The organism is Exiguobacterium sp. s192 (assembly GCF_018618795.1).
GTDB lineage: Bacteria > Bacillota > Bacilli > Exiguobacteriales > Exiguobacteriaceae > Exiguobacterium_A > Exiguobacterium_A undae.
The window spans coordinates 1-57,671 of sequence record NZ_JACSMS010000005.1 but is presented as its reverse complement, the minus strand read 5'-3'; the positions used below and the strand labels follow the sequence as shown (position 1 = coordinate 57,671).

Here is a 57,671-nt window from a genome sequence, read left to right as displayed (position 1 = left end):
TTGCATCGATGAAGGCACGCTCATGTGACACGTAAAGAATCGCGATGGGTGTCTGGTGCATCCAGTCAATCAACCAATCCAATGTGTCGGCATCCAAGTGATTGGTCGGCTCGTCTAGCAGAATGAAATCGGGTTGTTGGACCAACAGACAGGCGAGTTGGATCCGGGTCTGTTCGCCGCCGCTGAGTGTGTCAAAGGGGTGGGACCAGACATGTTCAGGCAATTGAACTTCTTTTAATGCACGTGCTGCGTCCGCTTCGAGTGAAAAAGCATCAACATCCAGCGCGACTTGGTACGCTTCGATGGATGTCGAGTGGAGTGTTTGTTCCCGTGCCTGATAACGAACTTGATCGGCTTGTTCGACCAGGCGGAGTGCCGGTTCATCAGAAGAGAGGTGTTGGGCGACATGACCGGCGTTTGTATAGGCACGGAAGATCTCGCCGGACGTCGGCTTGATCTGCTGGAGGATGATCTGTAATAACGTGGTCTTCCCGACGCCATTGGCACCGACCAAGGCGACATGCTCACCCGGATGAACGGAAAACGAGATGTGTTGGAACAACGTCTGTTGCGGAAGCTCAACGTGTAGATCGTGAATCGATAAGATTTCAGTAGGCATATTCTCAGCTCCTTAGGAGTTCATTTCGATACAGATGAAATGAAAACACACCATCCGAAAGCGAGCGGATGGTGTGCAGGAGTGCAAATCAAAGAAGGTATCTTCCTGATGAGGGAAATACCGAAAATGAGCAGACTCGTAGCGTCAGTCATCCGCAACTCATTGCGAAAGTGATGAATTCTTTCATCATTAGACAGTAGCGAGTGAATGCTTCATTTCGGTATTGTACCTCCTATTCATAGACTATGTGTTCAGTGTAGCAACTTGTGGTCAGCAAGACAAGTAAGAATCGAGTAATGCTTGGGCAGCCGTTGCTTCTTCCGTGCTCGGGGGAAGGACGTCTTTTAACGGATAGTCAAGACCAAGTGCTTCCCACTTGTAGACGCCGAGCTGATGATAGGGAAGGACTTCGACCCGTTCGACATTGCCGAGCGTTCGGATGAATTCACCGGTCTGACGGAGGAAAGTTTCCGTCATCGTCAAACCCGGGACCAGCACGTGGCGGATCCAAACCGGAATATTTCGTTCGGCTAACCGTTTTGCAAAGGCAAGCGTATTGGCATTACTCCGACCGGTCAGCAGCCGGCAGGTCGCGTCATCGATATGTTTGATATCGAGTAAAACCAGATCCGTGTAGTCGAGGATGCGATCGAGATTTTTAGGAACGACCGAGCCGGCTGTATCAATGACCGTGTGCAATCCTTTTTGTTTCGCTTCACGCAGGGCAGCTTCAAGAAACTCCGGTTGGGCAAGCGGCTCTCCGCCGGAAAACGTGATACCGCCGCCTGTCGCATCAAAGAAGGACCGATAACTTTCCGCTTCTTCGACAATCGCTGTCGCGGAGACGGAACGACCACATCCGAATTCCCACGTATCCGCGTTATGGCAATATTGGCAACGTAAGGGGCAACCTTGCGTAAAGACGATGAAGCGAATACCGGGTCCGTCCACTGTCCCGCAAGATTCAACAGAATGAATCGTTCCGTATGTCATAATCCTTCAGTCCTTTCTTCGTTAAAGTGCTCCGTGGAATGTCCGGTTGATGACATCGATCTGTTGTTCACGGGTCAACTTGATGAAGTTGACGGCGTAACCGGAAACACGGATTGTCAGTTGTGGATAGAGTTCCGGATGTTCCATCGCATCGAGCAAGGTTTCGCGGTCAAAGACATTGACGTTTAAATGGTGTCCTTTCGAGGTGGTTCCACCCATATAGCCGTCGAGCAGTCCGACGGTGTTTTGAATCCGTGTCGATTCATCCTTACCGAGTGCTTTTGGAACAATCGAGAACGTATAGGAGATGCCGTCGAGTGCATGCTCATACGGTAATTTTCCGACGGATGTCAGTGCAGCAACAGCGCCATTCGTATCCCGTCCGTGCATCGGATTGGCTCCGGGTGCGAACGGCTCGCCGGCACGACGACCGTCTGGTGTATTCCCGGTCTTTTTGCCGTAGACGACATTTGAAGTAATCGTCAAGACGGATTGAGTCGGTAATGCATCGCGGTAAGTCGGATGTTTCCGGATTTTTTCCATGAAGAGTTTGACGAGATCAACCGCCATCTGATCGACACGGGCATCATTGTTTCCGAATTTCGGGAAGTCTCCTTCGATCTTGAAGTCAACGGCGAGTCCGTTCTCGTCGCGAACCGGTGAGACTTTGGCATAGCGGATGGCGGACAGACTGTCAGCGACGACGGACAGTCCGGCGATCCCGCATGCCATCGTCCGGAGGATTTCCGGATCATGCAACGCCATCTCGATGCGTTCGTAGCTGTATTTATCGTGCATGAAGTGGATGACATTTAATGTGTTGACGTACAGTTCGGCCAACCAGTCGAGCTGACGGTCGTAAGCCGCCATGACCGTTTCATAATCCAAGACATCATCGAGGATCAAATCGGTTTTCGGCGCAACTTGGATTTTGAGTTTTTCATCGATGCCGCCATTTAACGTATAGAGAAGTGCTTTTGCCAAGTTCGCGCGTGCTCCGAAAAATTGCATCTGTTTTCCGATTTTCATGGCAGAGACACAACACGCGATGCCGTAATCATCGCCATAAACCGGCAGCATCAAATCGTCGTTCTCATACTGGATCGAACTGGACAGAATCGACATCTTCGCACAAAATTCCTTGAAGCCGCGCGGCAATTGCGTCGACCAAAGGACGGTCAAGTTGGGTTCAGGGGCCGGACCGAGATTGACGAGTGTTTGTAAGAAGCGGAACGAACTTTTCGTGACGTTTGAGCGGCCGTCTTCACTCATCCCGCCGATTGATTCCGTGACCCAGGTTGGATCGCCTGAGAACAAATCATTGTAGTCCGGTGTCCGAAGGAATTTGACGATCCGGAGTTTCATGACAAAATGATCGACGAGCTCCTGAGCAGTTTGTTCCGTCAAGCGTCTGGTCTGCAAATCACGTTCGATATAGATATCGAGGAACGTTGAGACACGGCCGAGTGACATCGCGGCACCGTTTTGTTCCTTGATGGCAGCAAGATAGGCGAGGTAGACCCACTGGAACGCCTCTTGTGCCGTTTCCGCAGGACGGGACAGGTCACAATCATAACGATTGCCGAGTTCGGTCAGTTCCTGCAACGCGCGAATTTGCTCATTCATTTCCTCACGGTCGCGAATCATCGATTCGGACAAAAAGCCACCACGGTTCTGTAAGTCTTGTTTCCGTTGCTCAATCAAGTACGCTGTTCCGTATAACGCAACGCGACGGTAATCACCGATGATCCGACCGCGTCCGTAAGCATCTGGAAGTCCGGTGATGATACCGGCTTTTCGGGCGGCGCGCATTTCGGGAGTATAGGCATCGAACACGCCTTGATTATGTGTTTTCCGGTATTCACTGAACGTCCGGGTCACGACAGGGTCTGCCTTAAAACCATAGGCTTCGAGCGCATCGTTGACCATCCGGATGCCGCCGTTCGGATGAATCGAGCGTTTGAATGGTTCATCGGTTTGGAGACCGACGACTTTTTCTAAGTCACGATCGAGGTATCCGGGACCGTGTGACAGGATCGTTGAGGGTGTCGCAGCGTCAACGGCATATACACCACCACGTGTCCGCTCTTCGCTTGTCAAACTCATGATTTGTTGCCACAGTGTTTCTGTCGCGACCGTCGGACCGGCCAAGAATTGATCGTCGCCGCGGTATTCCGTCCGATTCCGTCGAATGAAGTCGGCTACATCGATTTGATTGGACCATTGTCCTGCTTCAAATTGTTGCCATGCTTGCGTTTTTTCGAGTAACATCATGAACACTCCTTCGTTTGTAAGGTAGACAGTTCAACACATATCCCTTATGTGAATAGTGTAACAAACATTCGTATGCGAGAGTTTTACATCCCTGTGAAAGCTCAGCGAATGTGAAAAGTGTTGGTATGAATGGATTCCGCGTGTTCTGTATCATTCATCGCCGAGCAGCGGAAAAACAGAAGATTGGCGGAAAGAAACAGGAATTCTGAATCTGTATCACTCTTTTTTTCCAAAAAGCAAAGGGACAGTTTGTGTTGTGATAAAAGTCACATCAGGTTGTCTTGTAATTTTATGAAGTATCGTTGACAATGAAAAAGGGAATATAGACCGTGGAGGTGCATAAAATGGATTTTTTGCTGTTGGAAGACCGTGCCGATTATAGAGCAGGTGATTGGGTGACGTTAAAAGTATCGACTGAAGGAACACCGCGAACGGGAATGATTACGGAGTTTGAGGAAGACGGCTTTTGGATTCGTTTTGAAGATGACTTTGATTTTGAAGACTTCATCGGATATAAAGAAAAATACTTGGCGAAGCTGATTCGTCGCCCGAGTGATGTCCGATCCGATTACCCGGTGCTCAGTCAGTTTCCGAAACTGGCGAATGAACTGCAAGACCGGGTCATTCAAGGGTTCGATATTTTGACGGAAGAAATAAAGAATGACCAGGAAGTGGTATATCACATCCGGCTCATCGACGCCGGAAACGAATACACACAAACGTTACGTGGTCTGCGTGACGAAACGACCGATCAATTTGAATATGTCACAGAATGATGCAGAAGAGAGTAGGAGAATACACGTTATGGACTTTATGAAACCTTTTATTACAGAAGCATGGGAGCGTGCACGTTTCGAGACGATGATGCCGGTCCAAGAACAGGCGATTCCGTTGTTACGGGACAGAAAAGATGTGTTGGTCGAAGCACCGACCGGAACCGGAAAAACATTGGCTTATGTCATTCCGGCGTTAGAATTGATTGACGCAGCGGAGCCGCATATTCAAGTCGTCATCACAGCACCGACACGTGAACTCGTCATGCAGATTCACCAAGTCATTCAACTGTTTGCACAAGGCAGCGGGATTAAATCAGGTGCCTTCATCGGTGGCGTCGAATTAAAACGTCAACACGAACGGTTGAAGAAAAAACCTCAAATCATTGTCGGGACACCGGGACGTCTGGTGGAATTGATTGATTCTAAAAAACTCAAGATGCACAAAGTAAAGCTGATTGTTTTAGATGAAGCGGATCAAATTTATGAGAGCGGCATGAGTGCATCGGCAACGCGGATTGCCAACAGTGCACTCCGTGACCGGCAGTTGGCTTTTGTTTCGGCAACATTACCGGAGCGGACAGCCGAGTGGGGGAAAACATTGTTTGCAAACGAGCCGGAACGCATTCGCGTCGAACGTGCCGTCAGCACACAAGTGAAATTTGGTTATATCGAAATGTCACGCCGTCTCAAGCCTGAATATTTACGCCGGTTGGCAAACATGCAGGGAGCAAAAGTACTGACCTTCATCAATAACCGTTCTTTCTTGGGACCGCTTAATGGAGAATTAAGCAAGTTTTCATTGAAGTATCGGATTTTAGATGCTGAAAAAGGAAAGCGGGAACGGATGGAGACGCTGCGTTCGTATAAACGCGGAGAGTTCCCGTTACTCGTGACAACGGGATTAGCCGCACGCGGACTCGATATCGAAGCAGTCACACATGTCGTGCATTATGATTTACCTGAATCATTTGATGACTTTGTTCACCGTTCGGGACGTACGGGACGTGGGAATGCTTCCGGAATGGTGTTAGCTCTTGTCACGGATCACGATTTAAGACACCTGAAAACATTGGCGAAACAAATGGGTGTGGAGATGGAAGAGATGGAGATCTATCGGGGAGAAGTGATTCCGAAACGGGAAGTCACTGAACCGGAAACAATCAAACGACCGGCGAACCCACACCGGAAAGGACCGACACGATGAAAAGTGAGCGAAAGATAATCCCTTTTCCGACGACTGTATCGGAAGCAGAGATGAATACAGCGCTTAAAACGATGTATCAAGAAGCGGCGACTGCCCGAAGTTCGGACTGGGTCGCCTTCATCGAAGAAATTGCAACGGAAGGCCGTTGGTATCTAAAGGATGCTGAATTATTCCGTGATCTGTTTGTCGATTGGGCGATTTTTTATGAAACCGATGAACAGGGAAAAACACCACACGGTCGTTTCTTGGAGCAAGTCAAGGAAGACATGTCACCGAGTTTGTATCGGGCGCTGAGAGGATTGGCGGATCCGGTTCCGTCGCTGTTTCTCGTCGAAGAAGAAGGCGTCGTCGATATCATGTCAAAACAGACGTATCAGACTGACTTAGCGGAGATTGAGGTCGAAACAGGAGACTTACTGATTGGGAAGTTGCTGTATATCTCAGGCAAGTGGCGTTTTGCGATTGCCTATATGAAAGTTGCTAAAGCACTTGTTCCGGAAGTCCGGATTCTGTTAGCTGATTTTGTGGATGAGGTCGGAGAAGATGCACTGTTACGGCAATACCCTGAATTTTGCGCCGAGCTGATTGATTTGTTGCTCGACATCGAAGAAGGCAATATCGCACCACGTCCGGAAGCATAAGAAGAAAAGGCTGACGCAAAAGTTGGCCGTTATACAGAATGGGGGGCCGATGTAAAAATCGGCCCCCCATTCTCGTTCAGACGAAGTTACTCGTTTTTTTCGTCGGATCGGTATACGCCAATCCCGTTTTTTTCGTGGTTTTTAACCCGATACATGGCAAGATCAGCTTGTTTGATCCATTGTTCCAAATCAGCCCCGTCCTCTTGACGGGCGATGCCGATACTAGCGGTGACAGATAAAGCTTGATCGTGATAAACGTACGGTTGACACAGCAACGTCAAGAAGTGTTTACAACGCCGGCGTAACGACAGCTCATCTTCAGCGGACGTCAACAAGGCGAATTCATCTCCGCCAAGACGATAAACGGATTCCTCCCCGTGCAGTTCAGCGGAAAGACGTTGCGCGACTTCGATCAGGATGAAGTCACCGGCTTCATGGCCGTGCGTATCGTTGATGAGCTTAAAGCCGTCCAGATCGATGAGTGCCAGATAGTTGAGGGAGGACGATTTTTGATGAAACGTTCGTTCGAGTGAACGGCGATTTCCGATATCCGTTAATCCATCATGGTAAGCATGGTATTCAATCCGTTGTGTTCGTTTCATCCGCTCTGTAATGTCGTGAAGAATCAAAAAATGGCCAACAGGTACTGTGGCGATTTTGATGGGAATCGGAATCAATTCAAATTGTTGATGCGCTTCATTGTGATAGCGGGTAATTCCTTTAGCCAGTGCCGCTTGCAAGTGTTGGAGTTCATTTGTCGGCGTATCAATCGTCATGGCGGATAACTTGAAGAGCTGTTGAGCAGAACGATTTGCATAGATGATTTGTTGTGTTTGATTCAACCGGACGATCGGGTCAGGGTGACCTAAAAAAAGCGGGATGACCTGCTGTTCACTTTCCCTGATCTGTTCTGTCCGGTGTTGAATGCGTGTCGCCAATTGTTCATTTCGTGTATCTAATTGTTTGACGATCGATGTATGTTGTCTCGTAATCAAAATCTGTCGGATGATCAATAAAAATAAAATGATGAAGATGTCACGTTTCTCACCTTCTTGCTCGATCAGGTAGTGAACAAATAAAGGTAAGGACAAAAAGGGAAGCCAGGCTCTTTGAACGATTGATGACGTATCCGAACCCTCATAAATATGGTCGATGTGCCAAAGGATTGCTGCACTTTGAGCTAAACGAATCAATATCGGTGAAAAAATCAAATATTGAGCCGTGAATTCCGGGAAATAGACGGATGATATTTCATAAATGCCCCGAATAAAAATCGACAAAAACAGTAAAAATAGAGTCGTCCGTGAGACCCAATGGGTCTCTTGGATGAAGAAAAAGTAAAAAAATACGAACAGACCAAGTGATGTATTGATGATGACGACTAACGAATAGGGAAACGGATTGATTGCAGGATTGACCCATTCGTTAAGACCATGAAACGCGACGAGAGCCAAAAAAATGACCAGAATCATCGCATCCATAAACGCCAGGACATGTTGACCAAAACTTTTTTTAGAGGCAACGCGGTAAAAAATAGCGTACAGGAATAAGTAATGCGATAACGAAAACAACACTAAGCTATAAAGTCCGGAAAAGTTGTCCGAAAGACTGAACAAATGAATGGTCTGCAAAATGGAACCGATGACCGACAAGGTAAGCGATCCGAGAGCGAGCAACCAAAAATTCCGACGTGGAACAATCAGTTGCTGTTCTTTTCGGTAAGCAACGATGATAAAAAAGGCAATCAAAAAAAGTGAGAGATACTGTAACACCTGTTCGACGATGATGTTTGAAATCGATTCCTGCGTAGACGCAATCAGCATTAACGTCACTGAAATGAGGAGCAGTGGTGGGAACCATTTTATGAAATAGGGAGATTGCTGCATCAAACCGCCTCCTAAAGATGACCTGCGATGACGTGACTGGATTAACCAACTTTTCCCGTCTTTTTTCTATCATACACTGCTTTTTCCCAGTTCATTCAATTCAAAAAAATAAATCGTATCCGAACGTCTCGTGGACGAAGGGATACGATTCAGAAAAGGAGGATGGGCTTAATTTTTATAATTGTCGTACGCCTCAATTTTTTCAGAGAGGTAGGTCCAGTATTCCATCAATTGATCGATGTGCGCTTTTGCTTGTTCAATCTGTTGATAGATGTCATTGACCTGACCGAGGTCACTTCCGGACGAAGCGAGTTGCTGTTCAAGTGACTCAGCATGAAGTTCAGCTTCTTCAATTTGAGCTTCAATCGTTTTCCAGTCGAGCTGCTCTTGATAACTTAATTTTTTCGGTACTTCAACGACTGTTTTTTCGACAGGAACAACTTCTTTCGTGACCGGTGCGTTGGCAGGAGCGGGTTCCCGTTGCTCCAAGTAATCGGTATATTGTCCGTAATAAGACACGACTTCTCCGTTCTCAAAGGCGAGTAACCGATCGACGACGCGATCAAGGAAATAGCGGTCGTGACTGACGGTAATGACCGTTCCCGGGAACGATTCCAAATAGTCTTCGAGAACAGAAAGGGTTTCTGTATCCAAGTCATTGGTCGGTTCATCGAGAAACAGTACGTTCGGCTCATCCATCAAAATCGTCAACAGCTTCAAACGTCTTTTTTCGCCGCCGGATAATTTGCCGATTGGTTTATACTGTGCCTCCGGCTTAAACAGAAACTGTTCGAGCATCTGACTTGCCGTGATTTCCTGTCCGTCCAGCGTCGTGATGACCTGGGCAATCCGTTCGACTTCTTCGATGACACGGCGCTCGGGGTGACTGAATTCGGCAAATTGACCGTAAAAGCCGACCTTCACCGTCTCGCCATGAATGATCTCGCCGCTCGTCGGTTCTAAACGTTTGGCAAGAATCGATAACAACGTCGATTTACCGCTGCCGTTTCGACCGACGATCCCGTATCGTTCTTTGCGACCGAACAACCAGTTAAAGTCGCTGAACAATGTCCGGTCACCAAACTGTTGATGGACAGCGACGGCCTCGATGACTTTTTTGCCGAGCCGTGTCGAACCGACCTGAACTTCGAGCGCTGCTTCATCTTCCTCGTACGATAACTCTTGCAAGGCATCGACCCGTTGAATCCGTGCTTTTTGCTTCGTCGTCCGCGCTTTTGCCCCGCGCCGTAACCATGCCAGTTCACGGCGCAAGATGTTTTGGCGTTTTTCTTCCATCGAAGCAGTCCGTTCACGGCGTTCGGCCCGTTTTTCAAGAAACGATTCGTAGTTCCCGACATAAAAATAAGCTGTTCCGTTGGCAATCTCCATCATATGGTTCGTGACACGGTTTAAAAAATACCGGTCGTGGGTGATGAGTAAGATGGCACCCCGGTACTCTTTGATCTGTGATTCAAGCCAAGTGATGGTTTCAGCATCCAATTCGTTTGTCGGCTCATCGAGCAACAATAAATCGGCCTCGTCTAACAAGGCTTCCGCCAAACCGACACGTTTGCGCTGACCGCCGGACAGCGAACCGATCGTTGCTTCGAGATTCGTGATGCCCAGTTTATTTAAAATCATTTTCAAGCGTGATTCGGTGTCCCATGCATTCGCAGCATCGATTTCCGTTTGCGCACTGATGAATCGCGTCAATAACGTTTCATTTGCGGGATCCTGCTCAAGGGCGAGGCGGGCGATTTCATAATGGCGCAGGGCGTTGATTGTTGGTGTGTTTCCAGACAATAAGACTTGCATGACCGTTTGATCTTCCGGATAATCCGTTGACTGCGACAGCAGGCGGATCCGGTAATCATTTGGATGCTGAAGCTCACCAAAGTCAGCTGTTTCTTGTCCGGCTAATATATGAAGTAATGTCGATTTTCCAGTACCGTTGACACCGATGATCCCGATTCGATCACCGGGACTTACGGAAAACGTGACATCTTCGAAAACAATCTTATCGGCGAATTCTTTTTTTAGTTGATCGACTTTAAGTAACATGTCAGACTCCTTCTACAATTTCCTTGATTTGTTGTTCGACCGTTTGGACTAACTCTTTTTGAGTCATCGTCGCAGGATCGATGGGTTTTAAAATCGTCACGTCGACAGTGGCCGGGCGAATACGTCCCGTTTCCTCCATGACACGATAGCTGCCGGAAATCGCGATCGGGATGACGAGCGCACCGCTTGACGTCGCAAGTGTAAAGCTGCCTGCTTTGAATTCGGCAACCGGTCCTCCTTTTGAACGCGTCCCTTCCGGAAAGATGATCATGGATTGTCCGTCCTTGATCGTTTCGATTCCGGCACGGATAGCCTTGAGGGATTGCCGACGATCTTTGCGGTCAATCATGACACACCCCATCAGATTCATCCAGACATTGACGATGGGAATCTTATTGACTTCGATTTTTGAGATGAAGGCTTTCGGCTTGTCGATCTTACCAAGTAAAATCGGGACGTCAAAATTCCCTTGGTGATTGGCGATGAAAACAACCGGTTGATCAGCGGGAATGTGTTCTTGTCCCGTCATGCGAACTTTGACGCCCGCAAGACGCAACAGTGAATTGGCCCAAGTTTGTGCAACTTTTTGCGTATAAGCATACCGCGCAGCGTGCGTTCGACGTTTTGCCCCCGGAAGAAACGGTAATGTAAGGGGTAGAACCAGTCCAAAAAAAATGAACCAGATGATAGTGCGTAACATAGTGGCATCAGACTCCTTTTCCTCATTCCTTATTATTGTACAAAAAAAGACCGGGTATCGCACCCAGTCTTCCTCATCATTCCCAATAACGCGGTTCTGATTCCTCTTCGGTTTCGCCAAGCTCAAACGTTAAACGCCGAGTGGTCGGGTCAATCGAAAAAGAAGCATTGGTATTATCAATCTGTTTGATCTCCATCGACTCTTCGTCAAGGATCAGTGTCAAGCGGACCTTGTCCTCATGATCGACAAGCAACACACCGTCTTCTTTCAGCCAAAGATCAATGACAGGTGAATAACGAAGGGTCCAACCGTTTGATAAAGGTATTTCATTCATAGGGACTCGGTTCCTCCTAATAAGAAGTTAAATCAGATTCTTTATTTATCATGCTGTTCTGTCGCAGATAATGCAAGTGGTGGAATCGATTCGCGTTGATCGTAAGACAATTGGTACGATTGTTCCCGCTTTTTCATGCGTTCATACTGTTTTTTGACACGACGATGTTGCACATATTCATGATAGGACTGATGAGACGTCCGAAGGAGCTGTCTGAAAGAAGAGAGCGACAAACAAATGGCGAGTGTGAAGACGAAAACACCGATTGAATCCGTGTAATAACCGGACGTGTAGCTCAAATATGTACTGATAAGACCCGTAAGCGTCGTAAAAAGATAAAACCACATGACTTGCCCTCCTTGGTTAAATGGTAGTGATACCATATAAAGAATTCGTGATGAACATCCGATTTCCTGTATCGCCCAGTAAAACTTCGGAAAAAATAAAAAAATCCACACGGAAGGTGTAGATTTTAGGGTGTATCGATATGTTGGAGTGCTGGTGTCTTCGGAGACAGATCAGTGCTGTTCGAACCTTCTGCGAAAACGATTCCGATCGTTGCAAGAAATGCAAAAAATGCAAATACCAATGTTTTTGTAAAGCGTCTTGCGAAAGAACGCGATTGAATGTTATGAAACATGTTTTTCCCCCATATTTACCTAAACTAAACCTTCTTTTTCCTATTGTTTTATCATAGCTCTTTTTGTCAAAAAAATCACTCAAATCAGAACCGTTCACAGAAATGTCATATTTGATCCCGCTTGCTTCATGTCAGAGAGGGGAGGAAAAAGAGTATAGTATGGTAGGTGATACAAAGGAACCGTGAGAAATCAATTGAATTCATAGAAGGGAGATGACCACAAATGGCATTACGCGCCGGGCAGGTTGTCACATTAAAAGTAGAACGAGAAGCAGAATTTGGTGTTTTCTTGAGTGACGGGGAAGAAGACATCTTACTTCATAATAATGAACAAACTAGAAAGTTAGAGCTTGATGAAGAAGTAGAGGTCTTTCTTTATCAAGACAATGAAGGGCGTCTCGCTTCTTCGATGACGATTCCGGAAGCATCGTTTGAGGACTATGTCAAAACAACGATCAACGGGACACGTTACAATACAGGTGTATTCGTAAACATCGGTATTCAGAAAGATGTTTTAGTGTCGCTTGACGATTTACCGCAACGCCGGACATTTTGGCCGGAAGAAGGAGATCAGTTATACATCCGCCTGAAACACGATCAAAAACTTCGCTTGCTCGGAGATCCAGCTCCTTATGCTTATTTCAACTTACGTGCGACACCAGCACCGGAAGAGTGGAATAACATGGATGTTGAAGGGCTTGTGTTTGCTCAACGTGATCCGGGTGTAAACGTCTGGGTCAACGAACAAACGATTGGTTTTCTGCATGAACAAGAGATGGAACGATGGCCGCGTCTTGGAGAAGTTATGAAATTACGGGTGACAAATGTGAAGCCAGATGGTACAGTATTACTTTCAGCAAGACCACGTGCTCACGAGGCAATCGACATCGATGCGGATTTAATCCTGACTCACCTACTTGAACATGGTGGTCAGATGACGTATGGTGATAAGACACCTCCTGAGACGATTGATGAGGTATTTGGCCTAAGTAAGGCTGCCTTCAAACGTGCTTTAGGTCGATTGTTGAAAGATAAAAAAATAGAAAAACATGAAACGGGTATCCGGTTAACGAAATAAGTTAACCCAATTAAACCTACGTTTCGAATAAATAGTTAGGAATTCATCATTTTGGTGGTTGCGGCTGGTATTTACCGGCGACCATTTCCAAATAAAACCCCATCACTAGTGGGGGCAAGCGGCGCGAATTTAAGCGTTGAACGGTCCGGGCATCATGCCTTTCCCTCGCCCTTATGGCAACGATTATGATGGTGACTTCCCTAAACATTATTATATGCAGAAATAGCCTCTATCTTTAAGGATGAGCTTCTGCTATAATAGGTAGTCGATTGTATTCGTTACGGTAGCGTCTGTTTAGTGGCAGACGCTTTTCATATGACAAAGGAGAGTATTTAGCATTGACAACATTTCGTGAATTAAATCTTAGTGAGGCACTTATCAAAGGTGTCCTAAAAATGGGCTTTGAAGAAGCAACTCCAATCCAAGCAGAAACAATTCCAGTCGGTCTTAGCGGCGTTGACTTAATCGGTCAAGCACAAACAGGAACAGGGAAAACAGCAGCATTCGGTATTCCAACGATTGAGCGTCTTGACGCAAAATCACGTCATATCCAAGCTTTGATCCTTGCACCAACTCGTGAACTTGCGATTCAAGTAGCAGAAGAACTTAACCGCATTGGTGAAGTAAAACGTGTTCATGCTTTGCCAGTATACGGTGGTCAGCAAATCGACCGTCAGATTCGTGCGCTTCGTAAGAACCCACAAATCGTCGTCGCGACACCTGGTCGTCTAATGGACCACATGAACCGTAAAACATTAAACCTTGATCACGTTCAAACCGTCATCTTGGATGAAGCAGATGAAATGTTGAACATGGGCTTCGTGGAAGATATTGAAAAAATCTTAGGTACACTTCCACCGACTCGTCAAACACTTTTATTCTCTGCAACAATGCCACCACAGATTCGTAAAATCGCAGATCGTTTCATGACGACTCCGACTCACATTAAAGTAAAAGCAAAAGAAATGACTGTCGAAAACATCGACCAATCATTCATCGAATTAAAAGAAAATCAAAAATTCGACGTTCTTTGCCGCTTGATTGATACGGATTCTCCTGAACTTTCAATCATCTTCGGTCGTACGAAAAAACGTGTTGATGAGATGACAGAAGGACTTGTTCAACGTGGATACACGGCTGACGGTTTACACGGTGACTTGACACAAGCGAAACGTGACCAAGTTATCCGTCGTTTCAAAAAAGGAACAATTGATATCCTTGTAGCTACAGACGTAGCGGCACGTGGACTTGATATTACAGGCGTCACACACGTTTATAACTTCGATGTACCACAAGATCCGGAGAGCTATGTTCACCGTATCGGTCGTACAGGTCGTGCTGGTAAAACAGGATCAGCGATCACGTTTGTTACACCACGTGAATTTGGTCAAATCAAAACAATCGAACGTGTCACAAACAAAAAAATGTCACGTCGTCACGCACCGACACTTGATGAAATTCTAGAAGGCAACTTGAAGCTTGCTGCACAAGAATTAATCAAACGTGTAGAAGCGAAAAACTCACAAGAGTATACAACACTCGCTCAAGAACTTCTTGAAGAGTACGAAGCAGTTGAATTAATCTCAGCAGCGCTCAAAGGATTGACGAAAGAGCCGGATGCAACGCCAGTTCAAATTTCTTCAATCGAACCAATTCGTGTGAAACGTTTTGGAAGCAACGGTGGCGGCGGTAACCGTCGTCCTTACGGTAACAAAGGTGGATCAGGTTCTGGTTCTTCTTCTAACCGTAGCAGTGGCGGCTACCGTGGTAGCAACCCGCGTGGTGGAGAACGTCGTGAAGGCGGTCGTCCTTCTGAAGGAAACCGTAGTTCTTCTTCTTCATCGTCATCAGATCGTCGTGAAGGTGGATACGCTGGTCGTAACCGCAGTGAAAGTGATCGCAACCGTGGTGGACGTAAACCACGTTTTGAAAAATAAGAAGTTTGAACCGATTTGTCACAGACAAGTCGGTTCTTTTTTATGAACTGTCATGATAAAATGAGCAATGAAAGATATAGAGAGGGCGGAATCGTTCGTGTATACAATCTACGCTGTAGCATTCATTTGTCTGATTGTGCTTGTCGTCGCGACGAAACGAATTAGTGAGCGGACGACGAAGGGGCATTTCCGTTATATTCCGTTGGCGAGCTTGCTATTCGGAGGGATCATTTTCCTTGTCCTTGCGATTGGGAAAGGCGGGGCGACCGGCATTCAATACGGTGTCCTCAGCATCATCTATCTCACGGCGACATTTGGTGTTTATCTGTACATCGCAATCAGAAAAGATACGACCTTATTTTAAAGACAGGACCTCTCTGATTACAGAGAGGTTCTTTTTTTGATAAGATGGAACAAGAGAAGAGGGGGGAGCAGAATGGATGCATTAGATGTCATTGTTCATCCCGAACAGATTGAGGCCTGGTTCCAACCAATCGTTGGTGCGGCGCCTTTTAAAGTAGAAGGGTATGAAATTCAGTCACATTTCCGTGGAGAACCATTAAAACCATTTTTTCAAGAAGATGACGTTCCGATTGAGTATCAATTGGAAGTGATGAGTCACGTCATCCGGCATGCGTTTCAAAAAGTGCCAGCCGATGCACATTCTTTTGTCTTGATCCGTTGCCGACCGGCTTGGTTGTTTGAGAACGGTGGAGAAGATTTCTTGAGTATCTTACGTGATGCGCAAATTGATTTTCCGGAAGAACGGTTGTATGTCACATTAACCGACGTGCAAGTGGATGATTTTGACCGTCTTGGTCGAATCGTCGCCTACTATCAGAATTCCGGTCTGAAAGTGGCACTCGACCGGGCGGAAGCGACAAGTCTCGAACGGGTGTTTTCGATGTCACCGGACATGCTGATCGTCGATTTAGCATCGATGATCGAGAAAAAAACGGTTTCCGCCAGTTACCCCCACCTGTTACAGACGATGGAACATCTCTGTGATCAACTCGGGGCACCATTACTTTATAAAAACATCAGCCACCTTGGGCAATTGCGGTATGCCTGGCAGCATGGTGGGCGGTACTACATGGGGAATCTGTTGGGCGAAACGACGCCGAACTGGGTGACGACATGTCCCGGCATGGAGATTCTTCTTCATGAGGTACCGATGTTTTACAAATATGACCGGGAACAGATGAACCGGTTGTTTCAACTCGAGCAAGACTGGACGATTCGCTTTAATGAATATTGCCAGACAGTCAAACCAGATGAAGCACTTGATGATTGGCTGTTGATGTTGGCGAAGAAAATGGAACCTGAATTCATCCGGTTTTATATTACGGATGCCAATGGCTTCCAACAATCGTCGAATATCAGTAAAAAGAGCGGGGACTGGAAACGGTACTCCTTCTATCGAGGATACAACTGGAGTTTTCGACCGTATTTCATCCGGACGACAGTGGCGATGGAACGACGTCATACTGGTTACCTGTCTGATCGATATGTCGATTTTAGTTCGGGCGAACAAACACGGACGTTCAGTATGCCACTGAATAACGGTATGTTTCTATTTGCTGATATTTCAGCCGAATACCTATATCAAGCACGACTAAGTGAATGAGGAGGAAATGAATGATGTTAGATTATGATTATGAAGCGTTACGCGAAATTGGACGGATTGTTGCGATTGCACGCGATGAGATGGCAAAGGCAGTCACACCGGGAATCACGACAAAAGAATTAGATGAGATTGGTGCGCGTATACTTAAAGAACATGGTGCCGAATCGGCGCCAATCGTCATGTACGACTTTCCGGGTGCGACATGTATCAGCGTCAACGAAGTGGCAGCGCACGGGATTCCTGGCGCGTATGTCATTCAAGAAGGGGATATCGTCAATGTCGATGTCTCAGCCGTCAAGAATGGCTATTATTCCGATACGGGAAAAACGGTCATTGCGGGGCAAGCACGTCGTCCGGAAGACGTTCGCTTAGTCGAAGTCTCTCTGTCGGCGCTCGAAAAAGGGTTGGAGAAGGTCAAGGCCGGAACAAAGGTCAATCAGATCGGTAAAGCGATTTATGCAGAAACACGGAAAAGTGGATTTACTGTCATTCGTAACCTGGCAGGTCACGGATTAGGTAAAACCTTGCACGGGGAACCGGAATCGATTTCGAACTATTTCAGCCGCGAAGAAAATGACCTTCTCAAAGAAGGGCAAGTCATCGCTGTCGAAACGTTCATCTCGACAGGAGACGAATTCTGTATGGAAGATGAAAAGGATGGATGGACTTTATATACACCAAACAAAAGCCTTGTGTCTCAGTTTGAGCATAGTGTCATCGTTTTAAAAGACGGCTATGAAATTTTGACGAAAGTCGATTAAGCACGAACTTTTCATCGGGGAAAAGAAAAAGAGCAGCGGAGTCCAGTGAAGACGGATCCGTTGCTCTTTTTCGTTACAAAATAAGACGGGATTGACTCAGACGATGGAGGCGTTCGAGCGAAACGGGATGCTCTTGATAGCGGATGCTTCCGTTTTCGACGACGTAGTCGTGTTCAAGCAGATCTTCGACGAAATACTGATCGGTGCCAGCCATATCGATTGGATAGGCGAGACCGGGCAAAGTGGCGAATGCCAGCGTTTGTCGTCGTCCAATGCCACTTTCGAACATGCCGCCTAACCAGTAAGGGGACATCTGTCGGACTTCTAGCGCTGTCGTCAAACCACCGAGGCGAGCCGGTTTGATGTTGATGATGTGACCTGCTTGTAAGGTCTGCATCAATGCAGCATCTTGTGTCGTGTGAATCGATTCATCCAGACAAAGTGGTGTCTTCAGCAAAGAAGCAGCCTGTTGATGACGTAACCAGTCATTTGCCGGAAACAGTTGCTCCATCATGACCAACGAGAACGTATCCCATGTTTGAAGGACAGGGAGGTCGGATAATTGAAAACTTCCATTCGCATCAAACATCAACGGTGCCTGCGGAAACGCCGTTCGGACGTGTTCCAAAATATGCGTATCTGTTGGGGCAAGCTTCAGCTTGATGCGTCCAAAGCCGTCTGCAAGCGCCTGTCCGACTGCATCAACTGTCGCGACGGCCGAGGAACGGCCGAGTGCCTTTCCACACGGAATCGTTTGTTGCTCATCGCCGCCGAGATAGGAGGCGAGCGATTGTTCTTGAGCTTGCGCAAATAATTCGTAGACGGCTCCGTCAAACATTGCTTTTGCCATTTGATTGCCTTGAATGGACCGGAAGCGTTCTGTGACATCTGCCGGGGCAGAGAGGGGCTGTGCGCTGAGCAGACGGTAAAGCAACGGCGACAAAGCACGCAGTGAGGCTTGTGTTTCGGCTGTATACCAAGGTGTATCGAATGCGACACCTTCCCCGTAGCCGATCCGTCCTTCCTGGTCGGTCAGACGGAGAATCGTCGTCTGCCGTTCCGCCAAGGTCGAAATCGCTGTGTGCATCGGTTGCCGGAACGTCAAACGGACATCAAATAGTTCAGCGTGTCGGAGTTCGATCTTCATAACGAGTCCTTTAACTGACGGCGGATCAGCTTGCCGTTCGCATTGCGCGGTAATGTATCACGGTAAATATAGGCGACCGGACATTTGTATTTGGCGACTAAGCGCTCCATCTGTTGCCGGACGGATGCTTCTTCCAACGTGCTGACGATGAATGCGACCGGCACCTGCCCCCATGTCGGATCAAAGCGGCCGACGACCCCAGCTTCCGTGACGCCTGAAATCGACAGTAACGCAGCTTCGACTTCTGCCGGATAAACATTTTCGCCACCGGAAATGATTAAATCACTCCGTCTGTCGAGTACATACAAGTAACCTTCTGGATCAATCCGTCCAAGGTCTCCTGTTTTTAGATAACCGTCAGGTGTAAAGGCAGCCGCAGTCGCATCTGAATTTGCGAAATAGCCGTTCATGACAGTCGGTCCCTTGACTTCGATTTCCTGATAACGGGTGATGCGGATTTCTGTCGGGGCAATGGCTTTGCCGGCAGAGCCGATTTTTCGAATCGCATCTTCCGGCAAAAGCGTGGCGATTTGTGAAGCCGTTTCGGTCATCCCATATGTCTGCATGACAGGAATACCGCGGTCTAGTGCGCGGGTCAGAATCGGTAATGGAACAGGACCACCCCCGGTCAAGACGACGCGTAAATCATAACGGCGTAATCCTGCTTCGAGTAACCGGTCCAACATAACGGAGACAAGCGAGATGTGCGTGACGGCTTCCGTTTTGATCCAGTGAATGGTCTTGTTCGGTGAAAAATGGGGTTCCAGGATGAGTGGAGCACCATAAATCACGGACCGGTAGACGACGGCTAAGCCGCTCATATGGAAAAGCGGCGTGACGACGAGAAAACGATCGTCAGGCAACGAACCGATATGACGGGCAGCGTTCATCGCACTCGAAAAATGATTGAGCATCGTCTGTTCGACGGCTTTTGGTTGTCCCGTCGTTCCGCTCGTAAACAACATGGATTGAATGTAATGTTTCGGCATGTGACGCACCAGAATATCAGGTGCTTGACGCGTCGCTTGAAACGGCAGACGTTTGACCGTCGAATCGAGGAGACGATCCGAGATGACGTATTTAACGTCCGCGCGTTTCAACTGGGCGTTCACTTCCGTCTGACTGAGCCGAATGTTGATTGGAACGATTGTTAATTCAAGTAACTGCGCCGCATGGATGGCGATGATGTAGGCAGTGCTTGAGGGGCCGTACAAGGCAATCCGGTCACCTCTTGAGAGAAGAAGTGCCCAGGAGCTGGCCAATTGATGGGCTTTCGTGTAAAGCGCGGACCAGGTCAAACGTTCGGTGTCGGTGATCAGTGCCGGATCATCCGGCTGTTCTTTGGCGCGGGTATAAATCCAAGGGTACAAAAAACGTCACGTCCTTTCTGGATGATGATACGAAAAAGGTTCAAGTCTTTCGACATTGAACCTTTTTTGTATTATGGGAATCGTGGAAACTGTCCGAAGTCAGGATCACGTTTTTCTTTAAACGCATCGCGTCCTTCTTTTGCTTCATCTGTCGTGTAGTACAACAATGTCGCATCACCTGCTAATTGTTGGATACCCGCAAGACCATCTGAATCGGCATTGAATGCCGCTTTTAAGAAACGGAGTGCCGTTGGTGAATGCTGAAGGATTTCAGAACACCATTGGATGGTTTCTTGCTCGAGGTCAGCGAGTGGCACGACTGTGTTGACGAGCCCCATGTCGAGTGCTTGTTGTGCATCGTATTGACGGCAGAGGTACCAGATTTCACGCGCTTTTTTATGACCAACGACGCGGGCGAGGTAACCAGAACCGTATCCAGCATCAAACGAACCAACTTTAGGACCAGTTTGTCCAAATTTAGCGTTGTCTGCTGCAATCGTCAAATCACATACAAGGTGAAGGACATGTCCGCCACCGATGGCATATCCTGCAACCATTGCGATGACCGGTTTCGGGATGACACGAATCAGACGTTGTAAATCAAGGACGTTCAGACGCGGGATTTCATCTTCGCCGACGTATCCGCCATGACCGCGGACCTTTTGGTCGCCGCCTGAACAGAACGCCAGATCACCTTCACCAGTCAAGACGATGACACCGACATTTTGATCATCGCGTGCCCGTGAAAATGCATCGATTAATTCATGGACGGTTTGTGGACGGAAAGCATTCCGTACTTCAGGACGGTTGATCGTGATCTTGGCGATCCCATTCCATTTTTCATACTTGATGTCTTCGTAACTACGGGCAGCTGCCCATTCTGGAACGTATCTCATTTCAATTCCCCCATTTAATTAATTAAGAGTAGTTTCTCTACCATTGTAACAAACTTTTCCGGTTGGTCGATATGTGGGGCGTGTGATGCTCCGGGAATTACATGAATTTTTTCGGGTGAAGCAGCTTCGAACGCGATCCTTTTAAATTTTTCGTCTTCCGCACCGACAATCCATTCAATTGACGGATGGTTGACCCACTGCCAGACGGAAGGCATATTTCCGGTACCTTGTGCGACGAGCGAAGCGGCCAGACCTTCAGCGGACTGGGTCAGACGGCTGTTGCGAATGCGTCGTCGTGTTTCGATCGGCAGGTGCTGCTGACTTGCAAAAAGCGGGATCGATTCCCAGTAGTCGATGAATGCGGCAAGCCCATCCGTCATCAAACGTTGAGCAAGCACTCGATCACCTTGGCGCCGGAGTTGCCGTTCAGCGGCAGAACGAAGACCAGGGGTCGTGCTGACGGCAATTGTTTGCTGGACACGATGTGACGTGACGGCAAGCATCAAAGCGATCCGCCCGCCCATCGAATAGCCTAAGACGGTCCATGGTTCGGTCCGTGTAGCGAGCAAAGCGTCTAAGTCCTTCACCTGCGCGGTCAGACGCATGCGTTGATAAGAAGCCATCTTCGTCCGGCCATGTCCAAGTAAATCGATTCGGTAGACCGTATAATGCGACGCCAAACGGATGCTCAAGTCGGACCAGGTCGCGCTGCTTCCCGTGAAACCGTGCAACAGCAAAAGCGGTGGTCCTGCGCCTGTGATCTCTACATGATAATCGTGTTGGCGAAGCTTCATTGGAAGCGCTCCTGCAAGGCTTGGTTCGTCAGCTCCCAAATGCGACGGTGTAAGCGGACGTTTTCCGGACGGTCGGTTCGGATTTCAAGAATGCGTGTCGCGACCGGAGTAGTCTGCAAGGCAGTCTTTAAATCCGGAATTGAGGAAATCAGTTGATAGTCGACACCATAGCCGGAAGCCAGATGACGGAAATCCAGTTCTTGTGCCGTTCCGAAAAGCGGTTCAAAGACGGCCGGATCCAACGTTTGCTGGGGGAGGAAGTTAAAAATCCCACCACCTGTGTTGTTGATCAACAAAATCGTCATCGGTCGCGTCCGCGCCATCATCAAGCCGTTGATGTCATGGATGAACGCCAGATCCCCGACTAATAAGTAGCGATGGTCGGCATCATACGTCGCACCAAGTGCACTCGACACGATACCGTCAATGCCATTCGCTCCTCGATTCGCAAGAATCCGGAGTGGAGTGCCGGTCGGTAAGAAGGTGTCCAAATCACGAATCGGCATGCTGTTCGAGACGAACAGACTGCCTTGCGTCAATACATCAAGGGCACGCACGACGTTGTACTCCGTCAATTGTTCGGTATCCAGTGTCTCAAAGACGACTGCGACAGTCTGTTCTGCTGCTTGCAGCGTACGCAGATACGAGATATCATGCGCCGTCTCCGGCATCGCTTGAAGCTGACTCGGGTGACCGCTTAAAAATTCAGCATGCAACTGGGGATCACGCCAATTTCCCGGATGCCCGACAACGGTCGTCGGGATGTCCTTTGACCACAGCAGGTATGGTTTTGACGTCGGCATCGCTCCAAAACGCAAAATATGTTCCGGGCGGGCTTTCTGTTGAACGGTTTCATCTTTTAACCACGTGTCATAATACCCGAAAACGGTCGCATACGAAGACTGACGGCCTTGACTGAGCGGGTCAGCGAGGACGGGAATATGCGAACGTTCCGCGTAATCCAGAATGAATTGTGTATCCGTTGCTGAAAGTTGAGGTCCGATGACAATCAAAAGACGTGGAATTGATAAAATTTCACTCAATTCCTCTGAGAGCGACGGAGCGATAGCACGTAATGGACGCCCGACGGATTGGCCAGTCTGTAACAGGTCCAATTCCGGAATCAACGGTTCGCGAAGAGGGACGTTGATCTGAACAGGACCAGCCGGTTCTGTCATCGCAAGCAACGCAGCGCGTCGCGCGACGTGTTGGACGTACGTGAGTCCTGCTTCTTCCGGCAAGGGTAGATCAAAAGCGTGACGGACCTGTTTGCCGTATAAACCAACCTGATCGATGGCTTGAGGAGCTCCGACCCCGCGTAATTCGTGGGGGCGATCGGCCGTGAGGACGATTAAGGGCAACTCAAAGATATTGGCTTCCGTCACGGCAGAATAATAGTTGGTTGCAGCGGTACCGCTCGTACAAATCAAGGCGACAGGACGCAACGCGTCGTCAGTTCGCGTCAATCCCAAAGCAAAAAAACTAGCCGACCGTTCGTCAACGAGGACGTGGGTGCGGCTAGACGGGTGAAGAAAAGCAGCGATCGCAAGCGGCGTCGAACGTGATCCCGGACTGATGACGAAATCACGGACTCCGCTGCGGACTAGATTATCGATTAATGTATGCACCCATTTAGTCAACATAAACATCATCCTTTTCTATGGTACAGAGTTGCGAAAGTGCTTGCAGCATTGGTGATAATTTTGTTCCGGTTTCTTCGAGTTCACTCTGCAGGCGTGACCCTTCGACAAGGCCGCAACCGGCATACAAAACAGCAGAGCGGTCCGTAAACAGACCTGACCGAATCGCAACGATGAATTCACCGTTTTCCGCACCGTCCATCCAACCAACCGGTGAACCGTACCATCCGCGCTCAAACGTCTCGATGTCCCGGATTGCCGCAACAGCTGCTTCCTTCGGCTCGCCGCCCAAGGCAGGAGTCGGATGAAGTTTTTCAATCAGCTGAAACAGACTGACTTCAGGTGAAAGGCTGGCAGTAATCGGCGTATACAGATGTTGGATATGGCGGTTTTTCAACAACATCGGTTGCTCGGGTTTTTCGAATCGCGTCGAAAGTCCGCGCAACGTCTGTTCGATGGAATCAACGACAATCGCATGTTCGACTCGGTTTTTATCGTCCTGTAAGAGCGTTTGTCCAAGCGCGTAATCCGTCTGCTCCAACTCGTGGCGCGGAGCTGAACCGGCAACAGCCGCCGTTTGAATTTCCTGACCGGTTTTTAGAATCAAACGTTCCGGCGTGGCTCCAAGGAAGGCTTCTTCCAGTGTCGGCTGAAAGAAAAAGATATAGCTGCCGGGCTGTGATGATTCAAGCTCTTGAACAAGTCCGGCCAGATCGACGGGTTGATCTAATTCATAAACGACTTCCCGGGCTAACACGATCTTTTTTAAGGTCGTTTTTAACAGTTGTGTCGCTTGATGGAAAGACGCTTCGAACGCATCGTTTCCGTCACGGGTCAAACGAATGCGTGTAACGAACTGGCTAGATTTCGGTGTATGCAGCTCCGCATATTCGACGGCCAATTGATTCAGAATCTTTTCCGCGTTAGACTGCGGTTCGACAAACGCGAAAATCGTTACGGTCGTATGCCCGTCTTGCTCCAGATATAAAAATTTCGGAATCGTCATCGACGCTTCCCCGAAAGCAGACCAACGATAGTCCGGTTGCTTCAGTTCAGCGAACGAAAATCCGCAAAAGGCAAACAAATCGTTCCCGACATGATCCCGGTTCAAGGTTGCCCACTTCGATTGCATCCGTAAAAAACGGTCATGTCCGGAAGTCTTCAATTGTTGTGCGATGCCAAAACCAATTGCACGCATGGACCGATCCGGTGTCGTAAAATAAAAACGTTCTTGTGTCCCAAATGTCAGTGTGCTGACGTCTTGTGCCTCGACTTGCCATGAATATGAGGCGATTATAGCTCGTTGGTATGCATTGGCATGACCGACGGCTTGTTCAATACATTGTTTAAGCTCTTGTTGAGCGTAAGCCATACCGCTCATTGCCCCCTAGTCTATAGATACTGTGATACGTTTCACTTATTCTAAGTGTAAACTTTTTACCCGAAAAAAAGAAGGAATAAGCTATCTCCGATTGAGCATTGACAGTAAAAAACGAAACCCGATACACTTAGACAGGAAAGGGGTTTATTATATGAATAAATCAATCGCTGTATATTGGCGAATGACACGACCGCATACACTGACGGCGAGTTTTGTACCTGTCGTTGTCGGAACAGCCATCGTCGCACCACGAATCGAGTCGTTGCGGATGGATCTGTTTTTTGCGATGTTGATCGCGTCGATGCTGATTCAGATTGCTACGAACTTATTTAATGAATATTATGACTATAAACGTGGACTCGACACGGAAGAGTCAGTCGGGATTGGAGGATCCATCGTTCGGGACGGATTTAAACCGGGGACGATTTTAGCATTCGCTTTGTCGCTCTATGCCATCTCGGCCTTACTCGGTATTTATCTTTGTCTGGAGACCACGTGGTGGTTGCTCTTGATCGGCATCATTTCGATGTTCGTCGGTTATATTTATACGGGAGGACCGTTACCGATTGCCTATACGCCGTTTGGGGAGGTCGTCGCCGGTTTCTTCATGGGGTATGTCATCATTGCGATTTCCGCCTATCTGCAAATCGGTTATGTCCCGACAGAAGCAGTCGCCATCTCGATTCCGGTCGCCATCTTGATCGGTTCCATCTTACTCGCAAACAACATCCGCGATTTGGATAACGACAAGGTGAATGGAAGAAAAACGATTGCGTGTCTTGTCGGTCATCAAAAAGCTGTTTATGTCTTGATTGGCTTTTTCGCTGCTGCGGTTCTGTCCTTGATGGCTGCAGTGATGATTTTTAATGTCACCTGGTGGGCATTGCTTGCTCTCTTAAGCATTCCGTTGATGATCAAAGCCGTGAAATTGTTCTGGCGGGATTTACCGCCGCAGGAACTGATGCCGGGAATGGCGCAAACGGGCAAGGTCAATACGATTTTTGGTCTGTTGCTTGCAATCAGCTTAACGATTTCCAACTTATAATGAAAACTCTGAAAACCTTTTTCCTGAAACGGAAAGAGGTTTTTTTCGTGCTCATCGTCTGATTCGATTGGTTGTAACGCATTTGAAATTTTACTATAATTGAAGCAATGTGCCTGAAACGTTCATGCAACATCAGGGTTCATGAAATTTTTTTAGAGGTGGAACAGAAATGAATAAAATTGCGGTAATCGGGAAAGTATTCGTCGACATAAAAGGAACTTCGTTCGCTCCCTTGCATAAGGATGCCAAAAACGTCGGGGACATCAGCTTTTCGAACGGTGGTACGGGTCGGAATGTGGCGCAGAATCTTGCTGTCCTTGGAAATGATGTTCGCTTTATCTCGACGGTTACGAACGACCAGATTGGTGTAGGAGTTCTCGAAGAACTGAAATCATACGGAGCAAACGTTGATCATGTAGAAATGCTGGAAGACCATGGTATGGGCATGTGGCTTGCGGTAATGGATAACGAAGGAGATCTGCAAACATCGATTTCGAAGCAACCAGATGCTAAGTTGTTGGAAGAAGCGATTCTTCGTCAATCGGTCTATGCCTTGGATGGGGTAGACGCGGTGGCAATCGATTTGGACTTATCCGTTACAGTCCTCGAACGTTTGATTCATCTCTGTCGCAAAATGGAATTACCGCTGTACGGCGTATGTGGTCACCTCAGCGTCATCGAACGAAACCGGCACTTGCTGCAAGGATTCACAGGATTCATCTGCAGTCGGGAAGAAGCCGAAATCTTATCTGACTTGTCGATTGTGACGGTCGAGGATGCGATTCATGTTGCAAACGAACTGGCGAAAAAAGGAGCACCGTTTACGGTCGTCACGATGAGCGAACTCGGTGCCGTTTACGTCGACCGTCGCACGGCGACGTCGGGCCATGTCGGAACAAAAAAAGTGAAAGTAGTGGACTCAACAGGTGCGGGGGATTCGTTCTTTTCCGCTGTACTCTCCGAACTGACGGACTCGAAACAAGCAGAGGACGCCTTGAAGCTCGGTATGAAGGTTGCCGCACAAGTCATCGCATCGACGGAAAATGGATTGATTCCTGAAATGCTGGAGACGATTCGTTGAGTCCTCAAATCATCATGTGATGGGAGACAACGCAATGCCAATTCAACGAAGTGCCATTATCTTAATCAATGAAGCGGATGAAGTCGCCTTGATTCGCCGGGATAAACCCGGTCAAACCTACTATGTGTTTCCGGGTGGCGGGGTAGAGACGGGCGCGACGCTCGAAGAAACCGCGATTCGGGAAGCGCATGAAGAGTTGGGAGTAGACGTCCAACTCGAAGGAATCGCGGCGGTTGTAAAGTTCAACGGACTCGATAATCCGTATTACTGGGCGAAGATGACAGGCGGCGTATTCGGGACCGGAACAGGTGAAGAGTTCGAGGATGATTCTTCCGGTTATACGCCACTCTGGATCAGCCGGAAGGAATTGTCGGATTTACCGGTCCGACCGGCAACACTTGTCCGGGAATTGACGGCCATGACAGAACGATTCTACGATATCCAGCTGGAGGATAATTGAGGTTTTAGTTAAAACAAACAGGGAAAAAGTATATTAAGACAATGAGGTGGTCCTGGACTGCCTCTTTTTTATGAAGGAGAGATGACGATGGCGCATACGCGGGACACTAAAGGTTTAGTACTTAATTTGAAGCAACGCATGTCTGATCACAACATTACGGACTATGCGGGTACGTTGGCATATTACTGGTTCTTATCCATTTTTCCAGGCATTATTTTTGTTATTTCGGTATTATCTTTCTTTGATATTGACCAGCAGACGCTTGAATCACAAATTCGTGATCTGGCACCGGGTGGATCGGTCAACACCTTTACGGATGTCATCTTCCAAGCAATCAAAGAACCGCAGGGAGGTCTCTTGTCAATCGGGGCAATCCTTGCGATCTGGTCGGCTTCTAAAGGGGTAGATCGTCTGATTACGACAGCAAACCATGCTTACGGAGATTTTTCACCACGTGGATTTGTCGCAGCGCGAGGAATTGCTTTGGTGTTAACGATCATTCTCGGAATCGGGATGTTGTTACTGATCGTGTTAAACGTTTTGGGCGGACCGATCATCAGTTATCTGGCCAATTTTGTCCTCCCGATTGATATGGGACAGAAAATCCTGTTGACCGTGTTACGGTATACGATTTCAACCATCTTGTTGATTTTTATCCTCTCAATCTTTTACCGGGTCGCACCTAAACGACCGATTACCTTTAAACAAGCGATTCCTGGTGCCGTGTTTGGCGTTATCGTCTGGCAGCTCTTATCAGTCGGTTTTGGTTTTTACGTATCGAACTTCTCCAATTACAATCAGACGTACGGATCACTTGGTAGTGTCGTCATCGTCTTATTGTGGTTATACTTTACCGGATTGATCATCTTACTGGGTTCGGAGCTCAATGCTTCGTGGGAACGTTTTATGAAAAAGGCGGATCCGAAAAAGATGGAAGAAAAACGTCTGAAAGAACAAGCGGATCTGGATTCGATTCCGACCAATACGTTTGGTTAAGAGACGCTTCAACGACTGCTCACAAAAAAGCATCCGACATCGGTTTATCGATGGCGGATGCTTTTTTGTATTAAGCCGCTGCTTGTTTGGAAAACGAAGCAGGGGCGTGTGGAAGCGGTGTATCTTTTTGTAAAAGTCGTAATCCGTTGAGGATGACTAAAATCGTCGATCCTTCATGACCTACGACAGCAAACGGCATGATCAGGAATTGTGAAAAATTCGAGATGATCAACAGGAGGATGACACTGATGGCAAGCGTGATGTTCTGTTTGACGACACGGTTCATCTTGCGTGCTTTATTGACCGCGTATGCTAAACGGCCTAAATCGTTTTTCATCAGCACGACGTCTGCCGTTTCGAGTGCTGCATCTGTTCCTTCACCCATTGCAATTCCGACGTGAGCAAGTGCCAAGGCAGGGGCATCATTGATGCCGTCCCCAACCATCGCGACTGTTTTTCCGTCCGTTTGATATTGCTTGATGTAACGGACTTTATCTTCCGGCAGACATTCTGCGACGTAATCGCTTAATCCGGCTTCTTTGGCGATGGCAGCGGCAGTGACCGGATTGTCTCCCGTCAACATGATCGTCGTGATACCGAGTGAATTGAGGGAAGTGATGGCTGCCTTCGCTTCCGGACGAATCGTATCCCGTAAGGCATACAGGGCGATGATCGATTCCCCGTTGCTGACGTAGACCATCGTGTTGCCTTGCTCTTTTAACGACTGCTCCATGGAAGCAAACGGATCATGTAATCCTTCATGGAAGGCATATTTACCGATCCGGTAGGTGATGCCGGACACGGTCGCTTCAATCCCGAACCCTGTAACGTCCTTGAAGGCGGAAGGCTCAATGACATCGGCTTTTAAATGGGTCACGATCGCTTGCGCCAATGGATGGTTGGATTGGGCTTCAATCGATGCGACGGCTTGTTTTAAAGTGACGGAATCGATTCCGTCAGCGTAATGGCTTTCTGTCACGATCGGTTTGCCTGTCGTGAGTGTCCCCGTTTTATCAAAGACGATTGTATCGACTTGACCAAGCGTCTCGATGTGCGCCCCACCTTTGAACAAGACACCGTTGCGGGCAGAAGCAGCGATGGCGGATAAGGCGGCTGGAGTGATGGAAGCGACAAGGGCACAAGGTGAAGCTACGACAAGTAAAATCATTGCCCGGTAGATGCTTGTCTCAAACGACCAACCGACGACATAGTGGGGAACGACCATCATCAGCGCGACGACGAGTAAGACAATTTTGACGTAACGACTTTCGAACCGTTCAATGAACTGGGCGGAGGGTGACTGTTCGCTTTGTGCATTTTGTACCATATGGATGATTTTTTGGAACAACGATTCATCAGCCGCTTTTGTCATTTCAATCGTCAAGACACCGTTCATATTGACCGTTGAATTGTAGACCGTATCACCGGCTTGTTTTTCAACCGGAATGGATTCACCGGTGATCGAGGCTTCTTCAATCGCGGCTTGACCGCGGATGATCGTGCCGTCGACCGGAATGCGTTCACCCGGACGAACGTAGACGATATTTCCGACCGACAACTGTTCAAGGCCAACCACTTCGAGTTTCCCGTCGGCATTTAACCGGGTTGCTTCTTCCGGTTGCAAGGACATCAAACTTTGAAGAGCACGTTCATTTTTGTTCATTGTGTAAGTCTCGAGGGCGCCGGACAGGGCGAAGATGAAAATTAAGATCGCGCCTTCCATCCAGTAACCGATGGCCGCTGCCCCAATCGCTGCTAAAATCATCAACAATTCGACGTTCAGCGTTTTATCCTGATAGGTTTCGGTTAATCCTTCTTTTGCTTTCGCATATCCGCCGATGACGTAAGCGGAAAGATAAAGCGTGACATACGCTGCAGCGGGTACACTTACTTTTTCGAGGGTGTAAGCAATTAAAATCAATATTCCGCTAAAGAGTGCTAAAATCAATTCGTGATGTTCTTCCCAAGCATGACGAACAGCAGATCGTTGCTGGATATCGGTAGTAGTAGAGGTAGTCATATAAAAACTCCTTTCAAGTTCTAAATGAGAAATGAAATCACTATATCAAAACAATGAGAATGTTTATTACCAACGTTTCCTCATCAATGATAATGAGTTTCATTGTCGCTAGATTATAATAATTATTATCTGTAGACTAACTATACCATGCCCAAGCAAAAAGGAACAGGAAAGGAAACAGCAAAAATGAAAAAAATATTGACCGATCGATTTGGTATGGTTGCCCTCGCATTAGTGACGACCTTCCTCTGGGGAAGTGCCTTTCCCTTCATTAAAAAAAGTTATGACTTGCTCGCAATCGCCTCGACAGAATATGGGGAGCAACTCTTGTTTGCGAGTTACCGCTTCTTTTTAGCCGGTGTCCTATTGCTGATTGTCAGTGTGTTGGTGTTTAAACAACCCATCACGTTAAAAAATCGGACGCTTGCTTACAGCCGTCTGGGTTTCTTCCTGACTTTTCTTCAATATGTCTTTTTCTATATCGGCCTTTCATTGTCGACCGGGGTGCAGGGATCGATCATCGCAGGATCGACTTCCTTCTTTCAAATGTTGCTCGCACATTTCCGTTATGAAGATGACCGGTTGAATCGATTTAAGGGCCTGGCTTTGTTTTTAGGGTTCACAGGGGTCATCCTGGCGAACTGGCCGCAAGGGTCAGCCGGTGTAACGTTTGGCGTCGGAGAGATTTTACTGATTTTAGCGATGATTTCCGGTGCTTTCGGGAATTTGGTCGCAAAGGAATATTCAGCGAGTTATCCGGTCGCGCCGATGACCGGTTGGGCGATGGTCATTGGATCAATTGGCTTATTCATCGTCGGTGCGGTAATGAACGGGGAGTGGTTCCCGTTTACCTTCACGAGTACGTCGGCATGGATGCTGCTGTATTTGGCATTTTTGTCAGCGACCGGTTTCACATTGTGGAACTTGCTGATGAAATATAATCCAGTCAGTCGTGTTTCTTTGTTCATGTTTTTTGTCCCGATTTTCGGCGTGACGTTGTCGGCGCTGATTCTCGGTGAATCGATTCCACCGCAGGCGTTCATCGGTTTATTGTTTGTCGTCGCCGGTATTTTGGTTTCGACTTATCTTCCGGTTTGGTTTCAAAAGCGGAGTTGACGAAGATTCTGAATCGTGCAAAAATAGTCTCAATCAATCTGTTATTTTTAATCGTTTGTTGCTTAAGCCGACTTGTTCGGCTTTTTCTGTACGGTCATAAACCACCGATTCGGCCTTGCCAAAAAGGCTAGTGCAACCAAAAAACGAGAGGAGATGAGAGAAGTGGAACGGAATGAGATCGTTCGAAAGATCATTGCCAATCGTCGTCCACGCGATGAGTTTGCTCGGTTCGTCGTTACCTGTGTCAGTCAACAATTAAAGGAAACACATGGGGACGTCGATGTGGAAATCGTTGAGGCAGAAAGAGGGTACGATTCAGTTTGGTCAATCAACGGTCGAGAGGTCGTCGTCTTGCTGGAAACAGAAGAGTTGAAGCGTGCAAAAGAACAACCCTATGCAATCGACGATAAGCTCTGGCATAGTTTTCGGCAGGTCGGAATCGTAAAATAAACGTACGGTTTCAACGTGATCCGTAGACGGAAAAAGACAAAGACGGTCGTTCCACGATAAGGAACGACCGTCTTTGTCTGTAGTTAAGGTAACACCGGCTTAGAACGAAACAGAAGGTAGGCGAGAGTCGCGAGAACCAGTACAAACAAGCTGAAATAAAAGCTTGGGGGTAACGCGACGAACAGACTCCCTGAAATCGGTCCAAGTATCGATCCGAGACTGAAGGAGATGCCGGCAAGCAAGTTCCCGGTCGGCAGTAAATGATTCGGAAGTTGTTCCGTCATATAAGCGACGCCAAGCGAATAGGTCGATCCGAGGGCCATTCCGCTAATCGCAAAAATCGTGAACAAGGCGCCGTAACTTTGAAACAGAAAACAGGCAATTAAAAAAGCGACGCTTCCAATACTGAGGACGGTGATCAGCGTGTTCCGTTTTCCGAAGTGATCCGCCAATCGACCGAGCGGCAGCTGCATCAATAAAGAGCTGACGACGAAAGTCGTAATTAACGTACTCGTCTGTGATAGTTCGTAGCCGTTTCGTGTCGCAAAAACAGGGAAACTTGCATTTAACGTTGCTTCCAAAAAGCCGTACGTGAATCCCGGCAATAATGTAAACCAGGCACTCGTCAAGACGAGCCGGTAGCGAGATGCGGCAGATTGGAGTTCTTCCGGCATGATATCGGATGGTTTTTCATTCGGCATTTGCCGCAAGAAAATCAAAACGAGCACAGTCAATGTCCCTGTCAAGACGAAAGGAAGCCAGTCGATGACATCAACAAGCGGTGCAGCGAGCGGACCAAGGGCGAAACCGAGTCCGAATGCCATCCCGTACAAGGACATCGTGCGTCCGAGTCTGTCATTTGGTGTGATTGAAGTGATCCAGACCTGTGATCCGTAATGAAGCGTCTGGTCACCAAAACCAACGACGAACCGTAACACCATCCAAGCAAGGACACTTGGAATCAGGGGAAAAGCAAAGACGGCGACAGCGACTAGCACCAGTCCGAAGGAAATGACCGGGACGTAACCGTGACGACGCAACGGCTTTTCCATCAATGGCGCGGCGACGATGACACCGATGTAGAGAACAGCAGCACTTAATCCATTTATGTAAGCGGGTGTTCCTTGACGTTCAAGCAAAATTGAAAGCAACGGGATGAGTAGTCCTTGGGTAAAACCGGAAATGAAGACGATTGAAAGAATCAGAGCAAAACGACGTGACACAACAAACAACTGCCTTTCTTTTTTATTAAGCATAACATGCCCCGGATGTACCTCTGTACACCGGGGCATGTTCATTTTATTGATCTTTTTGTTCGAACCGTGTCGGACGTGGCATATGCAAGAGATGTTCGTCCCAATCCGTTTGATCGAACACTTCGTCGTGTTCAATACTGTGAGACGCACGAATGCCGATCATCATGATTCCGAGTACCATGCTGAACATTCCAATAATCGCAACAATCCCAACGAGCCATTCCATTTTTGAAACCCCCTTCGAACAAGGAAAGTGTGTCAACTTTGTGACAGACTTTTCCCGTTTTCAAAGAGACTCAAACCTGATCAGAGGCGGCTGGATTGTTTGAGGAAGTCTACTTCCGGATAATACGCATTTTTGACAAGTGCGTTTGGACCGAGGCATTGAACGGCCGGACAGTGACAGGACAAGCTTTGATTCAGTTCCGTTTGGCGCCACATCGCGTAGGCATCATTAAAGGATGTCTCATGAATCGTTCCGAGTGAGGCGAGTTCGTCTCCAAAGTCCGTGACGATGATTTCTCCGTCGAAGATGTTGACGTTAAGCCGCGAACGACCGTCGGGATCGTTTCGGACGGAGACGTTCGTTTCGCTTTGAAGACGGCGATGGAGCGTTAAATCGTCTTCTTTCATGGAGCAGGCATAAAACGGCAGCGTTCCAAACAGCATCCAGACGTTTTTGTCACGGGCATCCAGTAGACGGTGGATGCCGTCACGGATTTCATCGAGACTGGCGGCTTCGATCATCGACGCGAAATCTGCCGGGTACATCGGGTGCACTTCATGCCGGACACAACCCATGTCGACGATTTCCTGATGAATGGCTTCGAGGTGCGGTAACGTCCGCTTGTTGATCATCGTTTCGGCGGAGACGAGGACACCACGCGCGTTCAGGATTCGTGCATTTTCTTTCATCTGTTCAAACAGTTTTGTCCGGGCTTCACGAGAGGGTTTACGCTCCATCATGGCGAAACCACCATCGATGAAGTCATCGGCTGTTCCCCAGTTATGTGAGATATGCAAAACATCCAGATAAGGGATGATCAATTCATATCGTGAGAGGGGAAGTGTTAAATTTGAGTTGATTTGGGTTTTAGCCCCGCGTTCGTGGGCATACTTAAGTAGAGGGACAACGTATTCCTTAACCGATTTCATCGACAGCATCGGTTCCCCGCCTGTAATCGAGAAGGCGCGGAGATGTTCGATCTCATCCAGTCTTTTGATGAGGAGTTCGACGGGAATGGTAGGTGTTTCGCTGTTCGATAACATGTATCCGACGGCGCAGTGTTCACAGCGCATATTACAAAGGGTCGTGGTCGTGACTTCGATATTAGTCAGTCTGGAGTGCCCGTACTGTTCGATATCGCGGTATGCTTCCCACGGATCGTTCTCGATGGTGATGGGTGATTTTAATGACATGATCATATTCCTCCTTTTAGTGCTCCATTATGTATCGTATGCTAAATGAACGATGGAAGAAAGAAGAAGAAGGGAAGTCAGAATAATGGGAAAAGCAAGAACTGATAAACTTGGGCAGATGAATGTGCTAAAATCAAGAATGCAGCTTTTATGCCATACGATTGATTCATTGGATGAAACATCAGATATTGAGGACTTGGAACGTTTAGCCGCTTCCTTGGATCAGTTGAAAGCCAAGGTGCTTCGTTATGCAAAAGATATGAAGGAACATGAGGAATCAGAAAGCGGTTCGTAAAGACCGCTTTTTGATTTGGATCATGGAAAGGATGGATCAGATGACAACAAAAATTAAATTACAGGTAGGCGAAACACGTTCCGTGACTTGCTTACGCATGGGGATTAACGGTGAAGGGATTGCAACACTGGAACGACAAATCGTCTTTATACCAGGTCTGCTTGTCGGTGAAACCGCTCAAATCGAAATTACAGAAATTCATAATAACTTTGCCAATGCTAAAATCCTCAAGCGGGATGTCCGTTCACCGGATCGTGTGACGCCGTTATGTCCGATCTACAGCCAATGCGGGGGATGTCAGCTTCAGCACATGAGCTACGAAGGACAACTCCGGTACAAAGAAGAGATGTTACGGAACGCCTTTACCAAATCAACGAAGCTCAATGTTGAAAAGGCGGATATCCGTAAGACGATCGGTACGACAGAATGGGAATACCGTAACAAGTCACAATTCGCCGTCGGAAAAGAAGGCAACCAAATCGTCAGTGGTCTGTACTCCGCAAACTCAAACCGTTTAGTGGCGATTGATGAGTGTGTAGTGCAAAACAAAGAGACGTTACGTGTCAACAATGCGGTCACGCAATTGTTGAACGACTACAATGTACCGGTTTACAGTTCATCCAAACAAGATGGTGTCATCCGTAACATCGTCGTGCGGACGGGAATCAAAACAGGTGAAATTCAAGTGGTCTTAGTGGCGTTCAAGGACGGATTCAAGGATCTTGAAGGATTGTCCCGTGATATCTATGACATTCCCGGTGTCATCTCAGTCGCCTTGAACATCAACGATAAATTAACATCACGCGTGTTTGGGGAACAAACAGAAATCCTCCGCGGCGTGGAACGGATTGAGGAACAGATGGGTGAATTCACATATCAACTGTCACCACGGGCGTTCTTCCAGTTAAACCCGGAACAAGCGGAGCGGATGTATGGAGAAGTCGTGAAAGCAGCTGCCTTGACGGGTGAAGAACGTGTTGTTGATGCATACGCGGGTGTTGGATCGATTGGTCTTTGGGTGGCGAGCGGAGCAAAAGAAGTCCGTGGAATGGAAATCGTCGAAGAAGCCGTCGAAGATGCGACAGCCCATATGAAACAGTATGGTTTTAATCATGCCCATTATGTGGTCGGGAAAGCAGAAGCCTGGATTCCACGTTGGGTAAAAGAGGGATGGGTACCTGATGTCTTCATCGTCGATCCACCACGTGCCGGATGTGACACACAGTTATTAAATGCGATGATTTCTTCTAAAGCGAAAAAAATCATCTATGTCTCGTGTAATCCACAATCACTGGCACGGGATTGTGATCATTTGATGAAAGCCGACTACAAAGTCAGCTACATTCAACCGTATGATATGTTCCCTCAAACGGCGCATGTCGAAGCAATCGTCGTCTTGGAAAAAAAGAAAAAGAAGAAATTTTAATGAAAATGCCTCATTCCTCTTTAAAAGGAATGAGGCATTTTTTTAGGTTTGTTGGAGCCAATTTTGATCTTGTTCCTGAAAACGGCGTTTTAGATCCGCGACACGTGCCGTCGACAAGGGACCTTGTTCGAGCAAACGGACGTTACGAATTAGATGTTCCGGATTCGCCGTGCCAATGATGGCACTCGTGATTCCGGGCTCAAAGACTGTAAAACGAAGAGCTGTCTCAAGCCAGGACGATTCCTCAAGCGGGAAGTCAAGTTGCTCTGCCCGCTCCCAGTAAGGCTCGACATATTGTCCGACCGGTCGTGTGTCAAACCGCCAAGGGGCGTTGGCAATCGGTCGTTTGGCGATGATTCCTTTTTGTTGCCGGTGAATCTCCGGTACGGCATCAGCCAATACCCGTTGATCGTAAAGGTTGACCGACGTTTGAAAACTGTCGAAGCGTCCGGTTTTGACGGCGTAATCCAAGTCATCTCGATCGCCTGAATAAGCAATCAGCCGGACTTTTCCTGCCTGTTTTGCCCGTTCCAGCGCCTCGATGACGTCGTCTTGCGCGAGTATTTCCTTGCTGCAAGAGTGAAGGTGGATAATATCGATGAAGTCCGTCTGCATCGTTAAGAGTGCTTGATCGATTCCGCCGGCGACAGCTTGAAAGGTCCAATCCTTTGCACCGGGTACATCGTATCCGACCTTCGTTGACAGGACGACGTCATGGCGACGTTGTTTTAAGAAGTGACCGAGTCGTTTCTCGGATAAGCCGTAGCCGCGCGCCGTATCAAACAGGCGGATGCCCAGGTCCAAGGCTTGGTGCAAGACCCGGCTTGCTTCCTGATCCGATAAAGCGTCGGAACCGATGTGACCGGCACCAAAGCCGAGCGGGGAGACTTGAATATCGGTCTGACCAAATGAACGTAATTCCATGCTCTTTTCCTCCTTTGTGTACTTCTCTACACTAAACGAAGAAAACGGTTGCATCAATCGTTAACCCCTGATTGTTGTCGTCGCTTCTTCCACCAATAAAACAGGTAGCAGATTAGGAACAGACCGACAATCAGCCAAGGGATGAGCGAGTCACGCTGAATCAATTCGTTGACGGCAAACGCTTCAAGTAGGAGGGCCGGTACTTTCCCGATCGTACTGGCGCTCAAAAACACAAGCGCCGAGACACCGCTTGTCGCACTCAAGAACGTGACCAGTCCGGACGGGGCAAACGGCAGCAGCCGTAAAAAGAGGATTGACCAAAAGGCGTCCCATCCCGTCTGTTTCGTCAATTTATCGAGCCATTTCAAGACAAGGGGTGACTGAATCAGCGGCTCGATCTGCCGGAAACCCCGACGGTAAACGTAAAACGCGATCCCGGCACCTAGAGCCTCTCCGAGAAAGGACAACAGAAGCCCTTCCCAAAAGCCAAAATAAAGCAGATTGGCGGCAGTGATGAATGCACTGGGCAACACACCAAACAAACTAACGAGTATGCTGACCAACAGACTGATCGGTACAGAAAATGTATCGGCTTGCTCCAGCCAATGAAGAAATGTCGCTTCGATAGTAAAACGTCCTTTCTGAGAAATTCAAAAAACCAAACCGGCGGCAATCAACCGGTTTGGTCAACGTGGATCAAGCGAATCCATCTTCTTCGTCCGGCAGCAACGGTAATATGATTTGGACCGTCGTTCCTTCACCGAGCGCCGATTCAAAGGAAATGGTTCCGTCATGCCGATCGATGATATGTTTTGTGATGGCGAGACCGAGACCGGTTCCGCCGTCTTTGCGGGTCCGTGATTTATCGACCCGGTAAAACCGTTTCGTCAATCGTTCCAGATGTTCAGGCGGAATGCCTTCCCCTTCGTCCCGAATCGTGCAGACCGTCCGTTCATCGTCCGTTTTGGTCGAGAGATAGATGTTTTTGGAAGCCGGCGTATATCGTAAGGCATTATCCAAAATATTTCCGATGACTTGTTCCAGTCGGTCATTATCTCCGAGGACAATCTGACTTGGATCAAAATCCGTGATGATCGATACGCCTTTTGTTTTAGCAATCGGTTCCATGCGGTAGACGACATCTTCAAGCACTTGGCTGAAGACGAGCGGCTGTTTCGTCATCGGATAAGAATCCCGTTCCAGTTGAGCCAGATCCAGTAAATCATTGACGAGCCGTTGCAAGCGTTCCGTTTCCCGTTCGATGATTTGATAATATTGATCACGCGTTTTGTCATCGAGTGCTTGATCTTGCATCATTTCGGTATAGCCCCGGATGTAGGAGAGGGGGGTCCGTAATTCATGGCTGACATTAGCCAAGAATTCTTTGCGTTGTTCATCCACTTCACCGAGTGATTCCGCCATCTTGTTTAACGTTTCCGCCAGCTCGCCGATTTCATCGTCGGATTGGATCGGAATCCGGTAATCAAAATCACCTTGTGCATACACCGTCGAAGCCCGTTTCATATCGATCAGCGGGCGGATGATCGTATCGATGATCTGGCGTCCAAAGATGACGAGATTGAGGACAATCAAGCCGATCATGAAGAAAATCATCAAGCGGAGCGGACGGAACGGTTCACTGATTTGACCCAGTTCAAGATACAGAATCAGTGTTCCGACAAGACGGTTATTTTCGATGATCGGAAAACCTGTCATGAGAATGTCCGACCCTTCGATCGGGTGCATCCGGCTTGAAACGACCGTTTCGCCGTTCCGTAACTGTTCAATATCCGCATTCGTCAAGAAGCGTAGACCGGCCGGATTTTTCTTCAGAAAGTCGATGAAAAAAACTTTCGATTCGGTCAATTCGTTCGTATAGGTCATGCCATCGTAAAAGGCGCCGGACAAGCCTTCCGATTCATAGATGTTAATCAACTTTTCCCCGCGGTTCAGCAGAAGATCTTCCTGCGTTTGTAAATAAAAGCGGTCATACAAGTAAAATGTCAGCAACACGAACAAAATGGCTGAGAACACGCTTGTAAACCAAATCGTAATCCAAATCCGGCGACGGATGGTATACCGTTTAATCATACTTCCTCGAACTTATACCCGATACCCCAGACGGTCTGAATCGAGCCACCAGCCTCACCGAGCTTGAGGCGGAGTGTTTTGATGTGGGTATCGACTGTCCGAAGATTTCCGATATAATCCGCACCCCAGATTTGGTCGAGCAGTTGTTCACGCGAAAAAACTTTGTCGTTGTTTTGGACAAACAGGTGGAGCAAATCAAATTCCTTCCGTGTCAAACTGATGGGCTTTCCGCTGACATGGACACTCCGGCTTTCCGTATCCAGCTCAAGTTTTCCGATCGTCAACGTGGCCGATTGATCGACCGTAAAACGATGCGAACGGCGCAGGGTCGCTTCGATCCGTGCCAACAACTCCCGTGGACTGAACGGTTTGGTGATGTAATCATCAGCTCCGATTTTTAAACCGTGAATCCGATCGAGCTCGTCGGAACGTGCCGTCAGCATGATGATCGGGACATTCGAAAATTCACGGATTCGCATACAAGCGGTTAATCCGTCCATTTCCGGCATCATGACATCGAGTAACACAAGATGAAACGTATCTTGCTGCATTTGGTCAAGGGCTTCTTGACCGTTTGAAGCGGTCGTCGTGTGGTAGTTTTCTTTTTGAAGGTTTGAGACAAGCAGGTCACGCATTTGTGCTTCATCGTCTACAACCAGTATTTTAAAGGATTGTTCCGGCATCAGTAATCGCTCCATTTCATATAGGAAGACGTTGCATCCTCTTCCAAAAGATGAATTTTCCTTATCATCATACCATTTGAAGGTTTCGTTCCGCATCAACGAACAGTAAAAAAGCACAAGAGGACAGGTCCTCTCATGCTTCGAGTTGTTGTTCGTAGACGGTTTCGAATTCGCGTCCGTGGATATACATTTGAAAACTTGATTTCGAGACTTCATACAGGGTGAACTGGGTTTCTCCCGTGTTCAACTGTTCGAGTAAGGTTGGGCGCAATTCATCCGCACAAAAGGCGTACGGCAACTTTTCCGCTGCTTTTTGAGAACGGATGTTGGTCTTGCGGATTTTCATGAAGACACTTTCGAATTCGAGGTCAAAAAATAATTCCGCAAAAAAGGCTTCCTTTGCGAGATTGTTGTACCCTTTCCCATGATACGGTTTACCTAACCATGTACCGAGAAACCCATACTGTCCTTCGATATCGAGTAAACTGATTGTACCGATTGGTTGGTCAAATTCGTCTAGGATCGTGCGGGAGACCAGTTCTCCGCGCTCTTCCTCTTCGATTGCCTGCTTTGTAGTAAACAGAAATTCATCAAAGTACCGTGTTTTTTGGCGGACGTACGGATATACGTCTTGATGCTGCATCAGTTCGAACAAATCAGCGCAGTCGCTCAGCTCCCGTTGCTTGAGCATACTTCCATTCCTCCTTCTTAAGACCGCTAGAATGATTGTCGAAAGCTACCTGTCTGACTCGTTTGAACCGCGCATGGTATGCCTTCTTCAGTTGTCGGATAAGATAATATTACCTTCTTTTTTTAAAAAAGCAAGTAAATAATTTTTGTGAAAAAACATACAAAAACAAGACATTTCCTGCAAACAAAAAGGGACGGTTTTCACAAAGAAAAAAGCCTTTGCATTTCAACGGATTTCCGTTAAAATCAAAGGCTTTTTTTAAGACATGGACGTCAGGTGTGGATGTTCAAAAATGACTTTTCCGTCGATCATCGTCATGAGCGGCTTCGCCAGATAATCGAGCGGGAAGTGACTCCAGAGAACGAGGTCGGCATCTTTTCCCGGTTCGATTGAGCCGACCCGATCGTCAACACCAATGGAACGGGCCGGATTGATCGTAATGGCGCGAAGGGCGATGTCGACCGGCAAGCCCTCGCGTGCTGCCAGTCCTGCACATAAGTTTAAGTACTGAACGGGTGTGTACGGATGATCCGTCGTGATCGAAATCTCCAACCCGTGTTCATGAAGGACCCGATATGTTTCCCAGGTTTTGTTCTTCAGTTCGATTTTTGACTTTCGGGTAAACGTCGGACCAACCGTGACATGTTCGATCGGCAATTGTTGCAACTCTTCTGCGACGAGATGACCTTCTGTACAGTGCTCGATCCGGACATCCAGATCAAACTCTTCCGCAAAGCGAATGGCCGATAAGATATCATCCGCACGGTGTGCATGGACACGGAGCGGCATCTCTCTTTTGAGAACCCGTTCAATCATCCGGTGGGCAAACGTATCTGCCGTCCGTTGCATCTTGACTTCGAGAAACGCTTCCCGCAACATGCCCATGATGCCCATCCGAGTCAATTCACCGGCACGGCCTGCACTATGGACACGCTTTGGATTTTCACCGAGCGCTACTTTCAGTCCGGCATATTTCCGAAGGATCATATCGTCGATGAATCGACCGTGTGTCTTGATGACACTCGTCACGCCGCCGATGATGTTCATACTGCCCGGCATGACTTGAACCGTCGTAATCCCGTGTTCGATCGCTTCCTTGAATCCTTCATCGAGCGGATACACACCGTCGATGGCCCGTAAATGGGGCGTCATCGCGAAAATCGTTTCATTGGCATCATTTCCGACTGTCCCGGTTCCCTCATCGTATAAACCAAGATGCGTATGGGCATCAATGAATCCAGGCAGCAAGAACCGTCCTTCAGCTTCAATGACCCGTTCATCTTCTTTAGCGTCAAGCAACTCACTGATCTCATCAATTTTACCGTTTTTGATTCGGATATCCCCATAAAAACTATCTGATGTAATCGGGAAGATATGTGCATTACGTATTAAAACATCCACCATTTGTCAGCCCCTGTATTAGTTTGTGTGCTCAAGATTCTGTAGCGCATCCTTTAATTCAGCATACCGAAACTTGAAGCCGTTTTCGAGTGCTTTTTTGGGAATGACACGTGCACCTTCGAGCACGATGACGCTTTTTTCTCCAAGAGCAAGCTCAAGCGCAAAGCGTGGGGCAGGTAACCAGTGGGGACGATGTAGTACCTGACCAATCGTTTGACCAAAACGGCGCATCGTCTCCGGATGAGGTGCCGTGATGTTCACCGGTCCGCTGACGGATTCAGTCGTCAAGGCAAACAGGAACAGTTCGACGAGATCATCGATGTGGACCCAAGAAACCCATTGTTTACCGTCGCCCATCGTTCCTCCGCCAAACAGTTTGTACGGCAGTCGCATCAGCGGATAGGCACCGCCGTCCGTACTTAAAACGACACCGATACGTGGATGGACGAGACGAATCCCGAGTTCGGCAATCGGTTCAGCAAGGTTTTCCCAAGCGACACAGACATGGCTGAGGAAGTCTGCCGTCGGAGGCAACACGGTTTCTTCTGAAAATGTTTGGTGGCGATCCTGACCGTAAATCCCGACGGCAGAAGCCGATAAGACGACAGCGGGTTTGGAATCGAGTGCTTGAATGATCCGGACAAGTTCTTTCGTCGAATCGATCCGACTTTCAAGAATCACGCGTTTCCGCTCTTCCGTCCAACGTCCTTCATTGATCGAAGCGCCGGCTAAGTGGATGAAGGCATCGACATCGTTTAATTCCTGTTCAGGTGCTGCTCCGTCTGTCAACCATTCCACGTAAGAAATGGATCCCGTTGCGGCTTTCGGTGACCGTGTCAGAATTTTAATCTGATGTCCTTCGTTAAGTAATCGTTTTGTTAATGCCTGCCCGATCATTCCGGTTCCGCCTGTAATTGCGATTTTCATAGCTGAAGTCATCCTCTCGTTCTATCTAAATGAATACTTGTACATATGTTCCCGTTTGTCCATTTCACTCAAACCTCATTCAACATGTTATCGTGGAAGAAAGAGAATGAAAAAGGAGGAACAGACTTGAAAATCAAACGGATCTCCACCCAAAAGAAAAATACGGAACGTTTTAATATCTACATTGAGCGGGAGGGCAAAGAAGAATACGCCTTTGCCGTCGATGTCGATATTTTAATCAAATATAATCTACAGCGTGACAAAGAGCTAGACGATGATTTCGTCAAGGAAGTCCTGACGGCGGAAGAACAGCAAAAAGCCTATCGTTTATCCCTCAATCATTTGTCTTACCGGATGCGGGCGACGAGTGAAGTCGAAGCCTACTTGATGGAAAAAGAAACACCGGAGCACGCGGTGAAACATGCCATCAAACGGTTGACCGATCAAAAATACCTGAATGACCAACAGTTTGCCTTGGCATATACGGCAACGAAAAAAGCGACGACGCCGCAAGGTCCCGGAAAGATTCGCCGGGATCTCGAAGCCTTGAAGGTTCCGAAGTCGTATATCGACGAAGCACTCGCGGAGTTTACGGAAGAAGAAGAACTGGAAAAAGTACTGAAATTTCTGCGGCAAAAACAAAAAGAACTGGCGCGAAGATCGGTTCGGGAACTCAAACAAAAATTGCAGCAAACGTTGATGCAACGCGGCTTCTCAACGGAAGTCACAAGACAGGGGCTACAACTTGTTTTTGAAGAGGTCGAAGCGGAAACGGAAGAGTCGGCTGCATTGTATCAAGCCCGGAAGTACTATCCGAAATACCGGAACCTGGAGCCGTTCGCCCGTGTTCAAAAAACACAGCAGGCCCTTGTCCGAAAAGGCTTCCCGTATGCGCTTGTCTCAGAAGCGATTGAGCAGGTGAAACAGGAAGAAGAAGACGGGATTTGACGAAAGGTAAGCCATTTTTTAAAATCTAGACACAAAATTGACAATTGTTCGACAATTATGCTATCCTACGCACAGATTAAGAAAAGGAGGAACCGTCACATGAAACAGCCAATTGTTATCACATCCATCCAACAGTTGAATATGGCGGAGACTCTCGAACTCGTATAAACACTCATTCAGTGTGCGATTGACAGGGAATCCGTTTCCCGAGCACGCAGACCATATTGTCGATTCAAATCGTCTTTAGAAAGGCAGATTGATTCCCGGACTGCTCCGGAAATCAGTCTGCCTTTTTTGCGTGCTTGGAAACCAGATAACACCATTATGAACGACAAAGGGGGGAACCATCGTGCGATTATTTCGCCAACTCAGTTGGTTTCTGAAGGAACATAAAAAATCGTATTTAGTTGCCGTGTTGTTATTGATCGTGACCGGCTTCATCGACCTGACACCACCATGGCTGATTGGGAAAGTCATTGACGGATTACGGTCCGGTTCAATGGACCGGACGACCTTGATCCAGTATGTGGTTGGTCTTGTCGTAATTTCAATCGCGTCCTTTATCTTGACGTATTTGTGGCTTGCGAAATTATTCGGAACAGCTTTTTTACTGGAACGCACGTTACGCAGTCAGTTCTTTACGCACTTGTTAAAACTGACACCCACCTTTTATCAGCGCAATCGAACAGGCGATTTAATGGCGCTGGCGACCAATGACTTGAAGGCGGTTGAACGGACAGCCGGGTTTGGTGTCCTGACACTCGTCGATTCGTTGAACATGACGGCGATTACGCTCGTCGTGATGGGTGTCGCCATTGATTGGAAATTGACACTGGCGGCACTGTTGCCGATGCCGATTCTTGCTTATGCGATGAACAAGCTAGGCAGTCAGATTCACGGACGTTTCATGACGGCACAGGATGCGTTCGGCACGATGAATGACCAAGTCGTGGAATCGATTTCTGGTCTGCGTGTCATTCGTTCTTTTGTTCAAGAAGATATCGATGTCAAAAAGTTTGATGACGTGACGACTGATGTGTTTGATAAAAACATGCACGTCGCCAAAATTGATGTCTTGTTTGAACCCATCATTAAATTATTAGTCGGCATCAGTTATTTGATCGGTTTATCGTTCGGGACGTACCTTGTCTTTACGAACGACATCACGCTGGGACAGCTCGTTGCCTTCAATATTTACCTCGGGATGTTGATCTGGCCGATGTATGCGTTCGGGGAATTGATCAATGTCATCCAGCGTGGAACGGCAAGTCTTGACCGTCTGCAGGCGACGATGCGCGTTAAGCCGCTGATCACCTCAACGCCGGTTGTCGACGTAGCGACTCCGGAAACGATTGAAGTATCGGATTTGACATTTACGTATCCGGGAACGGATCAACCGGCCTTGCGCGGCGTTAACGTAACGATTGAACAAGGGAAGACGATTGGAATCGTCGGTCCGACAGGGGCCGGGAAAACGACGTTGCTACGCCAGTTCCTCCGCGAATATCCGGTCGGACGCGACATGTTGAAAGTCAACGGGACGCCGTACGAAGATGTGGCGCTTGAGACGGTCCGGGGCTGGACGGGTTATGTCTCGCAGGAACATTTACTGTTCTCGAAAACTGTCCGGGATAACATCTTGTTTGGTGCCGGAACGGCAACGGAAGCGGAATTGCAAGAAGCAATTCGCCTCGCTTCGTTTACGACAGATGTCACGATGCTCGATCAAGGTCTTGAGACGTTAGTCGGCGAACGTGGTGTCACGCTATCCGGTGGACAAAAGCAACGGCTCTCGATTGCTCGAGCGATGTTGAAGAAACCGAAATTGTTATTGCTCGACGACTCCTTGTCAGCTGTAGATGCGAAAACCGAATCACATATCATCGAAGCGATTCGCACCAATCGTGAGCAGTCCACGACGTTGATCGTCGCCCACCGGTTGTCCGCTGTTGCCCATGCGGACGAAATTCTTGTCCTCCAAGACGGTCAAGTGACGGAACGCGGAACGCATGAAGAGTTGATGGAACGCCAGGGCTGGTATGCCGAGCAATTTGAACGTCAAAGTGAAGAAACGTAAGGTAGGAGGTGTCAAACATGAATGAAGAAGAGTTGTATCTACTGGATCCTGTTCGTCGGAAAACGACGATTCGTTCGCTTGTCCGCTATGCGATGTATGAGAAACGCGCCATTTTCCTGGGATTGTTTTTATTGATTCTGGCGGTTGGAGCAGAATTGACCGGTCCGTACATCGCAAAAGTCATCATCGACGAGCATATCGTCGCGATTGAAAAGGATTGGGTCGAAGTGGAGTCGGGCGGAACGGTGGAATACGCAGGACGAGAGTTCGCGAAGACGAAAGACGTATCTGAGTCTGCCATCATTCAACCGATTTCAATCGTCCAATCGAAAGAAGGATATTATTTTGTTCCGGAGCAAGTCGTCAGCGGTGGAGAACGGAACGTGACCGACGGAACGTTGACCATCACACGCGGCGACGAGACATTCCGTTATTCGGGTGTCGAAAAGCTGACGCAAGGGCAAGTCTATGACTTTTACGCCTCCGACTTAAAAGCGGTCGGTTGGTTGTCGCTCCTTTATATCGTCTTGCTGTTGATTGCAGCGGGGCTGAACTGGATTCAGCAAATCTTGCTTCAGCGGTCGGCGCATAAAATCGTCAAACGGATGCGTCTTGATGTTTTTTCCCATTTACAACGGTTGCCGGTCCGCTACTTTGACCAAACACCGATCGGGAAAATCGTCAGCCGGGTGACGAATGATACGGAAACGATTCGTGATTTATATCTAGGGGTGTTGGCGCGGGTCTTTTCCGGGTTGATCACGATGGCCGGAATTTTAGTAGCGATGTTTTTCCTCGATATTCGTCTGGGACTGGTCTCGCTCCTGATCATCCCGATCGTCTATTTCTGGATTCAGCTGTTTCAAAAATTGGCGACGGAAAACAACTTTAAGGTCCGGTCGCTTGTCGCCGACATGAACGGTCAGTTGAATGAAAATATTCAAACGATGCCGATCATTCAAGCCTATGCGCGGGAAAAAGAAGTGTTGGCAGAATTCGAACAGAAAAACGAAGAGAATTATCAGACCCGTTCGAAGTTATTACGGCTCGATGCCTTGATGTCGCACAACTTGTCGTATTTCTTGAAAAACCTGACACTCGCTTTGTTGATTTGGGTCGTCGCCGGAAAGAGTTTGACTGACGGGACGTTTTTATCGCTCGGTATTTTATACGCTTATATCGACTATGTCTCACGTCTCTTTGAACCGGTCACTCAAATCATGAACCAGTTGTCTCCATTGCAGCAGGCACTCGTTTCCGCGGACCGGATGTTCCAGTTGCTGGATGAGAAAGGAGAAGACGTTGAAAAAGGACGCCTTGCTCGTTTTGCGGGACGTGTCGAGTTCAAGCAGGTCGGATTCAGTTACGATCCGGGTCATCCTGTGTTGCAAGACATTGAAATTGATGCGCGTCCGGGGGCGACGGTTGCTCTCGTTGGTCATACGGGCAGCGGAAAAAGTTCGATCATGAACTTATTGATGCGTTTTTATGATCCGTCCTCCGGACAGTTGTTGATTGACGGACAAGATGTCACGAAACTCCCGAAGCAGGCGGTTCGGGATCATATGGGGATTGTCTTGCAAGATCCGTTTTTATTCACGGGAACGATTCGGTCGAACATCACGCTTGGAAATCCGGCCATTTCGGAAGAGCGTATCCGTGAAGCCATCATTGCAGTGGGCGCGGATCGATTCATTGACCGGCTCCCGAAAGGACTGGATGAACCGGTCATCGAAAAAGGGGCGACCTTATCTGCCGGGGAACGGCAGTTGATCAGTTTTGCCCGGGCACTGGCCTTTGATCCGGCCATCTTGGTGCTCGATGAAGCAACGGCGAGTGTCGACTCCGAGACGGAAGCAATGATTCAAGAAGCGTTGTTGACGTTGACGAAAGGGCGGACGACATTCATCATCGCCCACCGCTTGTCGACGATTAAAGACGCGGATGAAATCATTGTTCTTGACCAAGGACGTATTGCTGAACGTGGTACACACGAAGAGTTGCTCGCAAAACAAAACATCTACGCCAAAATGTATGCCTTGCAAAGCAAACGGAATCTCGAACTGAAATCAAGCTAACCCTATGATTCTCCTCCCTCTTTTCGTATATACTAATGACGAAGAGGGGGAGTTTTTTGATGGATACACGAATGAGTCAACTGTCGAAGTATGAATTAGAGATGCTCGCGACGAAGTTGAATGAACAAAAACGAAAAGCGGAGCAACACGGCAACATGAGTGAAGTGGAAGTCATCATTCGAAAGATTGCGATTGCCCAAAGTTATCTCGTTGATGCCAGCCGGTTCGAGACGGGACGCTTTTACCGGATCGACGGGGAAGAAGCGCGATTCGAGTTGCATTTCGTCAACGGTGTCATGGGATGGGGGCATTTTGAAGGGACGGTCAATGAAGTGGCGATTCCACTGGCATTGATTCAAGAAGAGGAGGAATGATGATGGAACAGAACCGTTCAGAAGCATTACAAGGACTGGCAAATGAACTGCAACTTGTCAATGAGACGCTGACACCGCTCGAAGCGTTGACATGGGTCGAAGTGCTGTGGGAGGATTTCGAGGCGACGCTCGCACGTGCGGGCGAAAAGTATCAAGGCGAGGCTGTTGCCGTACGTTTCGTTCAGCAACAGATCAAACAGCATGGAGCGATGCTTCATCGTTTCAATACGACAAATGAGAAATTCAAACATCTGATGATCGGGCGCGACACCCAGTGATTCAGGTGCAACAAAAAAAGGACTCGTTGACCCGGAAGTTGTTTCGGGTAACGAGTCCTTTATTCATAGTGCAGGGACAACCAGTTTTTTTTGTAACGTACGTTCACTGAAGACCCAGCCGGTGTACGAGCTGACGATCTGGCGGGAGGCCGCATCGATCCGGACAACCGCGACGAACGGATAAACTTCTTTCGTAAAGTAACGTAAGTTCGTGAAACGGTATTCGACAATCCCGTCTTTTCGTGAAACGGTATACGTGTGAATTTTTGAGAATTCGAGAAAAGCTTGCAAATCGGCATTTTCTTTGACGATTTCGTATAATTCGTCTCCATGCGGTTCGTCCTTAATCCGGAAATTACCGCATTCGACGACGGTACCGGCATTGATTTTGACGACAGCATATTCATTGCGCAAGCGGGCCGCGACATGCCATTCATCCCATTTCATACCGGGAGAGATAAACAGCTTATGGGCTCCGCCGTAGTAACGGGCTGCCGTTGCCAAGGCGTCGTTTCGCAACTTAAACTGAACGGCGTAGTAGATGATGACGATCGCAATCAGAATCGGGAAGATGACAATTGTCGCCCGGGTCAGCAACCAGATGCCGAACGCGCTGTAATACATCGTGAACAGATACGGATCAAATGTATTGATGACACCCCATCCGATCCAAGTCCTTTTAAAGGGGTGGAGTGCCTGTGTGCCGTAAGCATTAAACAGATCGACGAAGACATGAAGGGCGACAGCGGTCTGTGCCATCAGCCATAATGAAGTAGGTGGAACACCAAATAAAGCGCCGATGACGATCGACAACAACAACGGCCAAGCGATCAAAGCGATTAAGCCATGTGATTTACCACGGTGTTGTCTGAGATAGGCACTGTTGCCTTTAAATTTAAATACAGTATCAAAGTCCGGAGCATGGGAACCGACCAAAGCTGTAGTGGTGACGGCAGCGAACAGTGTGGCATTTGCTGCGACATCGGGTTCAAGTGTTGAAATGGCGGCGAGACAAAGTCCCATTCCGATATGCGTACCAGTATCCAATGCGAATTCGCTCCTCTATAAAGTATTCAAGATAATAAAAAAGAATCGTAGAGTGATTTCATGGTTAATTGAACTTACTATAACGTATCAGACAGAAAAGAGGTAGAATTTTGACTCTCGTTACAGAATATTTCACAAACTTTAATAAGCAACATTTTACAACCGAACTGGTGCAATGGTTCTTGCGCGAACAACGGCAACTGCCATGGCGTGAAACGAAAAATCCTTATCATATTTGGATCAGTGAGATCATGTTGCAACAGACACGGGTCGATACGGTGATTCCTTATTACCACCGCTTCACGGAACGCTTTCCGACACCACACGACTTGGCTGCGGCGGAACAAAGTGAAGTCTTAAAATATTGGGAAGGCTTAGGGTACTATTCCCGTGTTAAGAACCTTCAAATCGCCGTTCAGGAAGTTGTTGAAAAATACGGCGGAATTGTACCGGATGAAAAGGAACGATTCGAAAGTTTGCGGGGGGTCGGTCCTTATACGACAGGTGCCGTGCTCTCTATCGCTTACGGACATCCGGAGCCGGCTGTTGATGGAAACGTCATGCGTGTTTTATCACGGGTCTTGGGGATTTATGACGACATCGCCGCTCCAAAAACACGAAAAGTATTCGAAGCTGCTGTCCATGAGTTAATTGATCACACGGATCCTTCAAGTTTCAATCAAGGCTTGATGGAACTGGGCGCGATGGTCTGTACGCCAAAATCACCGATGTGTGGACTTTGTCCGGTCAATGATGTCTGTTTCGCTTACGAGCGGTCTGTTCAAGCAGAGCTTCCGGTCAAAACTAAAAAAGGGAAAACGCAGACGATTCAGTATGACGCCTTGGTATATGAAGAAAACGGTCAAGTGGCAGTCATGCAACGTCCCGATACAGGACTCCTCGCGGGCATGTGGCAATACCCTCTGGTCGAAACGTCAGAAGAGCAGCCGGGAACGCGTATTGGCAGTGTCAAACATATCTTTTCCCACCGGATTTGGGACATTACGGTCTATCGTGTCACGATCCAACCGGAAGGGACCGTCTTGATGGATGAACAAACGTATGCCAAGCAACCGATTTCAGTCGCCCAGATGAAGATTGATCGTCTACTAAAGGAGGAACTTTAATGAATCGTTTTATGACGGAAACCCGTGTCCCGACGACAAAAGAACAAGCTTGGTTATTTTTAAGTGACGCTAAAGCATTAACCGGCATGACGACTTTTCCGAAAGTTCAGACCATCGGTGATACCCGGACGTATGCCGGCAATACGATCCAGCTAAAGGTCGGAGTACCGCCGATTTTTGTACAGTGGGATTCGATCATCCCGATGGTCGGCAAAGATGCATTTGTTGACGTCGGAGTGAAGGTGCCGTTTCCTTTCGCTGCTTGGTGTCATACACACCGTGTCGAAGAACGTCAGGATGGCGTATATATGATTGACGACTTAATCTATAAATCCTATTTTCCCAAATGGTTTGTCGACGCCTTTATTCTTCGGCCGATGTTTCAGCAACGAAAACAAGCCATCTTGCATCATTTTTCAAAATAAATACCAGTCATTTTCCTGAAAAAATAGCCTTTCGTTTTTCATGTGTTCTGAAAATGGGTATAATAAGCACGAGAGTAGAGAAAAAACTGAATAAAAAGCTTCAGAAAGGAGTAGCACATGAGTCGATTCCCAAAAGAAAGTAGCAAGATTGAGATTCAAAGTTTCAAACATAACGGCAGCTTACACAGAGTTTGGGAAGAAACGCTCGTGCTTAAATCGACGGATGAAGAATTGATTGGATTCAATGACCGGATCATGGTCAGTGAATCGGATGGTCGTCAGTGGCGGACACGCGAACCCGCGATTTGTTATTTTTCGACAGAACTCTGGTTTAATGTAATTTGTATGATCCGTGAAGACGGAATCTACTATTACTGCAACTTAGGGTCACCTTCGACGTTTGATGAAAAGGATCGAGCAGTCAAGTACATTGATTATGATTTAGACATCAAGGTGTATCCAGACATGTCTTACATGATTTTGGATGAGGACGAGTACGAAAAACATCGCCGCGAGATGAATTATCCGAAAGCGATTGATCGTATTCTAAAAGACAACGTCCAAATTTTGATTCAATGGATTCGGAGTCGGAAGGGTCCGTTTAATCCAGCATTCGTTGAAACGTGGTATCGTGAATACGAAACAAGATATCGGAGATGATGGTTCGCCATCGTCTTTTTTTAGTGGAAAGAAGGGAAACACATGGCTAGAACAAAACAAGTACGATCAAAAGAAAAAGGTTCGATCCGGCGATACATGGAATTCGTCAAACCATACAAGAAACAAATCCTCCTGACCGTATTTGTCGGGATCATCAAATTCTCGATTCCGTTAGGGTTACCGTTACTCTATAAATACATTATCGATAACTTATTATCGGAGACGACTACTGTTCCATTGGCGGAACGCAGTAAAGAGTTGGCGTATCTGATTGGAGCCGGTTTCTTCGTCTTCCTCGTCGTCAAACCACCGCTCGAGTACATTCGGCAATACCTTGCCCAGTGGTCCGCTTCGAAAATTCTGTTTGATGTCCGGAATCGACTGTTTGATCATGTGCAGAAATTATCACTTCGATTTTATTCAAATTCTAAAACAGGTGAGGTCATCTCACGGATCATTAATGACGTCGAACAAACAAAAGACTTTGTCGTGACCGGTCTGATGAACTTGTGGCTCGATATGATTACGATTTTAATTGCGATTGCCATCATGTGGACCATTGATCCAAAGCTGACACTCGTCGCGATCATCCCGTTGCCGTTTTATGCGCTTGCCGTGAAATTTTTCTATGGCCGGCTTCGCAGTCTGACGCGTGATCGGTCCGCGGCACTGGCTGAACTGCAAGGTCACTTGACGGAACGTGTCAATGGCATGGCCGTCATCCGCAGTTTTGCGCTCGAACCCCATGAAAACCGTGCCTTTAAAAAGCAAAATGACGGATTCTTGACAGCTGCGTTACGCCAAACCAACTGGAACGCCCGGACATATGTCGTCGTCTCGACGATTACTGATTTTGCACCAATCTTGATTTTTGGTGCTGCGGCTTTCCTTGTTTTGAACGGTCAAGAATCACTTGGGACGATGGTTGCCTTCATCGCCTATATCGACCGTCTGTACGCACCGCTCGGACGGCTCGTCAACTCATCGACGACATTGACCCAGTCGATTGCCTCGATGGACCGGATGTTCGAATTTTTGGATGAACCGTATGACATCACGGAAAAAGCGACAGCTAAAAATCCGGTTGCTGTCAAAGGGAACGTTCAATTTGAAAATATCAGCTTCTCCTATGAAGAAGGCGGCGAACGGGCGATTAACGGTTTGACGCTCGACGTTCAGGCCGGGGAACGGATTGCTTTTGTCGGCATGTCAGGCGGAGGGAAGTCAACCCTCGTCAGTCTGATTCCGCGTTTTTATGACGTCTCTTCCGGACGGATTACCCTTGACGGCGTCGACATTCGTGATTTGAAGTTGCGGGGTCTACGTGATCAAATCGGAATGGTCATGCAAGAATCGATTCTGTTCAGTGAATCGGTCGAGATGAACATCAAGATGGGAAATCCGGAGGCGACGGATGAACAGGTCATTGCTGCAGCGAAAGCCGCCAATGCCCATGAATTCATCGAACGACTGCAAGATGGATATAAAACACCGGTCGGCGAACGGGGCGTTAAATTATCAGGCGGACAAAAACAGCGTCTGGCGATTGCCCGTGTCTTCCTCAAAAATCCACCGATCTTGATTTTAGATGAAGCGACGAGTGCGTTGGATTTGGAAAGTGAAGCGATGATTCAAGACTCGCTGGCGCGTCTCGCCAAAGGACGGACGACGTTTACCGTTGCCCACCGTCTTTCGACCATTACCGATGCCGATAAAATCGTCGTCATCGAGAACGGTCAGATTACGGAGATGGGACGTCATGAGGACTTGATGCGTAAACGTGGTGCCTACTTTGAACTGTATGCGATCCAAAACCTAGAGCTCGTTGAATAAAAAAAGGCTATTCCGTTTTACGGAATAGCCTTTTTATGTGATATGAAAGGGGAACAGCTTACAGTTGTGCGAAGGCACGGTTGACGGCAGCAATCGTCTCGTCGATATCTGCTTCTGTGTGAGCTGTCGTCAAGAACCAGGCTTCATACTTAGAAGGGGCAAGGTTAACGCCCTGTTCAAGCATCAACTTGAAGAAACGGCCGAACATCTCACTGTCTGCACGCTCTGCTCCTAAATAATCGACGACCGTCTCATCCGTGAAGTAGACCGTCAAGGCTCCTTTGAGGCGGTTGATCGTAATCGTGACAGCATGTGTGTCTGCTGCTTCGAGAATACCTTGTTCAAGCTTCGCGCCAAGGCGATCGAACTCTTCGTAAACACCTGGTTGTTCGAGTAACTCAAGGCAAGCGATTCCGGCAGCCATCGAAGCCGGGTTACCGGCCATCGTACCCGCCTGATAAGCCGGACCGAGTGGTGCGACATGTTCCATAATGTCTTGGCGACCGCCATATGCCCCGATCGGTAAACCGCCACCGATGATTTTTCCAAGTGCCGTCATGTCCGGACGGATGTTCAGAAGTTCTTGGGCACTGCCGTACATGAAACGGAAAGCAGTGATGACTTCATCGTAGATGACGAGCGCGCCATGTTCATGGGTGATTTCATTGATCGCTTCGAGGAAACCAGGTTGTGGTTCAACAATCCCGAAGTTACCGACGATGGGTTCGACGAGGACACAGGCGACTTGATCGCCCCATTCCTTCATGATCTGACGATACGCTTCAATATCGTTGAACGGTGTCGTAATGACTTCTTTGGCAGTTGCTTTCGTCACACCGGCTGAATCAGGTGAACCGAGGGTCGCGGGACCACTACCTGCTGCAATCAGCATCAAGTCCGAGTGACCATGGTAGCATCCGCTGAACTTGACGACGAGTTCACGTCCCGTGTAGGCGCGGGCGACGCGGATCGTCGTCATGACGGCCTCTGTTCCGGAGTTCGTAAAGCGGACCTTTTCCAAAGAAGGAATCGCTTGTTGGAGTTTGTGGGCAAAATCAATTTCCAGACGATGCGGTGTCCCGTACAATAAGCCGTTTTTTGAAGCGTTCGTGATCGCTTCTGTAATATGAGGGTGACCGTGACCTGTGATGATTGGTCCGTAAGCTGCTAAGTAATCAATATAACGATTGCCGTCGACATCATAAAAGTAAGCACCTTCTCCGCGTTCCATATAAACGGGGGCACCGCCTCCGACTGCTTTATAAGAACGGGAAGGGCTGTTGACGCCTCCGACGATACATTTTTGTGCCACTTCATATAATGCTTCGGAAGTTGGGCGGTTTGCATGAGTTGACATGATGATTCCTCCAATCATTGATACGTGAAAAATATCACGATATGATTGTATCATGTCCGTCAAACGGGGAGCAGAGCCGTTGACGGAAAGAAAGAATGTAGGTAGACTAATTATAAAGATTACAATCTAATAATCAATGAAAGATAGAAATGAGGGGATGACGTGGCGAACGAGATGCTAGATGATGCAGTACGCTCTTTACGTGAATCAGGCGTTCGGATGACACCACAACGTCATGCGATTTTGGAATATTTAACGACGGGACATACCCATCCGACAGCAGATGAAATTTATCGTGCGCTCGAACATCGTTTTCCAAATATGAGTGTGGCGACGGTTTATAATAATTTACGGGTCTTCCGGGAAAAAGGAATCGTGGAAGAAATGAATTATGGGGATGCGTCGAGTCGCTTCGACTTTGTCACGACTCGCCATTATCATATGATTTGTGAAGGCTGTGGAAAAATCGTGGACTTCAATTACCCGGTTCTTGATGACGTCGAGACGGTTGCTGCCCACTTGACAGGTTTCAAAGTGGATCGTCATCGTTTAGAAGTATACGGAACTTGTCCGGACTGCCAATCGAAGGTGCAATGAAAAAACGAGCTTCCTTTAGCGGGGAGCTCGTTTACTGTGTTTATTGTATTTTTCATCAAATTCTTTACCTTCAAGATTTCGGTCCATCGTCAGCGGTTCGTCGCAGTGCATACATAAATCGACCCGGCCCAGAACCTTCGTTTCCTTTCCGCAGTTCGGACAGGTGACAACAGCGGCTTTCGTCGAAGTTAGTCCAATGAGGAAATAAAGGGCTGTACTTGCAAGCACCATGACAAATCCGACCAGCATTAAAATGACCATGATAATTTCGAATTGTTTTAACAAAAGACCGCCGTACATGACAAGCATTCCGCCGAAAACAAGGAACATTGCCAAGTTACGGGCACGGTTTATTTTATTTTTACGTTGTTTTTTCACATGAATTCCCCCTGTAGTCAGTCTAGCATATTGTTGGATCGAGTCTGAAGCAGGAACGGTTGATTTTTTGTCGAAAATGGTAACGGACGAATGATCAGAGTGATGAGTACGGAGCAAAGAAGGGTGAGAGGGAAATGGAACAAGTGACACGCACGATTTATTCGGAATATGCAGCTTATCCGGAGACGCAGGGCATCATCTCCGTTGAAAAAAGACAGCCGAGAGACTCGCTGACGGATCAATTTGATGTCTTGCTTCTAGTGATCACACGTGATCCATCAATTGAATGGACGGTCAAACATTACCGTTTGGATACATTACGTGTTTCGTTACATCTTGTAAACGAACAGGTCTTATCGCGTTGGCTGATTTTAAATGCGAATCGGCGAGCGGTTCATTGGATATCAGAAGGGACCATTATTTTTGAACGAAATGATTATTTAACGGATTTAAAAAAACAATTACTTAATTTTCCGGAGACGGAACGATGTTTGCAAATGTCCCTGTCGTTCGCAAAACTGTTGCGCCGTTTTCAAGACGGAAGAAATCTGTTCAGTCGCGGAAACTACTATGACGCCTACACGCATGTCCACCATGCCTTGCATCATTTGGCACGGTTGTCGGTTCTCGAAAAAGGGGCACACCCGGAAGTCGTCGTTTGGGAACAGGCACGTTTAGACGATCCGGACGTCTACAAGCTGTATGAACAATTATTATTAAGCGAAGAAACATTGGAGCAACGGATTCATTTAGCGTTGATTGGTCTCGAGCACTTGTTGCAGTCCAAGGTATTGTCCGGCGGGAAATACTTATTTGAAGTGATGCGGGAACACGATCGGCCGTGGACGATGTATGAGTTGATGGAAGACGATCGTTTGGAAGAGCTGAAAGTGGACTTAGGCAGTCTGATTGATTTCTTTATCCGTAAAGGATTGGTTCGTATTTCTTATCAACGGACAAAAGGTTTGGGAGTAGAACTCGTAACGTATGAACCGGTCGTCTAATAGACCGGTTTTTTTTAATTGGTTAAAATAAAAAACGTCGGCATATTATAGAAGGAAAAAATAACACAATAAAAATTAAGGGAAAAGTGTTGACGTTATTATCTCGAGATAGTATATTAATACATGTCGACAGGCACACGCCGATGACGCGATAAATTAATTTGGAAAAAGGATTGACGCATAAGTTATTCCGTGATATCTTATTAAAGTCGCTGAAAACGACACGACGAACTTTGAAAACTGAACGATGAGGCAAAAAACGTATCTTCGGATACAAACAATGAATGAAGCGCAAGCTTCGTCAACGTGACTCCGGTCACAACAACGAGCAAGTCAAACACTTTATGGAGAGTTTGATCCTGGCTCAGGACGAACGCTGGCGGCGTGCCTAATACATGCAAGTCGAGCGCAGGAAGCTCACGGAACTCTTCGGAGGGAAGTGAAGGGA

General features: G+C 47.7%; 56 protein-coding genes and 1 rRNA gene (1 of these 57 running past the window's edge). 28 read left to right on the top strand and 29 right to left on the bottom strand.

Annotated elements, in window-relative coordinates; translation table 11 throughout:
- The 3 genes from abc-f to pflB form a co-directional block, all read right to left on the bottom strand.
- Window positions 1-619: the beginning of a ribosomal protection-like ABC-F family protein gene (gene abc-f / locus KNP87_RS10000; protein WP_214721562.1), read on the bottom strand. Its footprint begins 1,058 nt before the window's first position; the window shows 619 of its 1,677 coding nt (coding positions 1-619); it begins with the start codon at window positions 617-619; the stop codon falls past the left edge of the window.
- Between the two features lie 270 nt (window positions 620-889).
- Window positions 890-1,612 carry a pyruvate formate-lyase-activating protein gene (pflA, locus tag KNP87_RS09995; protein WP_026833823.1) on the bottom strand — a complete coding sequence of 241 codons (723 nt, stop codon included), beginning with the start codon at window positions 1,610-1,612 and terminating at the stop codon, window positions 890-892.
- Window positions 1,613-1,633: 21 nt separating this feature from the next.
- Window positions 1,634-3,883: a formate C-acetyltransferase gene (pflB, locus tag KNP87_RS09990; protein ID WP_214721561.1), complete on the bottom strand. Its 2,250-nt coding sequence runs from the start codon at window positions 3,881-3,883 to the stop codon at window positions 1,634-1,636.
- 347 nt (window positions 3,884-4,230) lie between these two features.
- Between pflB and KNP87_RS09985 the strand changes: the two genes are divergently transcribed.
- Genes KNP87_RS09985 through KNP87_RS09975 form a run of 3 tightly spaced genes read left to right on the top strand, consistent with a single transcriptional unit; the run spans window position 4,231 to window position 6,507 of the window.
- Entirely contained in the window at window positions 4,231-4,662 is a 432-nt protein-coding gene (locus KNP87_RS09985) for a hypothetical protein (RefSeq protein WP_119923726.1), read from the top strand.
- 28 nt (window positions 4,663-4,690) lie between these two features.
- Window positions 4,691-5,866, top strand: coding sequence for a DEAD/DEAH box helicase (locus KNP87_RS09980; protein WP_026833820.1), 1,176 nt, complete (start codon window positions 4,691-4,693; stop codon window positions 5,864-5,866).
- A 50-nt stretch (window positions 5,867-5,916) separates the two neighbouring features.
- Window positions 5,917-6,507, top strand: a complete 591-nt coding sequence (locus KNP87_RS09975) for a hypothetical protein (RefSeq protein ID WP_251135539.1) — start codon at window positions 5,917-5,919, stop codon at window positions 6,505-6,507.
- A gap of 86 nt (window positions 6,508-6,593) precedes the next feature.
- On the opposite strand, the gene KNP87_RS09970 is transcribed toward KNP87_RS09975, so the two are convergent.
- The 6 genes from KNP87_RS09970 to KNP87_RS09945 form a co-directional block, all read right to left on the bottom strand.
- Complete coding sequence (locus tag KNP87_RS09970) at window positions 6,594-8,393, bottom strand: sensor domain-containing diguanylate cyclase (RefSeq protein ID WP_214721560.1); 1,800 nt, start codon at window positions 8,391-8,393, stop codon at window positions 6,594-6,596.
- Window positions 8,394-8,561: 168 nt separating this feature from the next.
- Window positions 8,562-10,454, bottom strand: a complete 1,893-nt coding sequence (locus KNP87_RS09965) for an ABC-F family ATP-binding cassette domain-containing protein (RefSeq protein ID WP_214721559.1) — start codon at window positions 10,452-10,454, stop codon at window positions 8,562-8,564.
- A gap of 1 nt (window position 10,455) precedes the next feature.
- Window positions 10,456-11,154, bottom strand: coding sequence for a lysophospholipid acyltransferase family protein (locus KNP87_RS09960; protein WP_026833816.1), 699 nt, complete (start codon window positions 11,152-11,154; stop codon window positions 10,456-10,458).
- 76 nt (window positions 11,155-11,230) lie between these two features.
- Entirely contained in the window at window positions 11,231-11,488 is a 258-nt protein-coding gene (locus KNP87_RS09955; protein ID WP_012369519.1) for a hypothetical protein, read from the bottom strand.
- A gap of 41 nt (window positions 11,489-11,529) precedes the next feature.
- The gene (locus tag KNP87_RS09950; RefSeq protein ID WP_026833815.1) at window positions 11,530-11,835 is read right to left on the bottom strand and encodes a hypothetical protein; all 306 of its coding nucleotides are present in this window, start codon (window positions 11,833-11,835) and stop codon (window positions 11,530-11,532) included.
- Between the two features lie 125 nt (window positions 11,836-11,960).
- The gene (locus tag KNP87_RS09945; RefSeq protein WP_012369521.1) at window positions 11,961-12,128 is read right to left on the bottom strand and encodes a hypothetical protein; all 168 of its coding nucleotides are present in this window, start codon (window positions 12,126-12,128) and stop codon (window positions 11,961-11,963) included.
- A gap of 223 nt (window positions 12,129-12,351) precedes the next feature.
- Between KNP87_RS09945 and KNP87_RS09940 the strand changes: the two genes are divergently transcribed.
- The 5 genes from KNP87_RS09940 (at window position 12,352) to map (ending at window position 17,531) form a co-directional block, all read left to right on the top strand.
- On the top strand, window positions 12,352-13,206 hold the full coding sequence (locus KNP87_RS09940) for a S1-like domain-containing RNA-binding protein (RefSeq protein WP_214721558.1): 855 nt from the start codon (window positions 12,352-12,354) through the stop codon (window positions 13,204-13,206).
- A 338-nt stretch (window positions 13,207-13,544) separates the two neighbouring features.
- Window positions 13,545-15,143 (top strand): degradosome RNA helicase CshA, encoded by a 1,599-nt coding sequence (cshA, locus tag KNP87_RS09935; RefSeq protein ID WP_214721557.1) that lies wholly within the window; start codon window positions 13,545-13,547, stop codon window positions 15,141-15,143.
- 97 nt (window positions 15,144-15,240) lie between these two features.
- Window positions 15,241-15,507: a hypothetical protein gene (locus KNP87_RS09930; RefSeq protein ID WP_026833812.1), complete on the top strand. Its 267-nt coding sequence runs from the start codon at window positions 15,241-15,243 to the stop codon at window positions 15,505-15,507.
- 72 nt (window positions 15,508-15,579) lie between these two features.
- Complete coding sequence (locus tag KNP87_RS09925) at window positions 15,580-16,770, top strand: EAL-associated domain-containing protein (RefSeq protein WP_214721556.1); 1,191 nt, start codon at window positions 15,580-15,582, stop codon at window positions 16,768-16,770.
- A 14-nt stretch (window positions 16,771-16,784) separates the two neighbouring features.
- A complete protein-coding gene (map, locus tag KNP87_RS09920; RefSeq protein ID WP_369877630.1) occupies window positions 16,785-17,531 on the top strand; it encodes a type I methionyl aminopeptidase in 747 nt (248 codons plus the stop codon).
- Between the two features lie 73 nt (window positions 17,532-17,604).
- Here map and menC read toward each other — a convergent pair whose 3' ends face one another.
- The 6 genes from menC to KNP87_RS09890 form a co-directional block, all read right to left on the bottom strand.
- Complete coding sequence (menC, locus tag KNP87_RS09915; protein ID WP_214721555.1) at window positions 17,605-18,678, bottom strand: o-succinylbenzoate synthase; 1,074 nt, start codon at window positions 18,676-18,678, stop codon at window positions 17,605-17,607.
- Window positions 18,675-20,048 (bottom strand): o-succinylbenzoate--CoA ligase, encoded by a 1,374-nt coding sequence (gene menE, locus KNP87_RS09910; RefSeq protein ID WP_214721554.1) that lies wholly within the window; start codon window positions 20,046-20,048, stop codon window positions 18,675-18,677. The genes menC and menE overlap by 4 nt, the downstream gene beginning before the upstream one ends.
- A gap of 71 nt (window positions 20,049-20,119) precedes the next feature.
- Entirely contained in the window at window positions 20,120-20,944 is an 825-nt protein-coding gene (gene menB, locus KNP87_RS09905) for a 1,4-dihydroxy-2-naphthoyl-CoA synthase (protein WP_026833807.1), read from the bottom strand.
- Window positions 20,945-20,958: 14 nt separating this feature from the next.
- The gene (gene menH, locus KNP87_RS09900; RefSeq protein WP_214721553.1) at window positions 20,959-21,738 is read right to left on the bottom strand and encodes a 2-succinyl-6-hydroxy-2,4-cyclohexadiene-1-carboxylate synthase; all 780 of its coding nucleotides are present in this window, start codon (window positions 21,736-21,738) and stop codon (window positions 20,959-20,961) included.
- Entirely contained in the window at window positions 21,735-23,381 is a 1,647-nt protein-coding gene (gene menD / locus KNP87_RS09895) for a 2-succinyl-5-enolpyruvyl-6-hydroxy-3-cyclohexene-1-carboxylic-acid synthase (RefSeq protein ID WP_214721552.1), read from the bottom strand. The genes menH and menD overlap by 4 nt, the downstream gene beginning before the upstream one ends.
- A complete protein-coding gene (locus tag KNP87_RS09890; protein ID WP_214721551.1) occupies window positions 23,371-24,750 on the bottom strand; it encodes an isochorismate synthase in 1,380 nt (459 codons plus the stop codon). The genes menD and KNP87_RS09890 overlap by 11 nt, the downstream gene beginning before the upstream one ends.
- Window positions 24,751-24,910: 160 nt before the next feature.
- Between KNP87_RS09890 and KNP87_RS09885 the strand changes: the two genes are divergently transcribed.
- The 4 genes from KNP87_RS09885 to KNP87_RS09870 all read left to right on the top strand — a co-directional run bounded on the left by KNP87_RS09885 (window position 24,911) and on the right by KNP87_RS09870 (window position 28,341).
- Window positions 24,911-25,804, top strand: coding sequence for a 1,4-dihydroxy-2-naphthoate polyprenyltransferase (locus KNP87_RS09885; protein ID WP_119923739.1), 894 nt, complete (start codon window positions 24,911-24,913; stop codon window positions 25,802-25,804).
- Between the two features lie 169 nt (window positions 25,805-25,973).
- Window positions 25,974-26,885: a guanosine-inosine kinase gene (locus tag KNP87_RS09880; protein WP_026833802.1), complete on the top strand. Its 912-nt coding sequence runs from the start codon at window positions 25,974-25,976 to the stop codon at window positions 26,883-26,885.
- A gap of 34 nt (window positions 26,886-26,919) precedes the next feature.
- Window positions 26,920-27,345: an NUDIX hydrolase gene (locus KNP87_RS09875; RefSeq protein ID WP_026833801.1), complete on the top strand. Its 426-nt coding sequence runs from the start codon at window positions 26,920-26,922 to the stop codon at window positions 27,343-27,345.
- A gap of 87 nt (window positions 27,346-27,432) precedes the next feature.
- A complete protein-coding gene (locus KNP87_RS09870) occupies window positions 27,433-28,341 on the top strand; it encodes a YihY/virulence factor BrkB family protein (RefSeq protein WP_028106890.1) in 909 nt (302 codons plus the stop codon).
- A 70-nt stretch (window positions 28,342-28,411) separates the two neighbouring features.
- On the opposite strand, the gene KNP87_RS09865 is transcribed toward KNP87_RS09870, so the two are convergent.
- Window positions 28,412-30,361, bottom strand: coding sequence for a heavy metal translocating P-type ATPase (locus KNP87_RS09865; RefSeq protein WP_026833799.1), 1,950 nt, complete (start codon window positions 30,359-30,361; stop codon window positions 28,412-28,414).
- A 186-nt stretch (window positions 30,362-30,547) separates the two neighbouring features.
- Between KNP87_RS09865 and KNP87_RS09860 the strand changes: the two genes are divergently transcribed.
- Both KNP87_RS09860 and KNP87_RS09855 read left to right on the top strand, forming a co-directional pair.
- On the top strand, window positions 30,548-31,477 hold the full coding sequence (locus KNP87_RS09860; RefSeq protein WP_026833798.1) for a DMT family transporter: 930 nt from the start codon (window positions 30,548-30,550) through the stop codon (window positions 31,475-31,477).
- Between the two features lie 162 nt (window positions 31,478-31,639).
- Window positions 31,640-31,927, top strand: coding sequence for a hypothetical protein (locus tag KNP87_RS09855; protein WP_026833797.1), 288 nt, complete (start codon window positions 31,640-31,642; stop codon window positions 31,925-31,927).
- A gap of 83 nt (window positions 31,928-32,010) precedes the next feature.
- On the opposite strand, the gene KNP87_RS09850 is transcribed toward KNP87_RS09855, so the two are convergent.
- The 3 genes from KNP87_RS09850 to yfkAB all read right to left on the bottom strand — a co-directional run bounded on the left by KNP87_RS09850 (window position 32,011) and on the right by yfkAB (window position 34,602).
- Entirely contained in the window at window positions 32,011-33,183 is a 1,173-nt protein-coding gene (locus KNP87_RS09850; RefSeq protein ID WP_051524884.1) for an MFS transporter, read from the bottom strand.
- Window positions 33,184-33,226: 43 nt separating this feature from the next.
- Window positions 33,227-33,409: a hypothetical protein gene (locus tag KNP87_RS09845; protein ID WP_026833795.1), complete on the bottom strand. Its 183-nt coding sequence runs from the start codon at window positions 33,407-33,409 to the stop codon at window positions 33,227-33,229.
- Between the two features lie 80 nt (window positions 33,410-33,489).
- Complete coding sequence (gene yfkAB / locus KNP87_RS09840) at window positions 33,490-34,602, bottom strand: radical SAM/CxCxxxxC motif protein YfkAB (RefSeq protein WP_214721550.1); 1,113 nt, start codon at window positions 34,600-34,602, stop codon at window positions 33,490-33,492.
- Between the two features lie 85 nt (window positions 34,603-34,687).
- Here yfkAB and KNP87_RS09835 point away from each other — a divergent pair, with 85 nt between their 5' ends.
- Both KNP87_RS09835 and rlmD read left to right on the top strand, forming a co-directional pair.
- The gene (locus KNP87_RS09835) at window positions 34,688-34,897 is read left to right on the top strand and encodes an SE1561 family protein (RefSeq protein WP_026833793.1); all 210 of its coding nucleotides are present in this window, start codon (window positions 34,688-34,690) and stop codon (window positions 34,895-34,897) included.
- Window positions 34,898-34,937: 40 nt separating this feature from the next.
- On the top strand, window positions 34,938-36,323 hold the full coding sequence (gene rlmD / locus KNP87_RS09830) for a 23S rRNA (uracil(1939)-C(5))-methyltransferase RlmD (protein WP_026833792.1): 1,386 nt from the start codon (window positions 34,938-34,940) through the stop codon (window positions 36,321-36,323).
- A gap of 42 nt (window positions 36,324-36,365) precedes the next feature.
- Here the strand turns inward: rlmD and KNP87_RS09825 are convergent, their stop codons facing one another.
- From KNP87_RS09825 to KNP87_RS09795, 7 genes are all read right to left on the bottom strand, one after another.
- The gene (locus tag KNP87_RS09825; RefSeq protein WP_214721549.1) at window positions 36,366-37,247 is read right to left on the bottom strand and encodes an aldo/keto reductase; all 882 of its coding nucleotides are present in this window, start codon (window positions 37,245-37,247) and stop codon (window positions 36,366-36,368) included.
- Between the two features lie 53 nt (window positions 37,248-37,300).
- Entirely contained in the window at window positions 37,301-37,810 is a 510-nt protein-coding gene (locus tag KNP87_RS09820) for a TVP38/TMEM64 family protein (RefSeq protein WP_251135538.1), read from the bottom strand.
- 133 nt (window positions 37,811-37,943) lie between these two features.
- On the bottom strand, window positions 37,944-39,338 hold the full coding sequence (locus tag KNP87_RS09815; protein WP_214721548.1) for a sensor histidine kinase: 1,395 nt from the start codon (window positions 39,336-39,338) through the stop codon (window positions 37,944-37,946).
- Window positions 39,335-40,021: a response regulator transcription factor gene (locus KNP87_RS09810; RefSeq protein WP_026833789.1), complete on the bottom strand. Its 687-nt coding sequence runs from the start codon at window positions 40,019-40,021 to the stop codon at window positions 39,335-39,337. Before KNP87_RS09810 ends, KNP87_RS09815 begins: the two co-directional genes overlap by 4 nt.
- Before the next feature lie 133 nt (window positions 40,022-40,154).
- Window positions 40,155-40,712, bottom strand: coding sequence for a GNAT family N-acetyltransferase (locus tag KNP87_RS09805; RefSeq protein ID WP_026829132.1), 558 nt, complete (start codon window positions 40,710-40,712; stop codon window positions 40,155-40,157).
- Window positions 40,713-40,970: 258 nt separating this feature from the next.
- On the bottom strand, window positions 40,971-42,116 hold the full coding sequence (locus KNP87_RS09800; RefSeq protein WP_028106885.1) for an amidohydrolase: 1,146 nt from the start codon (window positions 42,114-42,116) through the stop codon (window positions 40,971-40,973).
- Window positions 42,117-42,131: 15 nt separating this feature from the next.
- On the bottom strand, window positions 42,132-43,040 hold the full coding sequence (locus KNP87_RS09795; RefSeq protein WP_028106884.1) for a TIGR01777 family oxidoreductase: 909 nt from the start codon (window positions 43,038-43,040) through the stop codon (window positions 42,132-42,134).
- A gap of 126 nt (window positions 43,041-43,166) precedes the next feature.
- On the opposite strand from KNP87_RS09795, the gene KNP87_RS09790 reads away from it, so the two are divergent.
- The 5 genes from KNP87_RS09790 to KNP87_RS09770 all read left to right on the top strand — a co-directional run bounded on the left by KNP87_RS09790 (window position 43,167) and on the right by KNP87_RS09770 (window position 48,795).
- Window positions 43,167-43,988, top strand: a complete 822-nt coding sequence (locus KNP87_RS09790; protein ID WP_028106883.1) for a RecX family transcriptional regulator — start codon at window positions 43,167-43,169, stop codon at window positions 43,986-43,988.
- Between the two features lie 349 nt (window positions 43,989-44,337).
- Window positions 44,338-46,065, top strand: a complete 1,728-nt coding sequence (locus KNP87_RS09785; protein WP_353049367.1) for an ABC transporter ATP-binding protein — start codon at window positions 44,338-44,340, stop codon at window positions 46,063-46,065.
- Window positions 46,066-46,082: 17 nt separating this feature from the next.
- Complete coding sequence (locus tag KNP87_RS09780) at window positions 46,083-48,143, top strand: ABC transporter ATP-binding protein (protein ID WP_214721547.1); 2,061 nt, start codon at window positions 46,083-46,085, stop codon at window positions 48,141-48,143.
- Between the two features lie 59 nt (window positions 48,144-48,202).
- Window positions 48,203-48,517, top strand: coding sequence for a DUF1811 family protein (locus KNP87_RS09775; RefSeq protein ID WP_214721546.1), 315 nt, complete (start codon window positions 48,203-48,205; stop codon window positions 48,515-48,517).
- A 2-nt stretch (window positions 48,518-48,519) separates the two neighbouring features.
- Window positions 48,520-48,795 (top strand): YfhJ family protein, encoded by a 276-nt coding sequence (locus KNP87_RS09770; RefSeq protein ID WP_214721545.1) that lies wholly within the window; start codon window positions 48,520-48,522, stop codon window positions 48,793-48,795.
- Between the two features lie 63 nt (window positions 48,796-48,858).
- Here the strand turns inward: KNP87_RS09770 and KNP87_RS09765 are convergent, their stop codons facing one another.
- Complete coding sequence (locus tag KNP87_RS09765) at window positions 48,859-49,842, bottom strand: metal-dependent hydrolase (protein WP_214721544.1); 984 nt, start codon at window positions 49,840-49,842, stop codon at window positions 48,859-48,861.
- 110 nt (window positions 49,843-49,952) lie between these two features.
- Between KNP87_RS09765 and mutY the strand changes: the two genes are divergently transcribed.
- The 4 genes from mutY (at window position 49,953) to KNP87_RS09745 (ending at window position 53,887) form a co-directional block, all read left to right on the top strand.
- Entirely contained in the window at window positions 49,953-50,969 is a 1,017-nt protein-coding gene (gene mutY, locus KNP87_RS09760; RefSeq protein ID WP_214721543.1) for an A/G-specific adenine glycosylase, read from the top strand.
- Entirely contained in the window at window positions 50,969-51,394 is a 426-nt protein-coding gene (locus KNP87_RS09755; RefSeq protein WP_026833779.1) for an SRPBCC family protein, read from the top strand. The genes mutY and KNP87_RS09755 overlap by 1 nt, the downstream gene beginning before the upstream one ends.
- Window positions 51,395-51,511: 117 nt before the next feature.
- Window positions 51,512-52,054, top strand: a complete 543-nt coding sequence (ntdP, locus tag KNP87_RS09750; protein ID WP_026833778.1) for a nucleoside tri-diphosphate phosphatase — start codon at window positions 51,512-51,514, stop codon at window positions 52,052-52,054.
- A 42-nt stretch (window positions 52,055-52,096) separates the two neighbouring features.
- Window positions 52,097-53,887: an ABC transporter ATP-binding protein gene (locus KNP87_RS09745; protein ID WP_051524882.1), complete on the top strand. Its 1,791-nt coding sequence runs from the start codon at window positions 52,097-52,099 to the stop codon at window positions 53,885-53,887.
- Between the two features lie 58 nt (window positions 53,888-53,945).
- Here KNP87_RS09745 and KNP87_RS09740 read toward each other — a convergent pair whose 3' ends face one another.
- Window positions 53,946-55,244 (bottom strand): glutamate-1-semialdehyde 2,1-aminomutase, encoded by a 1,299-nt coding sequence (locus KNP87_RS09740; protein WP_119923749.1) that lies wholly within the window; start codon window positions 55,242-55,244, stop codon window positions 53,946-53,948.
- A 174-nt stretch (window positions 55,245-55,418) separates the two neighbouring features.
- On the opposite strand from KNP87_RS09740, the gene perR reads away from it, so the two are divergent.
- Window positions 55,419-55,841, top strand: coding sequence for a peroxide-responsive transcriptional repressor PerR (gene perR, locus KNP87_RS09735; protein WP_251135550.1), 423 nt, complete (start codon window positions 55,419-55,421; stop codon window positions 55,839-55,841).
- A 15-nt stretch (window positions 55,842-55,856) separates the two neighbouring features.
- On the opposite strand, the gene KNP87_RS09730 is transcribed toward perR, so the two are convergent.
- The gene (locus tag KNP87_RS09730; RefSeq protein ID WP_012369565.1) at window positions 55,857-56,219 is read right to left on the bottom strand and encodes a DUF2614 family zinc ribbon-containing protein; all 363 of its coding nucleotides are present in this window, start codon (window positions 56,217-56,219) and stop codon (window positions 55,857-55,859) included.
- Window positions 56,220-56,353: 134 nt separating this feature from the next.
- Between KNP87_RS09730 and KNP87_RS09725 the strand changes: the two genes are divergently transcribed.
- The gene (locus KNP87_RS09725; protein ID WP_026833774.1) at window positions 56,354-57,223 is read left to right on the top strand and encodes a nucleotidyltransferase-like protein; all 870 of its coding nucleotides are present in this window, start codon (window positions 56,354-56,356) and stop codon (window positions 57,221-57,223) included.
- Window positions 57,224-57,564: 341 nt separating this feature from the next.
- Window positions 57,565-57,671: ribosomal RNA gene (locus tag KNP87_RS09720) — 16S ribosomal RNA — on the top strand; the annotation flags it as partial.

Coding starts and splice junctions, on each gene's coding strand:
- KNP87_RS09875 (WP_026833801.1), top strand. CDS start 26,920: ATGCCAATTCAACGAAGTGCCATTATCTTAATCAATGAAGCGGATGAA.
- KNP87_RS09940 (WP_214721558.1), top strand. CDS start 12,352: ATGGCATTACGCGCCGGGCAGGTTGTCACATTAAAAGTAGAACGAGAA.
- pflA (WP_026833823.1), bottom strand. CDS start 1,612: ATGACATACGGAACGATTCATTCTGTTGAATCTTGCGGGACAGTGGAC.
- KNP87_RS09770 (WP_214721545.1), top strand. CDS start 48,520: ATGGAACAGAACCGTTCAGAAGCATTACAAGGACTGGCAAATGAACTG.
- KNP87_RS09980 (WP_026833820.1), top strand. CDS start 4,691: ATGGACTTTATGAAACCTTTTATTACAGAAGCATGGGAGCGTGCACGT.
- KNP87_RS09985 (WP_119923726.1), top strand. CDS start 4,231: ATGGATTTTTTGCTGTTGGAAGACCGTGCCGATTATAGAGCAGGTGAT.
- KNP87_RS09780 (WP_214721547.1), top strand. CDS start 46,083: ATGAATGAAGAAGAGTTGTATCTACTGGATCCTGTTCGTCGGAAAACG.
- KNP87_RS09810 (WP_026833789.1), bottom strand. CDS start 40,021: ATGCCGGAACAATCCTTTAAAATACTGGTTGTAGACGATGAAGCACAA.
- KNP87_RS09800 (WP_028106885.1), bottom strand. CDS start 42,116: ATGGTGGATGTTTTAATACGTAATGCACATATCTTCCCGATTACATCA.
- menD (WP_214721552.1), bottom strand. CDS start 23,381: ATGTTGACTAAATGGGTGCATACATTAATCGATAATCTAGTCCGCAGC.
- KNP87_RS09745 (WP_051524882.1), top strand. CDS start 52,097: ATGGCTAGAACAAAACAAGTACGATCAAAAGAAAAAGGTTCGATCCGG.
- KNP87_RS09845 (WP_026833795.1), bottom strand. CDS start 33,409: ATGGAATGGCTCGTTGGGATTGTTGCGATTATTGGAATGTTCAGCATG.
- menC (WP_214721555.1), bottom strand. CDS start 18,678: ATGAAGATCGAACTCCGACACGCTGAACTATTTGATGTCCGTTTGACG.
- KNP87_RS09860 (WP_026833798.1), top strand. CDS start 30,548: ATGAAAAAAATATTGACCGATCGATTTGGTATGGTTGCCCTCGCATTA.
- KNP87_RS09865 (WP_026833799.1), bottom strand. CDS start 30,361: ATGACTACCTCTACTACTACCGATATCCAGCAACGATCTGCTGTTCGT.
- menB (WP_026833807.1), bottom strand. CDS start 20,944: ATGAGATACGTTCCAGAATGGGCAGCTGCCCGTAGTTACGAAGACATC.
- KNP87_RS09965 (WP_214721559.1), bottom strand. CDS start 10,454: ATGTTACTTAAAGTCGATCAACTAAAAAAAGAATTCGCCGATAAGATT.
- KNP87_RS09975 (WP_251135539.1), top strand. CDS start 5,917: ATGAATACAGCGCTTAAAACGATGTATCAAGAAGCGGCGACTGCCCGA.
- KNP87_RS09755 (WP_026833779.1), top strand. CDS start 50,969: ATGAATCGTTTTATGACGGAAACCCGTGTCCCGACGACAAAAGAACAA.
- KNP87_RS09945 (WP_012369521.1), bottom strand. CDS start 12,128: ATGTTTCATAACATTCAATCGCGTTCTTTCGCAAGACGCTTTACAAAA.
- KNP87_RS09880 (WP_026833802.1), top strand. CDS start 25,974: ATGAATAAAATTGCGGTAATCGGGAAAGTATTCGTCGACATAAAAGGA.
- KNP87_RS09805 (WP_026829132.1), bottom strand. CDS start 40,712: ATGCTCAAGCAACGGGAGCTGAGCGACTGCGCTGATTTGTTCGAACTG.
- KNP87_RS09825 (WP_214721549.1), bottom strand. CDS start 37,247: ATGGAATTACGTTCATTTGGTCAGACCGATATTCAAGTCTCCCCGCTC.
- KNP87_RS09890 (WP_214721551.1), bottom strand. CDS start 24,750: ATGGCTTACGCTCAACAAGAGCTTAAACAATGTATTGAACAAGCCGTC.
- KNP87_RS09970 (WP_214721560.1), bottom strand. CDS start 8,393: ATGCAGCAATCTCCCTATTTCATAAAATGGTTCCCACCACTGCTCCTC.
- KNP87_RS09960 (WP_026833816.1), bottom strand. CDS start 11,154: ATGTTACGCACTATCATCTGGTTCATTTTTTTTGGACTGGTTCTACCC.
- KNP87_RS09835 (WP_026833793.1), top strand. CDS start 34,688: ATGGGAAAAGCAAGAACTGATAAACTTGGGCAGATGAATGTGCTAAAA.
- KNP87_RS09950 (WP_026833815.1), bottom strand. CDS start 11,835: ATGTGGTTTTATCTTTTTACGACGCTTACGGGTCTTATCAGTACATAT.
- KNP87_RS09740 (WP_119923749.1), bottom strand. CDS start 55,244: ATGTCAACTCATGCAAACCGCCCAACTTCCGAAGCATTATATGAAGTG.
- KNP87_RS09725 (WP_026833774.1), top strand. CDS start 56,354: ATGGAACAAGTGACACGCACGATTTATTCGGAATATGCAGCTTATCCG.
- menH (WP_214721553.1), bottom strand. CDS start 21,738: ATGAAGCTTCGCCAACACGATTATCATGTAGAGATCACAGGCGCAGGA.
- KNP87_RS09850 (WP_051524884.1), bottom strand. CDS start 33,183: ATGCTTAATAAAAAAGAAAGGCAGTTGTTTGTTGTGTCACGTCGTTTT.
- pflB (WP_214721561.1), bottom strand. CDS start 3,883: ATGTTACTCGAAAAAACGCAAGCATGGCAACAATTTGAAGCAGGACAA.
- KNP87_RS09775 (WP_214721546.1), top strand. CDS start 48,203: ATGGATACACGAATGAGTCAACTGTCGAAGTATGAATTAGAGATGCTC.
- KNP87_RS09925 (WP_214721556.1), top strand. CDS start 15,580: ATGGATGCATTAGATGTCATTGTTCATCCCGAACAGATTGAGGCCTGG.
- rlmD (WP_026833792.1), top strand. CDS start 34,938: ATGACAACAAAAATTAAATTACAGGTAGGCGAAACACGTTCCGTGACT.
- KNP87_RS09885 (WP_119923739.1), top strand. CDS start 24,911: ATGAATAAATCAATCGCTGTATATTGGCGAATGACACGACCGCATACA.
- yfkAB (WP_214721550.1), bottom strand. CDS start 34,602: ATGTCATTAAAATCACCCATCACCATCGAGAACGATCCGTGGGAAGCA.
- KNP87_RS09795 (WP_028106884.1), bottom strand. CDS start 43,040: ATGAAAATCGCAATTACAGGCGGAACCGGAATGATCGGGCAGGCATTA.
- perR (WP_251135550.1), top strand. CDS start 55,419: ATGCTAGATGATGCAGTACGCTCTTTACGTGAATCAGGCGTTCGGATG.
- KNP87_RS09870 (WP_028106890.1), top strand. CDS start 27,433: ATGGCGCATACGCGGGACACTAAAGGTTTAGTACTTAATTTGAAGCAA.
- KNP87_RS09815 (WP_214721548.1), bottom strand. CDS start 39,338: ATGATTAAACGGTATACCATCCGTCGCCGGATTTGGATTACGATTTGG.
- ntdP (WP_026833778.1), top strand. CDS start 51,512: ATGAGTCGATTCCCAAAAGAAAGTAGCAAGATTGAGATTCAAAGTTTC.
- map (WP_369877630.1), top strand. CDS start 16,785: ATGTTAGATTATGATTATGAAGCGTTACGCGAAATTGGACGGATTGTT.
- KNP87_RS09955 (WP_012369519.1), bottom strand. CDS start 11,488: ATGAATGAAATACCTTTATCAAACGGTTGGACCCTTCGTTATTCACCT.